Origin of the sequence: Pseudomonas sp. NPDC088885 (assembly GCF_044750025.1) — a bacterium.
In the GTDB taxonomy this organism is placed as follows: domain Bacteria; phylum Pseudomonadota; class Gammaproteobacteria; order Pseudomonadales; family Pseudomonadaceae; genus Aquipseudomonas; species Aquipseudomonas rustica.
The window spans coordinates 1-44657 of the sequence record NZ_JBIVJB010000036.1 but is presented as its reverse complement, the minus strand read 5'-3'; the positions used below and the strand labels follow the sequence as shown (position 1 = coordinate 44657).

Annotated in this window: 43 protein-coding genes, 1 pseudogene and 1 riboswitch; of the genes and pseudogenes, 15 read left to right on the top strand and 29 right to left on the bottom strand. The window is 59.8% G+C overall.

Translation table 11 applies throughout. From position 1 onward, the window contains the following. The 3 genes from rdgC to sugE all read left to right on the top strand — a co-directional run. A partial coding sequence (rdgC, locus tag ACIP1X_RS16190) for a recombination-associated protein RdgC (protein ID WP_400753512.1) occupies window positions 1-801 on the top strand: 801 nt, incomplete at its 5' end. Window positions 802-946: 145 nt separating this feature from the next. Further along, the gene (locus tag ACIP1X_RS16185; RefSeq protein WP_400753509.1) at window positions 947-1912 is read left to right on the top strand and encodes a bile acid:sodium symporter family protein; all 966 of its coding nucleotides are present in this window, start codon (window positions 947-949) and stop codon (window positions 1910-1912) included. Between the two features lie 118 nt (window positions 1913-2030). Further along, window positions 2031-2345 carry a quaternary ammonium compound efflux SMR transporter SugE gene (gene sugE / locus ACIP1X_RS16180; protein ID WP_008077894.1) on the top strand — a complete coding sequence of 105 codons (315 nt, stop codon included), beginning with the start codon at window positions 2031-2033 and terminating at the stop codon, window positions 2343-2345. Between the two features lie 114 nt (window positions 2346-2459). On the opposite strand, the gene ACIP1X_RS16175 is transcribed toward sugE, so the two are convergent. The 4 genes from ACIP1X_RS16175 to ACIP1X_RS16160 form a co-directional block, all read right to left on the bottom strand. Next, entirely contained in the window at window positions 2460-4334 is a 1875-nt protein-coding gene (locus ACIP1X_RS16175) for an MFS transporter (protein ID WP_282358739.1), read from the bottom strand. A 98-nt stretch (window positions 4335-4432) separates the two neighbouring features. Beyond that, entirely contained in the window at window positions 4433-5584 is a 1152-nt protein-coding gene (locus tag ACIP1X_RS16170; protein ID WP_400753506.1) for a TDT family transporter, read from the bottom strand. Window positions 5585-5689: 105 nt separating this feature from the next. Then, window positions 5690-6001, bottom strand: a complete 312-nt coding sequence (locus tag ACIP1X_RS16165) for a cupin (RefSeq protein WP_159814917.1) — start codon at window positions 5999-6001, stop codon at window positions 5690-5692. Between the two features lie 44 nt (window positions 6002-6045). Continuing rightward, window positions 6046-7245: an MFS transporter gene (locus ACIP1X_RS16160; protein WP_400753504.1), complete on the bottom strand. Its 1200-nt coding sequence runs from the start codon at window positions 7243-7245 to the stop codon at window positions 6046-6048. Between the two features lie 91 nt (window positions 7246-7336). Here ACIP1X_RS16160 and ACIP1X_RS16155 point away from each other — a divergent pair, with 91 nt between their 5' ends. Then, window positions 7337-7879, top strand: a complete 543-nt coding sequence (locus ACIP1X_RS16155) for a TetR/AcrR family transcriptional regulator (RefSeq protein WP_400753502.1) — start codon at window positions 7337-7339, stop codon at window positions 7877-7879. Window positions 7880-8102: 223 nt separating this feature from the next. Beyond that, window positions 8103-11573: a NahK/ErcS family hybrid sensor histidine kinase/response regulator gene (locus tag ACIP1X_RS16150; protein WP_400753500.1), complete on the top strand. Its 3471-nt coding sequence runs from the start codon at window positions 8103-8105 to the stop codon at window positions 11571-11573. Between the two features lie 112 nt (window positions 11574-11685). On the opposite strand, the gene rmuC is transcribed toward ACIP1X_RS16150, so the two are convergent. Then, entirely contained in the window at window positions 11686-13050 is a 1365-nt protein-coding gene (rmuC, locus tag ACIP1X_RS16145) for a DNA recombination protein RmuC (protein ID WP_178124210.1), read from the bottom strand. A 175-nt stretch (window positions 13051-13225) separates the two neighbouring features. Continuing rightward, window positions 13226-13549 (bottom strand): hypothetical protein, encoded by a 324-nt coding sequence (locus ACIP1X_RS16140; RefSeq protein ID WP_082341407.1) that lies wholly within the window; start codon window positions 13547-13549, stop codon window positions 13226-13228. 953 nt (window positions 13550-14502) lie between these two features. Between ACIP1X_RS16140 and ACIP1X_RS16135 the strand changes: the two genes are divergently transcribed. From ACIP1X_RS16135 to ACIP1X_RS16125, 3 genes are all read left to right on the top strand, one after another. After that, window positions 14503-14727 carry a hypothetical protein gene (locus ACIP1X_RS16135; RefSeq protein WP_003214941.1) on the top strand — a complete coding sequence of 75 codons (225 nt, stop codon included), beginning with the start codon at window positions 14503-14505 and terminating at the stop codon, window positions 14725-14727. 275 nt (window positions 14728-15002) lie between these two features. Further along, window positions 15003-15485 (top strand): hypothetical protein, encoded by a 483-nt coding sequence (locus ACIP1X_RS16130; protein WP_400753497.1) that lies wholly within the window; start codon window positions 15003-15005, stop codon window positions 15483-15485. Window positions 15486-15631: 146 nt separating this feature from the next. Beyond that, window positions 15632-16903, top strand: coding sequence for an OmpP1/FadL family transporter (locus ACIP1X_RS16125; RefSeq protein WP_053118570.1), 1272 nt, complete (start codon window positions 15632-15634; stop codon window positions 16901-16903). A 193-nt stretch (window positions 16904-17096) separates the two neighbouring features. Here ACIP1X_RS16125 and ACIP1X_RS16120 read toward each other — a convergent pair whose 3' ends face one another. The 14 genes from ACIP1X_RS16120 to cobO form a co-directional block, all read right to left on the bottom strand. Next, window positions 17097-17657, bottom strand: coding sequence for a glutathione peroxidase (locus tag ACIP1X_RS16120; protein WP_400753494.1), 561 nt, complete (start codon window positions 17655-17657; stop codon window positions 17097-17099). 54 nt (window positions 17658-17711) lie between these two features. Continuing rightward, window positions 17712-17834 (bottom strand): hypothetical protein, encoded by a 123-nt coding sequence (locus tag ACIP1X_RS16115; protein WP_400753491.1) that lies wholly within the window; start codon window positions 17832-17834, stop codon window positions 17712-17714. Next, window positions 17831-19039, bottom strand: coding sequence for an MFS transporter (locus tag ACIP1X_RS16110; RefSeq protein ID WP_400753489.1), 1209 nt, complete (start codon window positions 19037-19039; stop codon window positions 17831-17833). The genes ACIP1X_RS16115 and ACIP1X_RS16110 overlap by 4 nt, the downstream gene beginning before the upstream one ends. 53 nt (window positions 19040-19092) lie before the next feature. Then, window positions 19093-19497 (bottom strand): MarR family winged helix-turn-helix transcriptional regulator, encoded by a 405-nt coding sequence (locus ACIP1X_RS16105; protein ID WP_053118559.1) that lies wholly within the window; start codon window positions 19495-19497, stop codon window positions 19093-19095. A gap of 175 nt (window positions 19498-19672) precedes the next feature. After that, window positions 19673-20404 (bottom strand): adenosylcobinamide-GDP ribazoletransferase, encoded by a 732-nt coding sequence (locus ACIP1X_RS16100; RefSeq protein WP_400753487.1) that lies wholly within the window; start codon window positions 20402-20404, stop codon window positions 19673-19675. A gap of 1 nt (window position 20405) precedes the next feature. After that, complete coding sequence (gene cobC / locus ACIP1X_RS16095; protein WP_400753484.1) at window positions 20406-20981, bottom strand: alpha-ribazole phosphatase family protein; 576 nt, start codon at window positions 20979-20981, stop codon at window positions 20406-20408. After that, window positions 20978-22033 (bottom strand): nicotinate-nucleotide--dimethylbenzimidazole phosphoribosyltransferase, encoded by a 1056-nt coding sequence (gene cobT / locus ACIP1X_RS16090; RefSeq protein ID WP_400753482.1) that lies wholly within the window; start codon window positions 22031-22033, stop codon window positions 20978-20980. Before cobT ends, cobC begins: the two co-directional genes overlap by 4 nt. After that, window positions 22030-22551: a bifunctional adenosylcobinamide kinase/adenosylcobinamide-phosphate guanylyltransferase gene (gene cobU, locus ACIP1X_RS16085; RefSeq protein WP_400753480.1), complete on the bottom strand. Its 522-nt coding sequence runs from the start codon at window positions 22549-22551 to the stop codon at window positions 22030-22032. The genes cobT and cobU overlap by 4 nt, the downstream gene beginning before the upstream one ends. Before the next feature lie 122 nt (window positions 22552-22673). Then, on the bottom strand, window positions 22674-24125 hold the full coding sequence (locus ACIP1X_RS16080; RefSeq protein WP_400753478.1) for a cobyric acid synthase: 1452 nt from the start codon (window positions 24123-24125) through the stop codon (window positions 22674-22676). Beyond that, window positions 24122-25114: a threonine-phosphate decarboxylase CobD gene (gene cobD, locus ACIP1X_RS16075; protein ID WP_400753475.1), complete on the bottom strand. Its 993-nt coding sequence runs from the start codon at window positions 25112-25114 to the stop codon at window positions 24122-24124. The genes ACIP1X_RS16080 and cobD overlap by 4 nt, the downstream gene beginning before the upstream one ends. Beyond that, window positions 25107-26015, bottom strand: a complete 909-nt coding sequence (cbiB, locus tag ACIP1X_RS16070) for an adenosylcobinamide-phosphate synthase CbiB (RefSeq protein ID WP_400753472.1) — start codon at window positions 26013-26015, stop codon at window positions 25107-25109. Before cbiB ends, cobD begins: the two co-directional genes overlap by 8 nt. Further along, window positions 26012-26662 (bottom strand): 5,6-dimethylbenzimidazole synthase, encoded by a 651-nt coding sequence (gene bluB / locus ACIP1X_RS16065; protein ID WP_400753469.1) that lies wholly within the window; start codon window positions 26660-26662, stop codon window positions 26012-26014. Before bluB ends, cbiB begins: the two co-directional genes overlap by 4 nt. Then, window positions 26659-28059: a cobyrinate a,c-diamide synthase gene (locus ACIP1X_RS16060; protein ID WP_400753466.1), complete on the bottom strand. Its 1401-nt coding sequence runs from the start codon at window positions 28057-28059 to the stop codon at window positions 26659-26661. Before ACIP1X_RS16060 ends, bluB begins: the two co-directional genes overlap by 4 nt. Then, complete coding sequence (gene cobO, locus ACIP1X_RS16055; protein ID WP_003223053.1) at window positions 28056-28667, bottom strand: cob(I)yrinic acid a,c-diamide adenosyltransferase; 612 nt, start codon at window positions 28665-28667, stop codon at window positions 28056-28058. Before cobO ends, ACIP1X_RS16060 begins: the two co-directional genes overlap by 4 nt. An 80-nt stretch (window positions 28668-28747) precedes the next feature. After that, a riboswitch (cobalamin riboswitch) is annotated at window positions 28748-28978 on the bottom strand. A 162-nt stretch (window positions 28979-29140) separates the two neighbouring features. Between cobO and ACIP1X_RS16050 the strand changes: the two genes are divergently transcribed. After that, the gene (locus ACIP1X_RS16050; protein WP_053118540.1) at window positions 29141-29725 is read left to right on the top strand and encodes a hypothetical protein; all 585 of its coding nucleotides are present in this window, start codon (window positions 29141-29143) and stop codon (window positions 29723-29725) included. A 64-nt stretch (window positions 29726-29789) separates the two neighbouring features. Next, entirely contained in the window at window positions 29790-31103 is a 1314-nt protein-coding gene (locus tag ACIP1X_RS16045; RefSeq protein ID WP_400753463.1) for a PQQ-dependent sugar dehydrogenase, read from the top strand. 134 nt (window positions 31104-31237) lie between these two features. Here the strand turns inward: ACIP1X_RS16045 and ACIP1X_RS16040 are convergent, their stop codons facing one another. From ACIP1X_RS16040 to ACIP1X_RS16020, 5 genes are all read right to left on the bottom strand, one after another. Beyond that, complete coding sequence (locus tag ACIP1X_RS16040; RefSeq protein ID WP_400650994.1) at window positions 31238-31774, bottom strand: C40 family peptidase; 537 nt, start codon at window positions 31772-31774, stop codon at window positions 31238-31240. A 222-nt stretch (window positions 31775-31996) separates the two neighbouring features. Continuing rightward, window positions 31997-32614 carry a C40 family peptidase gene (locus ACIP1X_RS16035; RefSeq protein ID WP_053118534.1) on the bottom strand — a complete coding sequence of 206 codons (618 nt, stop codon included), beginning with the start codon at window positions 32612-32614 and terminating at the stop codon, window positions 31997-31999. Window positions 32615-32840: 226 nt separating this feature from the next. Next, window positions 32841-33545: a DnaA regulatory inactivator Hda gene (hda, locus tag ACIP1X_RS16030; RefSeq protein WP_034156234.1), complete on the bottom strand. Its 705-nt coding sequence runs from the start codon at window positions 33543-33545 to the stop codon at window positions 32841-32843. A 206-nt stretch (window positions 33546-33751) separates the two neighbouring features. Then, window positions 33752-34825 carry an AI-2E family transporter gene (locus ACIP1X_RS16025; RefSeq protein ID WP_053118532.1) on the bottom strand — a complete coding sequence of 358 codons (1074 nt, stop codon included), beginning with the start codon at window positions 34823-34825 and terminating at the stop codon, window positions 33752-33754. A 31-nt stretch (window positions 34826-34856) separates the two neighbouring features. Continuing rightward, complete coding sequence (locus ACIP1X_RS16020) at window positions 34857-35915, bottom strand: DUF2066 domain-containing protein (protein WP_400753460.1); 1059 nt, start codon at window positions 35913-35915, stop codon at window positions 34857-34859. A 374-nt stretch (window positions 35916-36289) separates the two neighbouring features. Between ACIP1X_RS16020 and purM the strand changes: the two genes are divergently transcribed. The 3 genes from purM to ACIP1X_RS16005 are packed head-to-tail and all read left to right on the top strand — an operon-like array spanning window position 36290 to window position 38720. After that, the gene (purM, locus tag ACIP1X_RS16015; protein WP_053118528.1) at window positions 36290-37348 is read left to right on the top strand and encodes a phosphoribosylformylglycinamidine cyclo-ligase; all 1059 of its coding nucleotides are present in this window, start codon (window positions 36290-36292) and stop codon (window positions 37346-37348) included. Next, on the top strand, window positions 37348-37998 hold the full coding sequence (purN, locus tag ACIP1X_RS16010; RefSeq protein ID WP_053118526.1) for a phosphoribosylglycinamide formyltransferase: 651 nt from the start codon (window positions 37348-37350) through the stop codon (window positions 37996-37998). The genes purM and purN overlap by 1 nt, the downstream gene beginning before the upstream one ends. 8 nt (window positions 37999-38006) lie before the next feature. Next, window positions 38007-38720: a DUF3108 domain-containing protein gene (locus ACIP1X_RS16005; protein ID WP_053118524.1), complete on the top strand. Its 714-nt coding sequence runs from the start codon at window positions 38007-38009 to the stop codon at window positions 38718-38720. A gap of 167 nt (window positions 38721-38887) precedes the next feature. On the opposite strand, the gene ACIP1X_RS16000 is transcribed toward ACIP1X_RS16005, so the two are convergent. Both ACIP1X_RS16000 and ACIP1X_RS15995 read right to left on the bottom strand, forming a co-directional pair. Continuing rightward, window positions 38888-40513 (bottom strand): methyl-accepting chemotaxis protein, encoded by a 1626-nt coding sequence (locus tag ACIP1X_RS16000; RefSeq protein ID WP_400753458.1) that lies wholly within the window; start codon window positions 40511-40513, stop codon window positions 38888-38890. Window positions 40514-40651: 138 nt separating this feature from the next. Continuing rightward, complete coding sequence (locus ACIP1X_RS15995; RefSeq protein WP_400753456.1) at window positions 40652-41698, bottom strand: amidohydrolase family protein; 1047 nt, start codon at window positions 41696-41698, stop codon at window positions 40652-40654. 129 nt (window positions 41699-41827) lie between these two features. Between ACIP1X_RS15995 and ACIP1X_RS15990 the strand changes: the two genes are divergently transcribed. Together ACIP1X_RS15990 and ACIP1X_RS15985 are read left to right on the top strand one after the other, a co-directional pair. After that, complete coding sequence (locus ACIP1X_RS15990; protein WP_053118518.1) at window positions 41828-42244, top strand: OsmC family protein; 417 nt, start codon at window positions 41828-41830, stop codon at window positions 42242-42244. Window positions 42245-42305: 61 nt separating this feature from the next. Beyond that, on the top strand, window positions 42306-43178 hold the full coding sequence (locus tag ACIP1X_RS15985) for a pirin family protein (RefSeq protein WP_212544258.1): 873 nt from the start codon (window positions 42306-42308) through the stop codon (window positions 43176-43178). 84 nt (window positions 43179-43262) lie between these two features. Here the strand turns inward: ACIP1X_RS15985 and ACIP1X_RS15980 are convergent, their stop codons facing one another. Then, window positions 43263-43991: a dienelactone hydrolase family protein gene (locus ACIP1X_RS15980; RefSeq protein WP_400753453.1), complete on the bottom strand. Its 729-nt coding sequence runs from the start codon at window positions 43989-43991 to the stop codon at window positions 43263-43265. A 68-nt stretch (window positions 43992-44059) separates the two neighbouring features. Then, window positions 44060-44657: pseudogene (locus ACIP1X_RS15975) on the bottom strand (molecular chaperone HtpG); the annotation flags it as partial.

Here is a 44657-nt window from a genome sequence, read left to right as displayed (position 1 = left end):
ACCTACGGTTTCGTCGCGCCGTTCGGCAAAGGCGAAGATGCTCCATTGGTACACGTCAGCGGTGACTTCCTGCTGATTTCCGCGCGTAAAGAAGAACGCATTCTGCCGGGCAGCGTCGTGCGCGACGCGGTTAAGGAAAAGGTCGAAGAGATCGAAGCCGAGCAGATGCGCAAGGTCTATAAGAAGGAACGCGATCAGATCAAGGATGAAATCATCCAGGCCTTCCTGCCGCGCGCCTTTATCCGTCGCTCGTCGACCTTCGCCGCCATCGCGCCGAAACAGGGTCTGATCCTGGTCAACTCGGCCAGCCCGAAACGCGCTGAAGACTTGCTGTCGACCCTGCGTGAAGTGATCGGCACCCTGCCCGTCCGTCCGCTGACCGTGAAAATGTCGCCAACCGCGACCATGACCGAATGGGTTACCACACAAAAAGCCGCCGACGACTTCTATGTACTGGACGAGTGCGAACTGCGCGACACCCACGAAGACGGCGGTATCGTCCGTTGCAAACGTCAGGATCTGACCAGCGAAGAAATCCAGCTGCACCTGAGTACCGGCAAAGTCGTCACGCAGCTGTCGCTGGCGTGGCAGGACAAGTTGTCGTTCATGCTTGACGACAAGATGACTGTAAAACGTCTGAAGTTCGAAGACCTGTTGCAGGATCAGGCGGAACAGGACGGTGGCGACGAGGCACTGGGTCAACTGGATGCCAGCTTCACCCTGATGATGCTGACCTTCGGTGATTTCCTGCCGGCGCTGGTTGAAGCATTGGGTGGTGAAGAGACTCCGCAGGGGATCTAAACCCTTGTGAAATCCCAATGTGGGAGCGGGCTTGCTCGCGAAAGCGGTGTGTCATTCAACATTAACTTGGCTGACCCGACACTTTCGCGAGCAAGCCCGCTCCCACAATTGGTTTTGTGGTGTAACTAACAATAAGGAACAAGCCATGCGCGCACTGGCTGCACTCAGCCGCTTTGTCGGCAATACCTTCGCTTACTGGGTTCTGATTTTCGCGGTCATCGCGTTCCTGCAACCGGCATGGTTCCTCGGCCTCAAAGGCGCGATCGTGCCGCTGCTCGGGCTGGTGATGTTCGGCATGGGCCTGACCCTCAAACTCGACGACTTCGCTGCCGTTGCTCGCCATCCGTGGCGTGTGGCACTGGGCGTGGTTGCACATTTCGTGATCATGCCCGGTGTGGCGTGGTTGCTTTGCCAGGTGTTTCACCTGCCGCCGGAAATCGCCGTCGGGGTGATTCTGGTTGGCTGCTGCCCGAGCGGCACCTCGTCCAACGTGATGACCTGGCTGGCCCGTGGTGATCTGGCGTTGTCGGTGGCCATCGCTGCCGTTACCACCCTCCTCGCTCCGCTGCTGACCCCGGCGCTGATCTGGCTGCTGGCTTCGGCGTGGTTGCCGGTGTCGTTCATGGAGCTATTCTGGTCGATCCTGCAAGTGGTGCTGTTGCCGATCATTCTCGGCGTGGTTGCCCAGCGCGTGCTCGGTGACCGGGTTCGTCATGCGGTGGATGTGTTGCCGCTGGTGTCGGTGGTCAGCATCGTGATTATCGTCACTGCCGTGGTCGCCGCCAGCCAGGCGAAAATTGCCGAATCCGGTCTGCTGATCATGGCCGTGGTGATGCTGCACAACAGCTTCGGTTATCTGCTGGGTTACTTCACCGGTCGCCTGTTCAAGCTGCCGTTGGCTCAGCGCAAATCGCTGGCGCTGGAAGTCGGCATGCAGAACTCGGGATTGGGCGCCGCGTTGGCCAGCGCGCACTTTTCGCCACTGGCGGCAGTGCCGAGCGCGTTGTTCAGTGTCTGGCACAATATTTCCGGGGCGCTGCTGTCGACCTACTTCCGCCGCATGAGCGAGAAGGAAGATCGCGAGGCGCTGGCGCAACAGGCTGCCGACTGAGCTGAAACTTGATCCCCGGGTTAATGCTGGTCAAACTATCGCGCAACGCGAGGACGACCTCGCGGCTCGATCGAGTCATTAATCTGGGGACGACCCCGTCAATCGATGGAGGTCTCTCATGTCCTGGATCATTCTGTTTTTCGCCGGCCTGTTCGAAGTCGGCTGGGCCGTTGGCCTGAAATACACCGATGGCTTCAGCCGTCCACTCCCTACTGCACTGACCGTTGCGGCCATGGCCATCAGCCTTGGACTGCTCGGCCTTGCAATGAAGGAATTGCCGCTGGGCACGGCGTATGCGATCTGGACTGGGGTCGGTGCCGTGGGCACGGTGATTGCCGGGATCATTTTGTTTGGCGAATCGATGGCGTTGATTCGGCTGGCGAGTGTGGCGTTGATCATCACCGGGCTGATTGGGCTTAAGGTCAGCGCTTAGGCCTCTACCGCTTTCGCGAGCAAGCCCGCTCCCACATTCGACCGCGTTCCATCATGGGAATACGGTCAACTGTGGGAGCGGGCTTGCTCGCGAAGAGGCCCTAAAAATCACTAATTATCTAACCGCCCCACGCAACTCCCCCACCAACACCTGCAACTTCGCCGGCTCCGCCGCTTCCACAGCTACCGCCGAACCCGCCACCAATGTCACCCGCGACCACAACCGGTGAAAAAACCCCTTGTTCGGATCGCGACTGAAGAAACTCCCCCACAACCCCTGCAACGCCAGCGGAATCACCGGTACCGGCGTCTCCTCTAGAATCCGCGTCAGCCCGCCCCGGAACTCATTCATCTCGCCATCAGCAGTCAACTTGCCTTCCGGGAAGATGCACACCAGTTCACCGTTCTTCAGATACTGAGCAATCCGCGTGAAGGCCTTTTCGTAGATCTGGATATCTTCCTGCCGCCCAGCGATAGGAATGGCCCCCGCCGTGCGGAAGATAAAGTTCAGCACCGGCAGGTTGTAGATTTTGTAGTACATGACAAAGCGAATCGGCCTACGCACGGCGCCGCCAATCAGCAAGGCATCGACGAACGACACGTGGTTACACACCAACAACGCCGCGCCCTCATCAGGAATCGCCTCAAGGTTGCGATGCTCGACGCGGTACATGGAATGGCTGAGCAGCCAGATCATGAAACGCATACTGAACTCGGGGACGATTTTGAAGATGTAGGCGTTGACGCCGATGTTCAGCAGCGACACCACCAGGAACAGCTGCGGAATCGACAGTTTGACCACGCTCAACAACACGATCGAAACGATGGCCGAGACCACCATAAACAGTGCGTTGAGAATGTTGTTCGCTGCGATCACCCGCGCGCGCTCGTTCTCGGCGGTGCGCGACTGGATCAATGCGTACAGCGGCACGATATAAAAGCCGCCGAAAATGCCCAGACCGAGAATGTCGATCAACACCGCCCACGTGTGCACAAAGCCCAGCACTTCAACCCAGCTATGGCCAGTGACGCTGTCCGGAATCCCGCCGGAATGCCACCACAGCAGCAAGCCAAACACGGTCAGACCAAACGAGCCGAACGGCACCAGACCGATCTCGACTTTACGTCCGGAAAGCTTCTCGCAGAGCATTGAACCGAGGGCGATCCCCACCGAGAACACCGTGAGAATCAAGGTGACCACGGTTTCATCGCCGTGCATCCATTCCTTGGCATACGCCGGAATCTGCGTCAGATAAATCGCCCCGACAAACCAGAACCACGAATTGCCTACGATCGAACGCGACACCGCTGGGGTCTGGCCCAAGCCGAGTTTCAGCGTCGCCCACGATTGGCTGAAGATATTCCAGTTCAGGCGCATTTCCGGCGAGGACGCCGCCGCCCGTGGAATGCTGCGGCTGGCGAGATAACCCAGCACGGCAATGCCGACGATGGCGCCGGACACCAGTGGCGCGTAGTGCGTCGAAGACATGATGACCCCGGCGCCGATGGTGCCGGCGAGGATCGCCAGAAACGTGCCCATCTCCACCAGGCCATTGCCGCCGACCAGTTCATCCTCGCGCAATGCCTGCGGCAGGATCGAATACTTCACCGGCCCGAATAGCGCCGAGTGCGTGCCCATGGCGAACAACGCCACCAGCATTAGTGACAGATGATCGAACAAGAATCCGACGGATCCCACCGCCATGATGGCGATTTCCGCCAGTTTGATCAGACGGATCAACGCGTCCTTGGCGAACTTTTCGCCAAACTGCCCGGCCAGCGCCGAGAACAGAAAGAACGGCAGAATAAACAGCAGCGCGCAGAGGTTGACCCAGATCGAGCGGTCACCCTCGATGGTCAGTCGATAGAGAATGGCGAGGATCAACGACTGTTTAAACACGTTGTCGTTAAACGCGCCGAGCGATTGCGTGATGAAGAACGGTAAAAACCGTCGCGTGCGCAGCAGGTTGAACTGTGAGGAGTGACTCATCTTCCGTGTTTCCCTGATTTTGCTGGGGGGTGGTCTGGATACTGTCTATTGGATTCACAAACCGCAATCCAGGCCACACCTTAGCTAAATATTTCAGGTTATTTCTTCAAACCGGCGATGCACGGTGAAACAAACAGCTCGCCACGCCACGCGCCTTGCACGGTGCGTTTACCGACGATCAGCCACATGATCGCGAGCAACGTCACCAACACACAGCCAACCACGCTGAAAAAGCCGAGATTCAAGGTGCTCGCCAGCTTCAACGTTGCCAGCGAATAAACGCCCAACGGGAAGGTGAAACCCCACCAGCCAAGATTGAACGGGATGCCGTCACGCAGATAACGTGCGGTGATCAGCAGCGCCATCAACATCCACCACAACCCGAAGCCCCACAGCGTGATGCCGGCGACCAGGCCAATGCCCGATGCGATTTCGCCGATGCCCGGCAGACCGTTGGCGGCGAAGATCGCCGGTGCATCAGCGCCCAACAGCAACATGCCCAGCGCACCGGTGCCGATCGGGCCGAGGGCCAGCCAGCTCGAAGCGGCCATGTTTTCGTGGGGCAGTTTGTGCAGGGCCATGCGCAGCAGAAGGATTGTCAGAATGCTGAACGCCACCGGTAGGGAAAATGCCCAAAGCACGTAGCTGGTGGTCAGCACCACCAATTGCGAGTGGGCATCGGTCAGATGCGGTGCGAGCAAACCACCGCTGGCCGCTGCCACTTCTGCGGCGACTACGGGCAACAGCCAAACGGCGGTCATCTGATCAATGCTGTGTTCCTGACGGGTAAACATCATGTACGGAATCAACACGCCGCAGGCCAGCGACATCGCCACGTCGATCCACCACAGCACTTCGGCGAGATGAATCACCCCGTCGCCCCAGCGCGGCAGGCCGAACACCAAAAAGCCGTTGATGATCGTCGCCAGGCCCATTGGGATGGTGCCGAAGAACATCGATACCGTGGAATGCCCGAAAATCCGCCGCGCTTCATCGAAGAACAGAATCCAGCGAGCGGCGTAAGCCAGGGTAAACAACGTGAACAACAAAATGTTGAACAACCACAGCCCTTCGGCCACGGCGTGCAAACCGGGAATCGCCACCGGCAGTTGCGCCAACGCCAATGCCAGCACACCGGTACCCATGGTCGCGGCGAACCAGTTCGGTGTGAATTGGCGGATCACTTCACGCGGATGCTGAAGTTGGCTGAATGGCTTGATGCCGGGTTTGGCGCTGTTGGGGCAAATCATCATGAACTCCTGTCCTCAGGTGAGGTGGAATTCATGGTAGATCCGAATCGAATATCTATATAACGGGTAATATCTCTAACTATTATCTGTTTTGCCAATAAGCAGTCAAACGCTGCCTTCGCTTTCGATCACCAGAATCCGCGCCGCGCCTTGTGGGTGCGCGACATGCTCGGTGCCGACCGAGGCGTAAAAGATGTCGCCGATGTCGAGCTGCACCTGTTTTTCCTCGCCGTTTTCGCGGTAGTGCATCTGCACCTGGCCATCGAGCACCACGAATACTTCTTCGCCATCGTTGACGTGCCATTTGTACGGCTGATCCGTCCAGTGCAGGCGCGTGGTGATGCCGTTCATATTGGCGATGTCCAGCGCGCCCCAGGCGCGGTCGGCGGTGAAGGTTTTGCTGCGGATAATCTTCATGAATCGATCCGTGAGAAGAATGGCCAAGCAAGGCTAACCGAAACTCAGGGAGCGCTGCACACCTTGACTGCTTTGGCGCGCAGGCTGAGCAATAACGCGCCGACTGCCAACACGATCAGTACCGCGCCGTAGCCATCAGTGGTTGCCAGCAAGCCATAGGTGCGAGCCAGATAACCGGCCAACAATGCCGGCAGGCAGAACGCGAGGTAGCTGAGCACGTAATACGCCGACATCAAACCGGCCCGTTCGTGAGGCAATGCCAGCGGAACCAAGCTGCGCACTGCGCCAAGGAAGCCCGAGCCAAACCCACAACCGGCGACCAGCGTGCCGAGGAAGAACAGCGAAAGACTTGCGCTGTGCACGCCGAGCAAGATCAGCACCAGACCCATCGGCAGCAAACTCGCGCCCAGCCGCAAGGCTTGTTTGGCGCTGCGATTGCGCAGGGTAAAGATCATCAGCGCACCAGTCAGAGTCAACGCCGCCACGGTCGAGCCGCCGATCAGGTTGGACGTCGAACCGGTGGCCGTGCGCACCAATGACGGTGCCAGCGAGGCGTAAAAACCACCGAGCGCCCAGGTCGCAGTGTTTAACGGCAGCACTCGCCACAGGGTTGAACGCGCCTGAGCCGGCACGTGCAGCGTCGGCTTTAATGACGCCCAGGCCCCGGCTTGCGGAGAGACACTTTCCGGCAGACGCCAGACATAAATCCCCTGCAACACAAACAATCCGAGCAGCAGCCAATAGGTCAGTTGCAACGGCGCCGGAGCAAATTCCGCGAGCAAACCGCAACCCAAACCGCCCAACGCCATTCCCAACAGCGGCGCGACGCTGTTGATCAACGGCCCTTGCTGGCGATCCGTATCGAGCAACGTCGCGCTCAACACCGCAGTGGCCATGCCGGTGGCGAAACCTTGCAGGACGCGCGCGCTGATCAACCATGTGACGCTGTCGGCGTAGATAAACAGCAGCATCGCCAAGGCATTGAGCAGCACGGCGGTAAAAATCACCGGTTTGCGCCCGACGTGATCGGACAGCGAACCCACTGTTAATAGCGCCGCCAACAGACTGAGCGCATACACGCCGAAGATCAGTGTCAGCACCACCGCCGAGAAATGCAGTTGATCCTGATACAGGTGATACAACGGCGTCGGCGCGGTGGAAGCGGCGAGAAAACTGAGTAAGGTGATCGCCAGAAACCACAGGCTGGAGCGGTTTGAAACGACGTTATTCAAGGGGCTGGTCATTGGCACACTCCGCAAAAGCTAATTTTTTGCTTTTGCGGAGTGTGCTACCGCCTCGCGCTTAAAGCAAATTCTTTGTGTTAAGGTCTGCCGCATGGCTATTAAAGAAGGTTTACGCCCCGGCGGCCGCAGTGCCCGGGTGCAAGAGTCGATTCATTCGGCAGTCCACGCGCTCCTGCAAGAGCAGGAGCGCTCGACCGTGACCGTGCCGCAAATCGCCGCACGCGCGGGGGTGACGCCGTCGACAATTTATCGTCGCTGGGGGGATCTGGCGGCGTTGCTCGCAGACGTCGCCCTCGCCCGCATGCGCCCGGACAGCGAGCCGGCAGCAACGGGCAGTTTGCGCAGCGATATTCGTGCGTGGGCCGAGCAGTATCTCGACGAGATGAGCTCCGAGCCCGGCCGCAACATGATGCGCGACGTGCAAGCGAGCGCGACGCCGGGGTATTGCGTGACGATTATTGGCGCGCAGTTGCAGACGATCATTGAACGGCATCCGGATGAAACCGCGCCGAGTGTAGATCGGTTGATCAACCTGGTGGTGGCGCCGGTGGTATTCCGGATCCTGTTTTCGGCGGCGGCGCTGGAGGTGGAAGAACTGCATCGGCTGATCGATATCGCGTTGCAGCAGACCTGACGCCTTCGCGAGCAAGCTCAGCTCCTACAGAGGAACACATGCCCTTGTAGGAGCCGAGCTTGCTCGCGAAGAGGCCCGCCCGGTCACCCGAGAAACCACCCGGTTCCACCCCTGCGACACCCCGCCACGCCACGACCTTGGTCGACACTGACTAACCGCCGCACTCATGCGAGACTGTTGGCCCGGACAGGGTTGCCGGGGAGTCTTCTGTCGGGAGTGTTGCATGTCGTTGTCCACCGGGCTGATCGCCGCCGTCGCCCTGGCCTATATGGCCATCATGTTCGCTATCGCCTTCTACGGCGACCGTCGCAGCGCGCCTTTGCCGCCGCGGATGCGTGCCTGGGTGTACAGCCTGTCGCTGGCGGTTTATTGCACCAGCTGGACATTCTTCGGCGCGGTCGGTCAGGCCGCCGAACAACTGTGGTCATTCCTGCCGATTTACCTCGGGCCGATCCTGCTGCTGCTCGGCGCGCCGTGGGTGCTGCAGAAAATGGTGATGATCAGCAAACAGGAGAACATCACCTCCATCGCTGACTTCATCGCCGCGCGCTACGGCAAATCGCAATCGCTGGCGGTGGTCGTCGCGCTGATCTGCCTGGTCGGCGTCCTCCCCTACATCGCCCTGCAACTCAAAGGCATCGTCCTCGGCGTGAACCTGTTGATCGGCGCCGGTGCCGACGCCATGGGCACCCGCGCGCAGGACACGGCGCTGATCGTGTCGCTGGTGCTGGCGCTGTTCACCATCGTCTTCGGTACGCGCAACCTCGACGCCACCGAGCACCACCGCGGCATGGTGCTGGCGATTGCCTTTGAGTCGCTGGTCAAGCTGTTTGCTTTTCTCGCGGTCGGCGCCTTCGTCACTTTTGGTCTGTACGACGGTTTCGATGACCTGTTCAACCAGGCAATGCTCGCCCCGCGCCTCGAGGAATACTGGAAAGAAACCATTAACTGGCCATCGATGGTGGTGCAGACCGGCGTGGCGATGATGGCGATCATCTGCCTGCCCCGGCAGTTTCACGTCACCGTGGTGGAGAACATCGACCCGCAGGATCTGCGTCTGGCCAAATGGGTGTTCCCGGCCTACCTCGCACTGGCCGCGCTGTTTGTAGTCCCGATCGCCCTCGCCGGTCAGATGTTGTTACCGAGCGACGTACTCCCCGACTCCTTTGTGATCAGTTTGCCGCTCGCTCAAGCCCATCCGGCGCTGGCGCTGCTGGCGTTTATCGGTGGTGCTTCGGCGGCGACCGGCATGGTCATTGTCGCCAGCGTAGCGTTGTCGACCATGGTCTCTAACGACATGCTATTGCCGTGGTTGCTGCGCCGAAATAACGCCGAGCGCCCGTTCGAAGTGTTTCGTCAGTGGATGCTCTCGGTGCGCCGCGTCAGCATCGTGGTGATTCTGTTGCTGGCGTATGTCAGCTATCGCCTGCTCGGTTCCACCGCGAGCCTGGCGACCATCGGCCAGATTGCCTTCGCCGCTGTCACCCAATTAGCCCCGGCCATGCTCGGCGCGCTGTACTGGAAACAGGCTAACCGGCGCGGGGTTTTTGCCGGTCTCGCTGCCGGTACTTTCCTGTGGTTTTACACGCTGATTCTGCCGATTGCCGCGCACAGCCTGGGCTTGTCCCTGAGCAGTTTTCCGGGGCTGGCGTGGCTGCACAGCAATCCACTGAACTTGCCGATCACCCCGCTGACACAAGGCGTGGTGCTGTCGCTGGCCGGTAACTTCACCTTGTTCGCGTGGGTCTCGGTGCTGTCGCGCACGCGGGTATCGGAACACTGGCAGGCCGGGCGTTTTATCGGTCAGGAGATCAGCGCACGGCCAAGTGCCCGCTCAATGTTGGCGGTGCAGATCGACGATTTGCTGCAACTGGCGGCGCGGTTTGTCGGTGAAGAACGCGCGCGGCAGAGCTTTATTCGTTTCGCTTACCGTCAGGGCAAAGGCTTCAACCCGAACCAGAACGCCGACGGCGAATGGATCGCCCACACCGAGCGCTTGTTGGCCGGTGTGCTTGGCGCTTCTTCGACGCGCGCTGTAGTAAAAGCCGCCATCGAAGGTCGGGAAATGCAGCTGGAGGACGTAGTCCGGATCGCCGACGAAGCGTCGGAAGTGTTGCAGTTCAACCGCGCCCTGCTGCAAGGCGCGATCGAGAACATCACCCAAGGCATCAGCGTGGTCGACCAATCGCTGAAACTGGTGGCGTGGAATCGACGCTATCTGGAGCTGTTCAACTACCCGGACGGTTTGATCAGCGTTGGCCGGCCGATTGCCGACATCATTCGCTACAACGCCGAGCGCGGCTTGTGCGGCCCCGGCGAAGCCGAAGTACACGTTGCCCGCCGTTTGCACTGGATGCGTCAGGGCCGTGCACACACCTCCGAGCGGCTGTTCCCCAACGGTCGGGTGATCGAACTGATCGGCAACCCGATGCCGGGCGGCGGTTTCGTCATGAGTTTCACCGACATCACTGCGTTCCGCGAGGCCGAGCAGGCGCTGACCGAGGCCAACGAAGGCCTGGAACAACGGGTCAGCGAGCGCACGCAGGAACTGTCGCAACTCAACGTCGCGCTGACCGAAGCCAAGGGCACCGCCGAGGCAGCGAACCAGTCGAAAACCCGCTTCCTCGCAGCGGTCAGCCACGACTTGATGCAACCGTTGAACGCCGCCCGCCTGTTCTCCGCCGCCCTCTCCCATCAGGACGATGGCTTGAGCAGCGAGGCGCAGAAACTGGTGCAGCACCTCGACAGTTCGCTGCGTTCAGCCGAAGACTTGATCAGCGATCTGCTGGATATCTCGCGCCTGGAAAACGGCAAGATCAACCCGGATCGCAAGCCGTTTGCGCTCAATGAGCTGTTCGATATTCTCGGCGCCGAATTCAAGGCATTGGCGCAAGAACAAGGCCTGACCTTCCGCGTGCGTGGCAGTCATCTGCGCATCGACAGCGACAGCAAATTGCTGCGGCGGATTTTGCAGAACTTCCTCACCAATGCGTTCCGCTACGCCAAAGGCCCGGTGCTGCTCGGCGTGCGTCGGCGCGGGGGAGAATTGTCGCTGGAAGTGTGGGATCGCGGACCGGGGATTCCGGAGGACAAGCTGCAGGTGATTTTCGAAGAATTCAAACGCCTCGACAGCCACCAGACCCGCGCCGAAAAAGGCTTGGGGCTTGGCTTGGCGATTGCCGATGGCTTGTGCCGCGTGCTCGGCCATACGTTGCGCGTGCGTTCGTGGCCGGGGCGCGGCAGTGTGTTCAGCGTCAGCGTGCCACTGGCCCCGACGCAAACCGTGCCGGCCAACGCCGCCGTCGAGTTGAACGGCAAGTTGCTGGGCGGCGCGCAGGTGCTGTGCATCGACAATGAAGACAGCATTTTGATTGGCATGAACAGTTTGCTCAGCCGCTGGGGCTGTCAGGTGTGGACGGCGCGCAATCGCGAGGAATGTGCGGCGTTGCTTAAGGATGGCGTGCGGCCGCAACTGGCATTGGTGGATTACCACCTGGATCACGGCGACACCGGGACTGAGTTGATGGCGTGGTTACGCACGACGTTGGGCGAGCCGGTGCCGGGGGTGGTGATCAGTGCGGATGGGCGGCCGGAAACGGTGGCGCAGGTGCATGCGGCGGGTCTGGATTATCTGGCGAAACCGGTGAAACCGGCGGCGTTGCGGGCGTTGTTGAGTCGGTATGTGCCGCTCTAAAAGCAAAAGATCGCAGCCTTCGGCAGCTCCTACAGGTTCGGTGTCAGACCAGATTTTTGTGTTCGACAAAAATCCCCTGTAGGAGCTGCCGCAGGCTGCGATCTTTTGATCTTTATTCCGGCAATTCAACCAAGCCATCAACATCGGTCATCGCCCGCTCCAGCAGATCCGCCGGCAAGCTCTTGCTCGCTCGCGCCCCGAGCAGTTTGAGCTGTTCACTGCGGCTGACCAGATTGCCGCGCCCTTCTGTCAGTTTGTTGCGCGCTGAGCTGTAGGCTTTGTCCAGTTGTTGCAGACGATTGCCGACCTCGTCCAGATCCTGAATGAACAGCACGAACTTGTCGTACAGCCAACCGGCACGCTCGGCGATTTCCCGGGCGTTCTGGCTCTGGCGCTCCTGCTTCCACAGACTGTCGATGACCCGCAATGTCGCCAATAAGGTAGTTGGGCTGACGATAACGATGTTGCGGTCGAACGCCTCTTGAAACAGTGACGGTTCAGCCTGCAACGCCGCCGAGAACGCTGCTTCGATCGGCACGAACAGCAAAACAAAATCAAGGCTGTGCAGGCCTTCCAGACGCTTGTAATCCTTGCCGGCCAAGCCTTTGACGTGATTGCGCAGGGACAGTACGTGCTGCTTGATCGCGATCTGGCCGAGGGTGTCGTCTTCGGCGGCGACGTATTGCTGATACGCGGTCAGACTGACTTTCGAGTCGACCACCACCTGCTTGTCGCCCGGCAGATAAATCACCACGTCGGGCTGGAAACGCTCGCCGTCCGGGCCCTTCAGATTGACCTGTGTCTGGTACTCGCGGCCCTTCTCCAGACCAGCGTGTTCGAGCACCCGTTCGAGAATCAGCTCGCCCCAATTGCCTTGGGTTTTCTGGCCCTTGAGGGCACGAGTCAGGTTGGTCGCTTCGTCGCTCAGGCGCAGGTTGAGCGCCTGCAAACGCTCCAGCTCCTTGGCCAGCGAAAAGCGCTCGCGGGCTTCAGCCTGATAGCTTTCTTCCACACGTTTTTCGAAGGATTGGATGCGTTCTTTCAGCGGATCGAGCAACTGGCCGAGGCGCTGTTGGCTGGTTTCGGCGAAACGCTGCTCGCGCTCATCGAAGATCTTGCCGGCCAGTTCGGCGAACTGCGCGCGCAGCTCATCGCGCGAACCTTGCAGGTCGCTGAGGCGTTGTTGATGGCTTTCCTGTTGCTCACGCAGCTCGGCGTTCAACGAAGCGGCTTGCGCGTCGAGACGGCGCAGTTCGGCTTCTTTGCTGGCACGTTCGATGTTCCAGGCGTGGGAGGCGTCGCGGGCGTCGTCGCGCTCGATCTGCAGCAACTCGACTTCACGGCGCAGGGCCGCCAGTTCAGCCTGTTTCGCGGCGTTGGCCTGGCCCAGATCAGCGACTTCATCGCGGCTCGCCTCAAGCTGAGCGTTGAGGCCGTCCTGCGCCAGTTGCGCCATGGCCAGCCGCTCTTCGAGCAGGGCCACGTCGGCTTGGCCGTTGCTCGCCCGGCGCTGCAGTTGCCAGGCCAGCGCCAGCAATGGCAACCCCGCTGCCGCGAGACCGAGCAATACGCTGGTCAAGTCCATCGCCATAGAGATTCCTGCCCATCCAATAAAGCCTGAAGGTTAACCAAGGTGTCAGGTCTTGGACAGCTCAGTCTTCGATGAGACCGAGTTCCTGCTGCGCACGCCGGTCGCCGGCACGGGCAGCTGAACGCAGCAGATCCTGGCCGATGCGGCGGTCGCGAGCGTTACCGCACTCGCGGCACATCAATTGGCCGAGACGGCTTTGCGCAGCGACCACGCCTTCGCGCGCAGGCTGCTTGAGCAGGCGACCGGCAAGGTGTTTGGCGTTGTGGCTGTCGCTCAGGCGCGGGCTGTCGAGCAGCCATTCGGCCACGCGCACAGAAAATCGCTTGGGCGGGGTAACACGAGGGGGTTCTGAGGTAACAGAGTCTGATACTGAGCGAAACTTCATAAAGCACTGTGGGACAGATCGGAAGGCGCGCCACTCTACTCTCTTTTTCTTACAGGTAAAGTCCGAAAAAAACCCGGCACGCCCGTGCTAGAGCAAGCGCTCGGGACAATCCACAGAAGCTGTGGATAACTCAGTGGACAACCGCCCCTGAACCCTCGCAAACCCTTGTGGAATGGGGCTCGCAGTCAAACTGACGATTTTTTCACCAACAAAAAAAACCGATGTTTTTCATTGACTTAAACTTTCGATGCAGGCAGCCATCGGGGTCAGGATTGATGTGACAGTGCGCGCAACTAATGTGCACAAGTACCTGTTACCCGGTTTTAGGGGTGCGCTTTTTCGGGTCGTTTTCCACCCTTGCCTGGGGATAAGGCTGTCTGGCGCGGCGCTTGATGAAAATTGTTTCACCGACCGACGGTCTTAATGTGGGCCAATACGGGGCGATCCGCCGGATCGACAAGCAGAATCCATAGCGCCCTGCAATCTTTTTCAGCATTGGGTTTGCTTTGTACTTTTTGATCCGTTAGTATCCGCGGCGTTAGTACCAAGCTGAAAGTCAATTCCGGTCGAACACATCCCCACGGTCAACCTTCTACCAAGAAGCCAATCGCCGAAAAAAGCGGGAGCGACCCCTCGATGGTTTCCAGGTAAATCTTGCGACAACACAGCCTTTGAATGAAGCAAAGGGTGTTGCGAAGGCCACTTACTCTGACCGAACCAACCTGCAAATTGATCAGGATCTTCACCCCGGGCCCAGAACCTTTGCCCTTGATGTGTTGCCTGCCCTCCTAAGTACCTACCTGCCAGCCCAAGCGCGCCAACTTATCAGCGCTTCAAACTGGCTGCTTTGTTCCAGTCGGGTTCTTCGTTCGACCAATGGTGGTCGTCGTCACTGGAACGTTTTAACGTTGCACGGTTCTTATCCGTGTCATTTGTAGGAACACCTAATAACTATGTCTACTCAAATCCATACTCAGGATGCCATTCGCACCCTAACCAATGCTTTTGCTCCGATGAACTGCCTGATCATGGCCGCTCGCAAAGGCTGCTTCAGCTTCACACTGGTCAACGAACACGGTATCGCCCGCCACAGCGAGCGTCTTTACCCCGATCAGTACTCCAGCGCTGAACCGCTGCAGGCCGTGATCGATCGTACCCGTCAGGCACTGGTTGCCTGATAGCCGAAAAGGCTGCAAAAGCAAAAGCCCCGCACAAAATGCGGGGCTTTTTATTGCCCGATGTTTCGCTTTTACCCCTCAGCGGCTAAGCACCATCGGATATAACGAATATTCCGCGCAGCCGGAAATATTTTAAAAACAGGCCTTTACGTCGCGAATATGACACTACACTTCAACTCAAGCGGCGTGATCCGCTTGCGGCGAGCCTGAACCGATCCACTGCTGCCAAGCCCCCCCTTCAGGACTCGCCATCAATAACAAGAACCGAGGGATTTATGGGTATCGCTGCCAGCGAACTGTGCCGCTATGTGATCCGTCCTACGTTGATCTACCTGGGACGCCACTGCGCAACTGCCGAAGCCCTGTTGCTGGGCATCGCCGCCAGTCAGTCAGCCCTGGGTTCTGCCCTGCATGACCGCCGTGGCCACGGCCTCTACCGCATTGCCGAGCATCGTCATCAAGCCCTTTGGGATGAATACCTGGCACTTGATCCGGAGCGCGCAAGCCTGGTACGCGGCCTCGCCAGTCAGCATGCTTTTCTCAGCGGCCCACACCTGGAATTAACCGTCAATCTGCGTTACGCCACCGCCATCGCCTGGCTGCTGGTAGAAGAACAAAACCCCACCCTCCCCGACCCGGCTGATTTGCTCGGAATGGCGCGTATCTGGCGTCAGACGTTTCAGCCTCAGGGTCGTCTGCGCGATTTCACCTACGCCTGGCAGACCTGTGTTTCACCGATGAATCAGGTCGCTTGTTGACCCACCGGTTTCGCAAGATCGTGTAACGGGTCGCGAATCTGGTCGGATTGTCCTACAAAACCGCTCTAACTCAAGGCATACGGACTATAGCGCCGGAGCGAAAATGTTGGTAATTTTCGCCCCGGTGATCACCAGGAGTTCTAATAATGAAAAAAGTAATGCTCAAAACCACCCTTAGCCTCGCCGTTACCATGGCATCCACCCAGATTTTCGCAGCTGGCTTTGCCATCAACGAACACAGCATCAGCGGGATGGGGACTGGGTACGCCGGGCGATCTTCTTCTGCCGACGACGCAAGCACTGTTTATGGTAACCCTGCCGGCATGTCGCGCCTCACGCGCGAACAAGTCACTGGCGGTGTTGCATTCCTCGACGCAAAAACCGATATCAGCGACGCCAGCTCCAGCCCTAACGGCGGCAGCAACAAAGGCGACATGGTGCCCTTCACCTCCGTACCTATGGGCTTCTACGTCAAACCAATCGATGATCATTGGGCATTCGGCCTCGGCGTTTACGTGCCGTTCGGCCTGATCACCGATTACGAAAACGGCTTTGCCGGCCGTTACTTCGGCAGCAAGTCCGAAGTACAAGTCATCACCTTCCAGCCAACCGTGAGCTACAAGTTCAACGACGTGGTGTCGATCGGCTTCGGTCCGACCATCAACCGTATCGACGGCTCGCTGGAATCCAACCTGTCGATCACTCAGGCCGCGCCAGATGGCAAGGTCAAGATCAAGGGTGACGACACCGCACTGGGCTACAACATCGGCGTGCTGGTTCAAGCCACCGACACTACGCGTCTGGGCATGACCTACCACTCGAAAGTCGACTACAAGCTCGAAGGCAACACCAAGGTCAACTACGGTGTGCTGGGCCTGATCGGCGCGAACCCGAACCAGAAGTACGACGCTTCGCTGAAGATCACTACGCCTGAATCCCTGGACTTCTCGGTGACCCAGGCGATCAACGATCAGTGGAATGTCTACGCCGGTTCGACCTTCACCCGCTGGAGCCAGTTGAAGAAAATCACCGTCGAGAACTCGGGCGTGCAGCCTGCACTGGCCGGTCAGTTCGGCGAAATCACCGAAGACCAGAACTGGCACGACTCCTGGGCTTACGCCGTGGGTACTTCGTATCAGTTGAACAAGGAATGGGTACTGCGTACCGGTCTGACCTTCGACCAGTCGCCGACCAACAACGTCGACCGTTCGCCACGTATTCCGACTGGCGACCGTACGATTTTCAGCATCGGTGCTGGCTGGAGCCCGACCGAAGACCTGACCATCGACGTCGCTTACTCGTACCTGAAAGAAGAGTCGATCAAGATCCGCAACGAAAACGATCGTGGCCAGACCTACGACGCCAAGTATGAAAACTCGGCAAACGGTTTCGGTGTTGGCGCGACTTATCGCTTCTGATGCTGCCGGGCGGGGCTAACCCCTCGCCCACTGAAAAGCCCCGCTCTCTTTGCAGAAAGCGGGGCTTTTTTGTGCCTGCGAGCAAAACTTTGTAGGAGCTGCGGCACGCTGCGATCTTTTGATTTTGACCTTTAAGATCAAAAGATCGCAGCGTGCCGCAGCTCCTACAGGATTCGGGCGAACCCGCTGAAGGTCAGGGTTTGAGGGGTTTTGAGGCGATGGCTTTTTCGATCGCGGCGATGAATTCCGGATCATCCGGTTTGGTCAGGCTGGAGAAGTTGGCGATCACCTTGCCCTGCCGATCGACAACATATTTATAGAAATTCCACTTCGGCGCACTGCTCTGCGCGGCCAGCACCTGGAACATATGCGTAGCGTCATCGCCACGGACTTTCTGTGGTTCGGTCATGGCGAACGTCACGCCGTAGTTGGCGTAGCAGACCTTGGCGGTCTCAGCGCTGTCCTTGGACTCCTGTTTGAAGTCATTGGAGGGCACGCCGAGCATTTCCAGCCCTTGCCCTTCATAGCGCTTATGCAGCGCCTCAAGGCCTTCGAACTGCGGCGCGAAACCGCAGAAGCTGGCGGTGTTGACCACCACCAGCGGCTTGTCCGCGTATTGTTTGCACAGGTCGATGGAGTCCTTGGCGCGCAATTTTTGCAGCGAGCCTTGCAGCAATTCCGGACAGTCAGCGGCCTGGGCCAGGCCCGTCAACGCCAACAGCAACGCGGGAACAGCACACCAGCGCATTAGCATGTCGTACATCCTTGAGAAGTCGTCAGACTTCGACGTTACTCGCCACGCCTGCTTCTAGCAAATGCTCATGCCCAACTGCATCAACGCCAGACCGCCCTGATGCCAGCCCCACCACACCAGCGCCAACAATGCGGCGCCGAGTGCGACAAAGAGGAGACGTGGCCAGAATCGGCTCATGCGGCGCCCGCTGCGGCTTGCAGGCGGGCCACCGGACGCTCGCGCACCGGCCAGTTCAGTGCGGCCGCCAACAGACTCAACAGAATCGCCACTTGCCAGATCAAGTCATAACTCCCGGTTCGGTCATACACCACCCCGCCCAGCCAGCCGCCGAGGAACGAACCGAGTTGATGGAACAGGAACACGATGCCACCGAGCATGGACAGATTGCGCACACCAAACAAGGTCGCCACCGTACCGTTGGTCAACGGCACCGTCGACAGCCACAAGAAGCCCATCGCCATGCCGAACAGATACGCCGAGGTGGTCGTCACCGGCATCCAGAGGAACAGCACAATCACCACCGCGCGCAACAGATACAGCGCCGTGAGCAAACGCGGTTTCGACATGCGCCCGCCAAGCCAACCAGCCGTGTAAGTGCCGAAGATGTTGAACAGCCCGATCAGCGCCAGCACCGTGGTTCCAACGCTGGCCGGCAGATGCTGATCAACCAGATACGCCGGCAGATGCACGCCGATAAACACCACCTGAAAACCACAGACAAAAAAGCCGAACGCCAGCAACCAAAAACCCGAATGCGAACAGGCCTCACGCAAGGCTTCAGACAGAGTTTGCTCATGGCCGAGCACCGGCAGCGGTTTGTCCTTGAGCATGCTCACCAGCGGCACAATCAGCGCCACCAGCAGACCCAACACCAACAGCGCCGCCGACCAACCGAGCCAGCCGATCAGGCCGAGCGTGCCCGGCAACATCGCGAACTGGCCGAACGAACCGGCCGCGCTGGCAATGCCCATGCCCATGCTGCGTTTCTCCGGCGGCACTGCACGACCGACGACGCCGAGGATTACCGAGAACGAGGTGCCGGACAGGCCGATGCCAATCAGCAAACCAGCACTCAGCGACAGCGTCACCGCCGAATCCGACAAGCCCATGCAGATCAGGCCCGCGGCATAGAGCACGCCGCCGACCAGCACCACTTTCGCCGCGCCGAAACGGTCAGCCAGTGCGCCGGTGAATGGCTGCGCCAGGCCCCAGATCAGGTTCTGCAAAGCGATGGCGAAGGCGAACACCTCGCGGCCCCAGCCAAACTGCGCGCTCATCGGCGACAGAAACAGACCGAAGCCGTGCCGCACGCCCAATGACAACGCGAGAATCAGCGCACTGCCGACCAACACCCAACCGCACGTACGCCACATCGATGTCATTATTATTCTCCAGTCGCGGGTATATACCCGCTTGAGATCGGAAAAACCGGCCGTTACGCCAGTTCGTCCAGCAATTTTAGCAAGGTTTCACGCTTCTCAGCACCCAGTCGATCGATCAATCGCTGCTGCGCCGCCTCCCAGGCCGGTAGTGCATCTGCCAGACGTTGCGCACCGATTTCCGTGAGCCGGACGATGCGGTTACGCATGTCTTCGCCCTCGGCCAGCGCCACCAGGCCTTCACCTTCGAGCACGCGCAGATTGCGCCCGAGTGTGCTGCGATCCAGCCCCATGGCTTCGGCGAGTTCCGAGATGCTTGGTTGATCGAGACGTTGCAGGTTGCACAGCAAAGAATACTGCGCAACGTTGATCCCGAAGCCGTCGAGAGCGCCGTCGTAATGCCTGCTGACGCCACGCGCGGCGCGACGCAGGTTGGTGCACAAACACTGAGAGGTAAGCATGATGCGTGTATATACCCGCGACTGTGTTAAATCAAGTTACAGATGAGTTTACCCAAGAATATTCGGTGTCTGTCAGACCGTCTTCGCGAGCAAGCCCGCTCCCACAGGGGATTGCATTTCAAAATGTGGGAGCGAGCCTGCTCGCGAAGACGTCGGCATCAACAATAGAGACCTCTCAGGCCAGCGCCAATCCCACCAACACCCCCACCTCCAGCAATTCCAACAACGCCCCCGCCGTATCGCCCGTCGTCCCGCCCAACCGCCGCATCATCATCCGCCGCAGCCAGACAAACGCCCCGACAGAAATCACCACCGCAACAACGGCGCTGAACCCGGCAATCAGCACACAGACCAACGCACTGAGGCCCAGCACCCACCACCCGGCCCGACGCGGCAAATGATCCGCCAATGCCTGCCCCAACCCACCCGCACGCACATACGGCGTGGTCAGAAACAACGCCAGCAACGCCGCCCGCCCAAGCACCGGTACGATGATCAACACCAGCCCATGCCCTTGCTCGATCAACGCCAGCAACGCGGCAAACTTGAGCAACAACACCAGCACCAGCGTGACCACGGCAATCGGCCCGCTGCGCGGATCTTTCATGATCGTCAGCGTGCGCTCGCGATCACCAAACCCACCGAGCCAGGCATCCGCGCTATCGGCCAGACCATCAAGGTGCAACGCGCCGCTGAGCAACACCCAAACCGTCAGCAGCAACGCCGCATGCAGCAACAACGGCGCCCCCGCCAATGCCAGATTCAGCGCCCACAGGATCACACCAAACAATAATCCCACCAGCGGATAAAACAGCAGCGAACGCCCAAGCTGTTCCGGCTCAGGCATCCCCGGCAGACGAATCGGCAGGCTGCTGAGAAATTGCAGGGCGATCCACAGCGGCAACATGTCAGTGACCTTCCTTGAATGAACCGTCAGTGTCGACCGTCAGCGCAAACAGCGCGCCATGCCCCACTTCAACATTGAGCAATTGCTCACGCGGCAAACCTCGCGCCTGCGCCAACAATAAACGCATGACGCCACCGTGGCTGATCAGCAAAATTCGCTCACCGGCATATGCGGTATGCAGCCGAGCCACTGCCGCCAACACTCGCGTGGAAAAGTCGCTGACCGGTTCACCCTGCGGCGGCGTGAATGAATACGGATCGGCCCAAAACAAACCCAACGCGTCAGCATCGGTTTCCATCAAAGCCGCCGCACTCTGCCCTTCCCACGCGCCGAAATGCAGCTCCTGCAGATCTTTGTCGAGGTGCACCGGCAGATTCAACTGCTCACCCAGCTCCGCCGCAAACCGCGCGCAACGCTGCAACGGCGAGCTGACCAAACGATCCCAAGGCCCGCCCTCGATCACCGCCGCACGCATCTGCGCCCAGCCTTTTTCGGTCAGCGCATCATCAAGACTGCCGCGCAAGCCGCCACCCAGTTCGGTTTCACCGTGACGCAGCAGATCAAGGCGCAAGGTCATGCCGGGCGATCCGCCACCGCCGCTTCGGCGAACGTCGCCATCTGCCCGTGCAGATCGCAAGCCAGACGCAACAGTGGCACCGCCAGCGCCGCACCGCTGCCTTCGCCCAGACGCAGACCGAGTTCCAGCAATGGCTCGGCGCCGAGGGTTTCCAGCACATGACGATGGCCCGGCTCGGCGCCGCGATGACCGAACAGCAGCCACTCGCGACACGCCGGATTCAGGCGTACCGCGACCAGCGCCGCGACCGTGCAGATAAAACCGTCGACCAGCACCGCAACGCCTTCCTGCGCGCACGCCAGATACGCACCAACCAGCGCCGCGATTTCAAAGCCACCGAGATTGAACAGCGTCTGCAATGCATCACCGCGCTGGGCCGCATGCAACGCCAGTGCGCGCTCGATCACTTGGGCTTTATGGCTGACACCTTCGGTATTCAACCCGGTACCGGGGCCCGTCAGGTGCACCACCGGGCAATCGAGCAAAGCACAGGCCAGCGCGCTGGCGGCCGTGGTGTTGCCGATGCCCATTTCGCCGCCGATGAACAACTGCGCGCCGGCCGCTCTCGCTCGCAGCACGCTGTCACGACCAGCCTGCAGCGCGAGTTCGCCTTGGGCTTGGGTCATCGCCGCGCCCTGAACGAAATTTGCCGTGCCCGGGCCGATATTCAAGTGACGCACACCCGCCAGGTTCAGCGCGGGATTAACGGTGCCCAGATCGACCACTTCCAGCTGCGCGCCGAGCTGACGCGCCAGCACGCTGATCGCCGCGCCGCCGCTGACGAAGTTGAGCAGCATCTGCCCGGTGACTTCCTGCGGGAACGCCGAAACCCCTTCAGCGACCACGCCGTGGTCGCCGGCAAAAATCGCGATCCAGATCTCTTTCAGCGTCGGTTTGACCTGGCCTTGCAGACCGGCGAGTTGCACCGCCACCGCTTCCAGTTGCCCCAGCGAACCGGCCGGTTTGGTCAGTTGCTGTTGGCGCGCGGCGGCTTGCTCAACGATATCGGCGTTCACCGGTTTGCACGGGTTCAGCCACCAGGTGTGGGTCATAGCGCAGATCCTTTCAGAGTCAGAGGCAGGCCGGCGACGGTCAGGACAACACGCTGACAGCGCTCAGCCAGAGCTTGATGCAGCCAACCGGCTTCATCGACGTAGCGGCGAGTCAATTCGCCCAGCGGCACGACACCCATTCCGGTCTCGTTGCTGACAAAAATGATTTCCCCCGGCAGCGTGGCCAGGCAGTTAAGCAAGGCTTCACGTTCGGCGGCGAGGCGTTCGGCGTCGTCGAGCATCAGCAGATTGGTCAGCCACAGGGTCAGGCAATCGACCAGCAGGCAACGCTCGGCGCGGGCGGATTCGCGCAGGACGCGGGCCAGTTCGAGGGGCTCCTCGATGAGCGCCCATTCGGCTGGGCGACGGGCGCGGTGGTGGGCAACGCGATCGCTCATTTCGCCATCGAGCGGTTGGCTGGTGGCGATGTAGGTGACCGCAAGATTACTTTCGCTGGCGAGTTTTTCCGCCAGACGGCTTTTGCCGGAGCGGGCGCCGCCGAGGATCAGTTGGAGCATGGGGACATCCTGAAAATTATGGATTGAGACGACTGGCGCTATCGCGAGCAGGCTCACTCCTACAAGGGAACACGGTCAACTGTAGGAGTGAGCCTGCTCGCGATGAGGCCATTGAACCCACCTCAAATCCCACAGAGCTGACGCAACAGATCGGTATCCAGATGCTTCTCCACCAGATCCGCCAAGCGCTCGATATCGCGCTCGCGCAACCCGTGGTAATCCACTTCCTGCACATCGTTCAACCCGGCCCAACGCAGCAACGCCGCACTCGCCGCCGGTGACTCGAACAAGCCATGCAGATACGTGCCAAACACCTGCCCATCAACGCTCTGCGCACCGTCGCAACGACCATCATCCAGATGCACCGCCGCATTCTCCAGCGCCGCCCCGGTCGTCACGCCAGCATGAATTTCATAGCCACTGACCTCGGCATCTTCCAACGCCAAACGCCCACGCACATTGCGCAATTGCTTCTCGGCTTCAAGCGTCGTTGCAAACGCCAGCAAACTTAGACCCGCACTCGAACCGGGCGCGCCTTCCAAGCCGAGCGGATCATGCACCTGCTCACCGAGCATCTGCAGACCACCACAAATCCCCAGCACTTTGCCGCCGTAACGCAAGTGCCGATTGATCGCCGTGTCCCAGCCATTGGCGCGCAGATACGCCAGATCGCTGCGTACGCTTTTCGAGCCCGGCAGGATGATCAGATCGGCCGCAGGAATCGCCTGCCCTGGCCCGACAAATTGCAGATCGACCTGCGGATGCAAACGCAGCGGATCAAAATCGGTGTGGTTGCTGATGCGCGGCAACACCGGCACCAGCACTTTCAGCACTTGCTCAGCCTTGTCGGTCTGGCGCTGATCGATGCCGTCCTCGGCTTCCAGATGCAGATCCATCACGTACGGCAACACGCCCACCACCGGTTTGCCGGTGCGCTCCTCCAGCCAATCAAGGCCCGGTTGCAGCAAGGCGATGTCGCCGCGAAAACGGTTGATGATGAAGCCTTTGACCCGCGCCTGTTCACTCGGCGAAAGCAGTTCCAGTGTGCCGACCAAATGGGCGAAAACCCCGCCACGATTGATGTCGGCAATCAGCAGCACCGGGCAATCCACCGCTTCGGCGAAACCCATGTTGGCGATGTCACCGGCACGCAGATTGATCTCGGCCGGCGAGCCCGCGCCCTCAACCATCACTAGCGAATACGCAGCGCTGAGTCGCTCGTGAGAAGCCAAAACCGCTTTCATCGCGATGGATTTGTAGTCGTGATAGGCCACCGCGTTCATCGACGTGACCGCGCGACCATGAATAATCACTTGCGCGCCGGTGTCGCTGTTCGGTTTGAGCAGCACCGGGTTCATGTCGGTGTGCGGTTCGAGGAACGCCGCTTGCGCCTGCACCGCTTGCGCACGACCGATCTCGCCACCGTCCGCCGTCACGGCGCTGTTGAGCGCCATGTTCTGCGGTTTGAACGGCACAACCGCGACGCCTTGACGCGTCGCCCAGCGGCACAGCGCCGTCACCAGTGTGCTTTTACCGGCGTCGGAAGTGGTGCCCTGCACCATCAGGGTGGTCATGGTTTGTCCTTGGTGAAAGCGATGAAAGCCTGTTCGAGACGCGCTTCTTCAGCGGTGTCGGCAGGCAAGCCGAAACGCAGGCTGCTGTTGTGCGTGAAGAGGCGCAGAAGAATGCCGCGTCGGGCCATGAATTCGTACAGCGTTTGCGCTTGATCAGTGATCAGCCACTGAAACAACGCGCAGCCGCCCTGCGGTTTGGAGCCGTAGCGCTCAAGCAGCGTCGCCAGCCGTTCGCTCGCTTCATCGCTGCGAATCCGTTGGCGTGTGTGATTTTCAGTGTCTTGCAGACAGGCTTGACCGAGCACCCGCGTCGGCCCGCTGACGACCCACGGGCCGACCTGTTCGGCGAGCAAACGGAGCAATTTGCGCTCGGCCAATACAAAGCCCAAACGTACACCGGCCAAGCCGAAAAACTTGCCGAACGAACGCAACACGATCAGTCCGACCTGATGCGCGTGCGCCGCCAGGCTCAACTGCGGCGTGTTGTCCATGAACGCTTCATCGACCACCAGCCAACCGCCGCGCTGCGCCAGTCGCGCATGCCAGTCGAGCAACTTCGCCGGAGTCAGGCTCAGGCCGGTTGGATTGTTCGGATTGACCACCACCAGCACGTCGAGGTTGTCCAGATAGAACTCGACTTCCTGCTCCTGCACTTCGCGCACGATGTAACCGTTGCGGCGCCAGGCTTCAGCGTGTTCGGCATAGCACGGCGACAGCACGCCGACCTTGCCGGCGCGACGCAAACGCGGCAGCAGCTGGATGGCCATCTGCGAACCGGCCACCGGCAGTACCTGGTTTGCTCCGTAGTAATCGCACGCCGCTTGTTCCAGACCGTCATCGGTTTCCGGCAAACGGGCCCAGGCACGCAAGGGGATTTCCGGGACCGGAAATGGCCACGGCGCGAGTCCGCTGGACAGGTCGAGCCAGTCGGCTTCGGCGATACCGTAATCGAGTGCAGCCTTGCGCAGCCGGCCACCGTGCTCAAGCATAGAATTCAGCCCCCACGCAGAGAATCAGCAACCATAACCATACCCCGCGCTGCACCAATTGCCAGCCACGGTCGATGGAATCGGCGTCGGCGCGAGCGCCTTCGCCCAGTTGCGGACGCTCGTGCAGTTCGCCGTGGTAAATCGCCGGGCCGCCCAGCTCCACACCGAGCGCACCAGCGCCTGCGGCCATCACCGGGCCGGCGTTGGGGCTGTCCCACTTCGGCGCCTGTGTGCGCCAGCACTTCAAGGCGAGTCGGGTTTTGCCGAGCACTGCGTAGGTCAATGCCACCAGACGCGCAGGAATGTAGTTCAACACGTCGTCGATTTTTGCCGCCGCCCAGCCGAAACGTTCGAAACGTTCGTTGCGATAGCCCCACATCGCGTCGAGCGTGTTGCTCAAGCGATAGAGCACCACGCCGGGCGCACCGGCCACGACAAACCAGAACAGCGCGGCGAACACCGCGTCACTGCCGTTTTCCAACACTGATTCGGTGGCGGCGCGGGCGACCGCAGTGCTATCGAGTTCATCGGTCTGACGGCTGACCAGATAGCCGACACGCGTGCGCGCCTCGTCCAGATCATCCGCGCGCAACGCCGCAGCGACCGGGGCGACATGTTCACCGAGGCTGCGCATGCCGAGGGCGCAATACAGCGCGAGAATCTCGACGATCCAACCGACATAAGGCGCCCAGGAAAACGCCGTCGCCAGCAGTGTCAGCGGCAGCACGGCGATCACCCACGCGGTGACGCCATGACTGCGCCAGCCGCGCCCTTCACCGTTGAAACGTTGCTCGATGCGCCCGGCGAAATTGCCGAACGCCACCAGCGGATGCCAGCGTTTCGGTTCACCGAGCAGCGCATCCAGCGCAACCGCGGCGACACTCAACAACGCCACACTCATTGACTCACTCCCCAATAATTTTCATACAGCAACTCATTCAGCGGCCGCGCCTGCGCCCACCCTTCGAGCACCAGCATCGGCGCCGGATAGAATTCCTTGACCGGGCCCAGACACAAAACCGCCAGCGGCTTGGCGCCTGCCGGCAGTTTCAACAAATCCGCCAGCGCTTGCGGTTCGAACAGCGAGACCCAGCCCATGCCCAAACCCTCGGCGCGCGAGGCCAGCCACAGATTCTGAATCGCGCAGGACAATGAAGCCATGTCCATTTCCGGCAGCGTGCGGCGACCGAAGATGTGTTTTTCGCGATCATCCATCAGCGCCGCGACCAACACTTCGGCGCAGTCGTTGATGCCTTCGACCTTGAGCTTCATGAACTCGTCGCTGCGCTCGCCGAGGGCTTCGGCGGTGCGGATGCGCTCTTCTTCGACGAGGTGCTGGATTTGGCTGCGCAGGGTTCGGTCGCTGATGCGGATGAAGCGCCAAGGCTGCATCAGGCCGACGCTTGGGGCCTGGTGGGCGGCTTCCAGAAGTCGGCGTAGCAGATCAGGTTCGACGGTGCCGCCGGTGAAATGGCGCATGTCGCGGCGTTCGGCTATTGCCCGATACACCGCTTCGCGTTCGGCATCAGAAAATGCGTTGTCTGTCATGGCCCCTTCGCGAGCAGGCTCGCTCCTACAGGGGATTGCGTTTCGTCAGGCACACCATCGCCCGCTGTAGGAGTGAGCCTGCTCGCGATAGCATCCTCAAGGGTGGGCGCAAACAACGCAGCGACAGCCACAGGATTCGACGGAAAATAAAAGTGCACATAAGAAGCCGTCATCCGCCCCTCACGATAAACCGCCTCAGCCCCACGCCCACCATTCGGGCTCAACCCCCGGGCAATCGGCGTCAGCTTAGTCGTCGTCAACGAGTGATGATACGTGTGCCCACGCAACGAGCCTTCCGGCAGATCGACCGCTTGCAACGCCAACGCCGCCAGACGTTTCTGCATCACTGCGTCGCCCTTCAACAACCCGACCAGCTCAGCGCGAGTGCCTTCAACGTCAGTCAACGAATCGAGCAAATACAACATCCCGCCGCACTCAGCGAGCAACGGCTTCCCCGCCGCATGATGCGCACGGATCGCCGCAACCATCGCGGTGTTCTGCGCCAGCGCGACGTGATGCAATTCCGGATAACCACCGGGCAAATACAGACTGTCCGCCTCAGGCAATTGCGTATCGCGGATCGGCGAGAAGAAGCTCAACTCGGCGCCCATCGCACGTAACAGATCCAGACTCGCGCCATAAGTGAAGGCAAACGCCTCATCACGGGCGACGGCAATGCGCACATTTTTCAGCAACGGCTCGACAGCAATTACATCAGGCGCGGCAAATTCCACGGCCGGTGGCAGCGCTACCTCGCAACTGCTGGCGAGCGCTTCGGCGGCGGCGTCGAGACGCACATCAAGGTCATTCAATTCACTGGCTTGCACCAGACCAAGATGCCGGCTCGGCAGTTCGATACCGGTCTCGCGCGACAACGCGCCGTACCAACGCAAGCCTTCAGTGAGACTGCCTTCGAGCAACTGCGCATGGCGCAAGGTGCCGACACGATTAGCCAACACGCCAGCAAACGGCAGATCCGGCTGATACTTGGCCAAGCCTAGCGCCAACGCACCAAAGGTCTGCGCCATGGCCGTGCCGTCGATCACGCCGAGCACCGGCACACCGAAGTGCCGAGCCAGATCGGCGCTGGACGGCGTACCGTCGAACAGACCCATTACGCCTTCAATCAAAATCAGATCCGCCTCGGCGGCGGCTTCCCACAACAGCCGACGACTTTCCTGCTCGCCGACCATCCACATATCAAGCTGATACACCGGCGCACCGCTGGCGCGTTCGAGGATCATCGGGTCGAGAAAGTCCGGACCGCATTTGAACACGCGCACCTTGCGCCCCTGATTGCGATGCAAACGGGCGAGCGCGGCGGTGACGGTGGTCTTGCCCTGACCGGAGGCCGGCGCGGCGATGAGTACCGCCGGGCAGTGACGTGGTTGATTCAAAGTTCGACGCCTTTCTGCGCTTTGATGCCGGCCTGGAAGGCGTGTTTGAGCATGCCCATTTCGGTGACCGTGTCGCCCATTTCGATCATTTCCGGCTTGGCCGCACGACCGGTGACGATTACGTGCTGCATCGGCGGACGCGCCTGCAGATCGCTGAGCACCTGATCGAGATCGAGGTAGCCGTGCTTGAGGGCGATGTTCAGTTCATCAAGCACTACGAGACCGATCGACGGATCACGCAGCAGTTCGCGGGACACAGCCCACGCAGCTTCGGCGGCGGCGATGTCGCGCTGGCGATCCTGGGTTTCCCAAGTGAAGCCCTCGCCCATCACGTGGAAGCGCACTTGTTCGGGGAAGCGGCGGAAAAACAATTCTTCGCCGGTGCTGTTGCGGCCCTTGATGAACTGCACCACGCCGCACTGCATGCCGTGGCCCATGGCGCGGGCGAGCATGCCGAACGCCGAGCTGCTTTTGCCTTTGCCATTGCCGGTCAGCACCAGCACCAGGCCGCACTCGTCGGGCGAGTTGGCGATGCGTTCGTCGATCACGGCTTTTTTGCGCTGCATACGCGCCAGATGGCGTTCGTCGCGCTCGGGGGAATCAGTCATGGGGGAGCTCTCCGTTGAGGCTGGATAACGGCGGGCAGGCACAAGAATAGACGGCAAAAAGCCTGGCATCGCCCACCGTGATGCCGCTGGATGGATCAGGCCGGTCTCCGGGCTCATGAGCGGCGTTGGCCTGGCTGCGCGCCTTCCCGCTTCTGTCGAGGCAGTGGCACAAGGCGCAGCTTTTACTCATTTACCGTTGCGGGGGCAGCGCCGGGATCGTGATTGTTCTTCACCTGAAGACAACCCTCACCGGCTTCCCTGTTTCACTCTGTCGACGTGGGTCACAGAGCACCTGAAACAAGCCGCGAAGGTTAGAGGGTTGGGGGTGGAGCGTCAATTAAAGAGGGGGCTGACGGACGATTATCTGCCGTTGATCAATTATCGGGCAGCAATCTTGTGCAAGGCTGATACAAATGATATCAAAGAGCCATGCTTTTCCATAAAAGCAACTCACAAGAATAAGGATGATGACGATGCAAGGCATGATCATCAGCAACCCGCGCCTGGAATTCCTGCGCCCGATGCTTGAACGCTGGTTTGACTGTATCGACCGTTACAACGCCGTGCGCGGCGACAGTGACACGCCGTACTGGCATGACGAGAAAGCCAATCTCGGCGTGCTGACCGCGGCGGCCTGGATGGCCGAACTGGTCACCCTCAACGACACCGCGACACGCAAGCAGAACGAAGACGGCGAGCGCAATGCCCGCGCCGATCTGTTCATCGCAGGGCCCGAAGACCGCGCTTACCTTCAAGCCACGCAGCGCTGGCCGCGAGTGAACAACCTCAACCTGACTCAGGCACTTCTCGACATCACTAGCGATGCCAAACGCATCAGCTTCGCCAGCGATCTCAAGCTCGGCTGCCTGTTCGTCGCCCCGCAAAAAGCCCAGCAGAGTGCCAGCCCCGAAGAACTGCAGGACATGGTCGACGATTTGCAAAAGGAACATACCTGCGCGGTCGCCTGGTATTTCCCCTACGCCTACCGCAAATTGCGCAGCGAGGCCGGCAACTATCACCCTGGCATCGCCGTGCTGTTCAAAGAGGCTCGCGGCTGAGGTTGAACCATCGGGCTTGCGCCCTCCTCTATGATTAGGAACGCATTCATAGGGAAGATCAGTCATGCGCAAGCCCCAGCTCGTTTTTGTCATCGCTCTGGCCGGAGGGCTCGCCGCGTGTGGTGAAACTTCCAGCCTGCAAGTCTCCGACGGCACCGGCCCTTCGCCGAAACTGCCCGAACCGAACAAAACCCTGATCCCCACCGTGAACATCGCCCCAGCGGTCGGCTGGCCTGACGGCGGCAAACCGACAGCAGTGGCCGGTACGCAAGTCGCAGCGTTTGCCGAAGGTCTCGATCATCCGCGCTGGATGTACGTGCTGCCCAACGGCGATGTGCTGGTGGCAGAAACCAATGCTCCGCCGAAACCGGACGACAGCAAAGGCATCAAAGGCTGGGTGATGAAGAAAGTCATGGGCAAGGCCGGCGCCGGCGTACCGAGCCCGAATCGCATCACTTTGCTGCGCGACGCTGACCACGATGGCGTCGCCGAGACGCGCACGGTGTTTTTGCAGAACCTCAATTCGCCGTTTGGCATGACGCTGGTTGGCAATGACTTGTACGTTGCTGACACGGATCGCTTGCTGCGCTTCAACTACGAGCCCGGCGCGACCGAGATCAAAACGCAGCCGATCAAAGTGACTGATTTGCCGGGCGGCACGCTCAACCATCACTGGACGAAAAATGTTATTGCCAGCAAGGACGGCAGCAAGCTCTACGTTACCGTCGGCTCGAACAGCAACGTTGGCGAAAATGGTCTGGATAAAGAAGAAGGCCGCGCGGCGATCTGGGAAGTGGATCGGGCGACCGGCAATCACCGGATCTTCGCTTCAGGCATCCGCAACCCCAACGGCTTGGCGTGGGAGCCTACCAGCGGCGCGCTGTGGACGGCGGTGAATGAGCGTGACGAGATCGGCAGCGATCTGGTGCCGGACTACATCACCTCAGTGAAGGACGGCGGTTTCTATGGCTGGCCGTTCAGTTATTACGGCCAGCATGTCGATGTTCGAGTGAATCCGCAGAATCTGGATCTGGTGGCCAAAGCCATCGCCCCGGATTACGCGGTTGGCCCGCACACCGCTTCTTTGGGGCTGACCTTCGCTGAAGGCAACACCTTGCCGGCGCAGTACAAGGAAGGCGCGTTTATCGGCCAGCACGGCTCGTGGAACCGTAAACCGCACAGTGGTTATAAAGTGATTTTTGTGCCATTTACCGGCGGTAAGCCGAGTGGAACGCCGGTGGATGTGTTGACCGGTTTTCTCGACAAAGATGAGAACGCGCTGGGTCGCCCGGTGGGCGTGGTGATTGATCAGCAAGGTGGATTGCTGGTGGCGGATGATGTTGGCAACAAGGTTTGGCGAGTGTCTTCCACCAAATAACTTAGCGTCGTACACATAACAAATGTGGGAGCGAGCCTGCTCGTGAAAGCGGTCTATCAGTCGACTCAAGGGTGACTGAAACTACGCATTCGCGAGCAGGCTCGCTCCCACATTGGGGTTTTGTGTTGGCCTTATTATGGGTTACGCGCCAGATGCTCTGGCTGCAACACCCGCTTCGCACTCAGATAAGCCTTCTGCCAATACGCTTTCGACAGACTGTCCAGCTTCACCGTGCCACCCGTGGCCGGCGCATGCACGAAGCGCCCTTCGCCAACGTAAATCCCCGCATGACTAACCTGCGAACCACCATTGGTGGCGAAGAAGATCAGGTCGCCGGTCTGCAAGCCTTCCTTACCGACATTCGGAGCCTGCATCACGATCAGGTCGCGCGTGGTGCGTGGCAGGTTGATACCCGCCGCATCGCGGTAAACAAAGCCGATCAGGCCACTGCAATCAAATCCCGAATCCGGCGTGTTGCCGCCCCAGCGATAAGGCGTGCCAACGAGGCCGAGCGCGCGGAACAGCACGTCTTCAGCAGCAGGCGAGAAAGATTCCGAGGGGGCGAACACGATCGGGGCGCGAACCACCGGCGCAGGGGGCGGCGTGCGACTGGCGCAGGCACTGAGCAGTGCTGCGAAGACGATCAAAACGAGGCGGGCCGACGTGGTCATAAGCAGAACATCCTGATCTGGCTGCGGCTAATTCTGCCGAATGGGCAGAAAACAAAACCGCCTGCGTACGCACGCAGGCGGTTTGCCATCAATATAGATTCAGGATTCTAGCGGCTACGCGGCAAACTTCAAGTAAGACTTTAACTTCACCTTGTAAAGTATAGGTCTACTCCCTTGCCGGGAACCGTTTTGTCGCCGCGAACGCGGCGACAACGGGGGGAATTACTTGCGAGCGGTGACCACGGTCGGGGCCATGGCGAGTGCACGCTTGGCTTCGATGAAGGTCTTGCTCCAGTAGCTGTCACCGAGGTTGTCGATGCGAACACCGCCGCTACGACGACTGCTGGAGTGAATGAACTGGTTGTCGCCCAGGTAGATCCCGGCGTGACTGACACGACCGCGACGACCATTGGTGGCGAAGAACAGCAGATCGCCCGGTTCCAGATCGCTACGCGAGACCAGTGGTGCGTCTACGTTGATCATTTCGCGGGTGGAGCGCGGCAGATTCATGCCGGCTTCTTCGCGGAACAGGTAACCGATGAAACCGCTGCAGTCGAAACCGGCTTCAGAGGTACCGCCGAAACGGTAACGGGTACCGATCAGGGACATGCCGCGTTCAAGAATGCTGTCGGCCAGAACCGGCAATTCATACGGCTTGCTGCCGCTGAAGTCTGCGAGTTCTTTTTCGGTAGCCAGCTCTTCCTGATAAATAACGGAAGACTGAGCAGTGGAAGAATTTTTAACCTGTTGAGGCTGCTCTTGAACTGGAGAATGAGCAGCGCAACCGTACAACAGGGTGACGAGTGCGAGAGGCACGAGGGGTGCGAAGCGCTTTAGCATGGGCACGACCGTGGCTGATAGTTGTAAAGAAGCCGAGACTATGCCCGCTATCAACCTCATTTGCAAATTCAATCGATCTTTTTGTGACTTCTCGGTTTCTCGTTTACATCTAAGCGCTTAAGCCCATTTCACTCGTTACGCGGCCTGCACCCGGTGCAGGAAAGCGCTTTTTCTGACGCCTGAAATATGCCGAAACGTGCTAAAAGCCGCAGAGACAAAGGGCTGGCTACCAACCGAGAGTTTCTTTAAGGAAGGGAATTGTCAGCTTGCGCTGAGCTTGCAGCGAGGCCTGATCGAGCTGTTCGAGCAGATCAAACAACGCGCTCATGCTGCGGGTACCGCGAGTCAGAATGAAATGCCCGACTTCATCGGTCAGGTGCAGACCGCGACGTGACGCGCGCAATTGCAGGGCACGCAACTTGTCTTCATCGGAGAGGGGGCGCATCTGGAAAATCAGCGCCAGGGTCAGGCGCGATTTGAGGTCTGCCAGTTTGACCGGCAATTCACGTGGCGAGGTCGCCGCCGCAATCAACAACCGTCGACCGCTGTCACGCAAGCGGTTGAACAGGTGAAACATCGCCTCTTCCCAGTCAGCCTTGCCGGCAATCACCTGCAAATCATCCAGGCAAACCAGTTCGTACTGTTCAAGGTTGTCGAGGATTTCCACACCGCGATCCATCAACTCGGCCAACGGCAGGTACACCGCCGGTTCGCCCATCTGTTCGAAGCGCAAACACGCAGCCTGCAACAGATGCGTACGCCCTACCCCGTGCTTGCCCCAAAGATAAATCAGGCTTTCGGTCCAGCCGGCGTCGGCTTCGCATAGGCGCTCGACATAGCCGAGTGCAGCGGCATTGGCGCCTGGGTAGTAGTTGATAAAGGTGGCGTCGTCACGCAGACGCACACCTAGGGGCAGCTGAATCGGTTTCATGCTGACTGAACAGTTCTCAAGGAACCGTTAGTGGCCTCTGTGTAAAGTTTGCGAAGTTTATACCCGTGAGGCGGAGCGCACAATGCAGCAGACCCCAAGCAAAATCAAAGGTTTGCGTTAACACCCTGGTTTTATGACAGTTTCTCTGACGCAATCACCTGCATGACACGGGCCAACCCGGCGCACCGCCGGGCTGTCCGTCGTGATTACAACTCCGGCTCATCCACTCCGCTGTACATATCAGAGTCTTTATACAAATCGTGCATATGGCGCACCAAGACCATGATCACCGCCGCCACCGGCAGCGCCAGCAGCACACCGGTAAAACCAAACAGCTCGCCACCGGCCAGAATCGCGAAGATCACCGCCACCGGGTGCAGGCCGATGCGGTCGCCGACCAGCAATGGCGTCAGCACCATGCCTTCCAGTGCCTGACCGACCATGAACACCGCAACGATGCCGACCATCGGGTACAGATCGCCACCGAACTGGAACAACCCGGCAATCAGCGCCGCACCGATACCAATCACGAAGCCCATATAAGGCACGATCGCCGCCAGACCCGCGATCAGGCCGATCAACAGCCCCAGCTCCAGACCGACGATCATCAGGCCCGCCGCATAGATCACGCCCAGCGCGAGCATCACCAGCAACTGACCACGCACAAACGCGCCCAGCACCTCATGACATTCACCGGCCAACGCCACCACGCGCTCTTCGCGATCACGCGGCAGCAGGCTGCGGATCTTGGCCATCATCACGTCCCAGTCGCGCAGCAAGTAGAAACTCACCACCGGGATCAGCACCAGATTCGCCAGCAGGCCGATCAACGCCAGACTCGACGCCGTGGCCTGACTCAGCACCACACTGACGATGTCGGTGGTCTGTCCCATGTGTTCGCTGATGGCCGCTTTGACCTTGTCGAACTTCCAGAAGCCGTCCGACAGCCCAAGCTTCGCCTGCGCCCACGGCAGCGCCGTGTGTTGCAGCCAGTCGAGCATTTGCGGCGCCAGTTCGTACAAACGCAGCAACTGCTTGGCGAGCATCGGTACCAGCACCAGCAACAGCGTGGTGACGATCAGGGTGAATAAAGCAAACACCGCGATCACGCCCCACGTACGCGACAGCCCGAGCTTCTCCAGGCGATCCACCAGCGGATCGAACAGATACGCGAGCAGCAGCGCCACCAGAAACGGCGTGAGGATCGGGTGCAGCAACCATACAAACGCGCAAAGCAGGACAACCCCACCGAGCCAGAACCAACGCCGCGTATCGGCCATGAACCACTCCTGCTTCTATATAAGGAAAGACTTACCAGCGAAACCGTAACGACGGTGCTGCCGGAATCGGGGCCGGAGCCGCGACCGGAGCCGCACCTGCCACCGCAGGCTGCGGCGGCGCGACCGGTGCAGGCGCGTCGGCCGGCAATTCCTGCAACTTCGCTAGCGACAACTGCGCGCGCATCTGATCGGCACTGCCATTGACCCGATAGACGATGCGATCGCCATCGACACTCTGCAGACGCACGCCGAACGGTTCGAGTAACCGCAACAGCGCCGCATAATGCTCAAGATTCATGCCCTGCACTTCCAGGGTCTGCTGCCCCGACGCACCAGGCTTGGCAACGAACCGTGGCGCCAGGCGCTCAGCCACCGCCAGCATCACCGCATCGGCGACGGCAGCCTGATCGGCGCCCTGCACCGTGCCGGCCTCTTTCTGATCGCCCAGCCACAAATGCCATTTCGCCTGCCACTGCCCGCCTTCTTCGCGCGCATGCACGGCCAGCAAGGCATCGGCGTTGTAACGTTCGGAAACCCCGCGCAACGGCCCCGGATCCGTACCTTCCAGCGCCGGCGCAGTCGCCACCAGTTGTTCACTCAGATCCGCCAACGGCAAACGCAGCGGCAAACCACGATGCTGAGCCGCCACACGCAACGGCCCGGCAGTCGATTGACCATCACCCACCAGATACGTGCCGTCCGCTGATTCGTTCAGCCACCAGCTCAGGATCGACGGCCGACTGGCGCCCCACATCGACAGCCCGGCGCGGCGCAAGGCCTGCTCGGTAGCGTTCGGATCGAAGTTGACCTTGAGCACCTCCGGCGGCCCGGCGTCGAAGCCGAACTGAGTGATGATCTGCTGCGGATTCTTGCGAATATCCGCCAGCCCGGGATTTTGCGCAGCTTTCGGGTCACCGGTCAGGCGCAACACCAACGTGTCCAGCGCTGCCTGAGTGGCGCGATCACGCTCCTCCGGCGCTTGGCTGGTGACCGGCTGACTGACTTGATAGAGACCTTTGAGGTTTTCGGCATGACTCGCCAGGCTGACCACAGACAAACAACCCACAACCAACAATTTACGAAAAAGCATGGAAAATTCCCGTCGACAGGAGCGGCTGGAACAGGCCGCGTGAACCGGTTAAGCAAGGCTGTGACCCTTGACCCTCGCAAAACATTCACACGGCGGCGGTAAGTTTTTACGTAGTGATAACGATAGACGGTTAATTGCCACACCTTATACAGGCAGTGATACGCCTTAATTGCAAAAAATTTCCCGAGATAATGGCCCTGCCCGTCGGTGCGAGGATGGCCGCTGCCCCTCAAGCCTGATAAAATCGCGCGCCTTCGCAGACCGGCAACAGCCGGGCCCCTCGAAACTCGCGTGAGGCACTCGCCCCCTCGATTTCGATGTTCCCGCTGAACTCGGTCGTTACCCCTGAATCCCCTCCCCTAAAGGCCTGGATCATGAGCAAGCAACCCTCCCTGAGCTACAAGGACGCCGGTGTAGACATCGACGCCGGTGAAGCATTGGTCGAACGCATCAAGAGCGTCGCCAAGCGCACTGCGCGCCCGGAAGTCATGGGCGGCCTGGGCGGTTTCGGCGCCCTCTGCGAAATCCCGGCCGGCTACAAGCAGCCAGTGCTGGTTTCCGGCACCGACGGCGTCGGCACCAAGCTGCGCCTGGCACTGAACCTGAACAAGCACGACAGCATCGGCATCGACCTGGTCGCCATGTGCGTCAACGACCTGGTGGTGTGCGGCGCTGAGCCACTGTTCTTCCTCGACTACTACGCCACCGGCAAACTCAATGTCGAGACCGCGACCCAAGTGGTGACCGGCATCGGCGCTGGCTGCGAACTGTCGGGTTGCTCGCTGGTTGGCGGCGAAACCGCTGAAATGCCAGGCATGTACGAAGGCGAAGACTACGACCTGGCCGGCTTCTGCGTCGGCGTTGTGGAAAAAGCTGAAATCATCGACGGTTCGAAAGTCGCCACCGGTGACGCGCTGATCGCGCTGCCATCGTCCGGCCCGCACTCGAACGGCTACTCGCTGATCCGCAAGATCATCGAAGTGTCTGGCGCCGACATCGAAAACATCCAGCTCGACGGCAAACCGCTGACCGACCTGCTGATGGCCCCGACCCGCATCTACGTGAAGCCGCTGCTCAAGCTGATCAAAGACACCGGCGCCGTCAAAGCCATGGCCCACATCACCGGTGGCGGCCTGCTCGACAACATCCCGCGCGTTCTGCCAAAAGGCGCTCAGGCTGTTGTTGACGTCGCCAGCTGGACTCGCCCGGCCGTGTTCGACTGGCTGCAAGAGCAAGGCAACGTTGACGAAACCGAGATGCACCGCGTGCTGAACTGCGGCGTTGGCATGGTCATCTGTGTGGCTCAGGAGCACGTTGAAGTCGCCCTGAACACCCTGCGTGACGCTGGCGAGCAGCCTTGGGTGATCGGTCAGATCGCTGCTGCGGCAGAAGGCGCAGCTCAGGTTGATCTGCAGAACCTTAAGGCTCATTAATGTCCGCACCCTGTGATGTCGTGGTGCTGTTGTCCGGCACCGGCAGTAACTTGCAGGCTTTGATCGACAGCACGCGAGCCGGCGACAGCCCGGTTCGCATCGCTGCGGTGATTTCCAACCGCGCCGACGCGTACGGCCTGCAACGCGCCAGTGACGCGGGTATCGCTACCCGCTCGCTGGATCACAAGGCATTCGAAGGTCGTGAGGCCTTCGATGCTGCCCTGATCAAACTGATCGACGAATTCCAACCCAAACTCGTGGTACTGGCCGGTTTCATGCGCATTCTCAGCGCTGATTTCGTTCGCCATTACCAAGGGCGCCTGCTCAACATCCATCCGTCGCTGCTACCCAAATACAAAGGGTTACACACTCATCAGCGCGCGCTGGAAGCCGGCGACACGGAGCACGGCTGCTCCGTGCACTTCGTCACCGAGGAACTCGATGGCGGACCACTGGTCGTACAGGCAGTAATACCGGTAGAGTTGCACGATTCGCCGCAGAGTCTGGCGCAGCGGGTTCACGTTCAGGAACACCTGATCTACCCGATGGCCATACGCTGGTTTGCTGAAGGCCGCCTGGCCCTCGGTACGGACGGTGCTTTACTGGATGGCCAGTTACTCGCGGCCAGCGGCCACTTGATTCGACACTAGGAGATTTTATGCGTCGCGCCCTGCTTCTCGCTTGCGCCTTGTTTGCCCTGCCCTTCGCACAGGCAGCAGACCTTCAACCGTTCTCCGCCAGCTACACCGCCGACTGGAAACAGCTGCCGATGAGCGGCACCGCCTCGCGCAGCCTGACCAAGGAAGCCAACGGCGTCTGGAAACTCAGCTTCAAGGCATCGATGATGATCGCCAGCCTGAGCGAAGAAAGCACCCTGACCCTGGACAAGGACACCTTGCTGCCGCAGTCCTACCACTTCGAACGTGGCGGTCTGGGCAAAGCGAAAAAGGCTGACCTGGACTTCGACTGGGCCAACAAACTGGTGACCGGCACTGATCGCGGCGACGCGGTGAAGATCCCGCTGAACCGTGGCATGGTCGACAAATCCACCTACCAACTGGCGCTGCAGCATGATGTGGCTGCCGGCAAGAAAAGCATGAGCTATCAGGTAGTCGATGATGGCGAAGTCGATACCTACGACTTCCGCGTGCTGGGTTCGGAGAAAGTCGAAACCAAGGCTGGCCAGATCGATGCGATCAAGGTCGAGCGCGTTCGCGATCCGACACAAAGCAAGCGCATCACCGTCCTGTGGTTCGCCAAGGATTGGGATTACCTGCTGGTACGCCTGCAACAGGTTGAAACCGACGGCAAGGAGTACAACATCATGCTCCTCGACGGCACGGTCAACGGCAAAGCCGTTAAAGGCAGCTGATTCGACGCACGATGAAAGAGCCCCGCGAGATGCGGGGCTTTTTTTTGCTGGCAACTTGCGCCTCTGTAGGAGCTGCGGCACGCTGCGATCTTTTGATCCTGATCTTAAAAAATCAACATCAAAAGATCGCAGCCTCGTTTCACTCGACAGCTCCTACAGGGGTAATTTCAGACAGAAAACTTCGCCACCATGCTGTTCAAATCCACCGCCAACCGCGACAACTCCTGACTCGCCGCGCTCGTCTGATTCGCCCCAGCCGAGGTCTGCATCGCCAGATCACGAATGTTCATCAGATTACGATCCACCTCCCGCGCCACCGCCGCCTGCTCCTCCGACGCACTGGCGATGACCAGATTGCGTTCATTGATCAGCGTAAACGCCGAGGCAATCTCCTCCAGCGCAACTCCGGCAGCTTTCGCCAGCTCCAGTGTCGAACGCGCCCGGACATTACTCTGCTGCATCGAATTAACCGCCGAATCGGTGCCCTGCTGAATCCCGCTGATCATCTGCTCGATCTCGTGCGTCGATTGCTGCGTGCGATGCGCCAGTGCACGCACTTCATCCGCCACCACCGCAAACCCTCGCCCTGCATCACCGGCCCGCGCGGCTTCAATCGCCGCGTTCAGCGCGAGCAAATTGGTCTGCTCGGCAATCGAGCGAATCACGTCCAGCACCTTGCTGATGCCATGCACCTTGTCCGCCAGATTCTCGACCTGCGTGGCATTGTTGGTCACGTCTTCAGCGAGAAACTCAATCGATGACACGGTCTGCTGCAGCTGTTCACGCCCATGCTGAGCAATGCGATCCGATTCACGCGAAGCTTCGGACGTCGCCACCGCATTGCTGGCAACCTCCTCAACTGCTGCCGTCATCTGATTCACCGCCGTCGCCGCCTGTTCGATTTCCAGACTCTGCTGATGCAACCCGCGCGTAGCGTCTTCCGTGACGCAGCTCAGCTCTTCCGAGGCCGAGGCGAGTTGGCTGGAGGATTCGGAAATTCGCCGGATCGTGTCGCGCAAGTTGTGCTGCATGCTTTGCAACGCTTGCAGCAGCCGCGCCGGTTCATCCTTGCCGCTGATAGTGATGTCGCCAGTCAGGTCGCCAGCCGCAACCACTTCCGCCACTCCAAGCGATTGCGCCAGCGGCAGCACGATGCTGCGTGTCAGCATCACCGCGAGACCGATGGTGATCAGCGCAGTAATGCCGATCATCACCCCGACCCACACCCGCGAATTGGTGAACACCAGCCGAGCGGCCTCGGTGGCGAGATTGGCGTTGTGTTTGTTCAGTTCGACCAGCTCACGCAGCGTGACTGCGATTTCATCGGCCAATGGACTCATCTGGCCGTTGAGAATGCTCGCCGCCTCTTCCACGCGGTTCTGCGCGGACAGCTGCATGACTTGCGCCTGATATTCCAGGTATTTGTGTTCGGCGACCTTGAAGCGATCAAACAACGCGCGCTCCTCCGGCAGAACAATCAGCACGTCATAAGTTTGCTGGGCTTCGCTGAGCACGCCGCGCAGCTCATTGAGCTTGGCGACGTTCTGCTCAAGCGCCTGCGGATCGCGATTGAGCAGCAGGCGCATGGTCAGCGCACGCAGGCGCAACATGTCCTGACTCATCTCGCCGACCGCCATCACACTGGGCAGCCAGTTGTTATCGACCTCGTCGGATTGCGCACGCATGTTCGCCATTTGCAGCAGGGCGAACGCCCCAAGGGCAAACACCATCAGCGCCAACAGGCCAAAACCCAGGCCAGCGCGCGGGGCAATATTGAGACTACGGATACTCATTGCTCTGGTTCCTTCCAAAAGCGCTGCATCAACCCTGCAGCTGGTTGCTTTAGAAGGTATCGGCCCTTTGCGAATTTGCGTAAGACGAAATGGTGATATCAAAACGCCTTAATACTTCGAACACTTGGCAATAACGTTTCAGCGATCAATACCTGACTTGGGCGAAGTTTTCGGCAAGATCGCCAGAAAGTTATCCCGCGCGACTTTATGCGCGACCTTTGTAGGCAATGCGTCGAGGAACGGATTGAAGCTGTGCATTTCCTTACCCAGCTTGTTGAATCGACCTACGACGTCCGAGCCCAGCATGAAGCGCTCAGGGTAGCGCTCGACCAGCGCCAGCCATTCCTTGCGCGGCTTGCCTTGCTCATCCAGCAGATACGGGGTGAGCATGCTCCACGACAGGTCGATATACAGATTCGGATAGGCCTCCAGCATGCGCGTCAGCGTTGGCAGCAAGAAATCCATCTGTGTCTGATGCCGATGAATCTCGGCGCTGGTGCCGGCGTGCGCCCAGATAAACCGGGTGTGCGGATGGTTGCGCAACGGCTCTTCGACTTCCGACAGATAAAGCGGATTTTTCTCACGCTTGGAGGTGATGTTCGAGTGCAGCATCACCGGCAAATCGTTCTCGGCGGCCAGGTGATAAATCTTGGTCATCGCCTCATTGTTGGCGCGCGGGGTGTCGCCGGAGGTCAGCGCCGTCAGGTCATCATGACGGGTAAACACTTCGCCAATGCCCTGCCACAGCCCCGGGTACAGATCGAGCATGCGCTGAATGTGCGCGGCGGAGTTCTTGTCGTTCGGATTGAAGCCGGAGAGGAACGGATGAAAGTACGGCCGCTGCTCAGCAGGCAGTTTTTGCACGGCATCGGCGACGATCACATCAGTGGCGCTGTACCAATAGGCATCGGCGTCATCACCGGCGTAATAGCGTGGACGTTTCGGTTCATCTTCGTGCCATTTCTTCGCCACCGGAATGCCGGAAATCATCACGTGCTCGACGGAATTGTCTTTCATCGCTGTGAGCAATTTCGGCATGCCAGCGGTTTCCTGGAAAAAATCCACGTAATGCAGGTGCGCATCGCTGTAGGTGTAATCCCGCGCGTGGGCGGCACCGGCAATCAGCAACAGGCTGGCAAGACTCAAACGAAACAAGGACACAAGTAATCTCCGGCAGGTAGGCACAGACTAGACCCCAGCGCAGCCACCGGGGTTCAGCCAGCCGGAAAGTGAAACGTTCAGCGGCGACAATGCTCTATAACTGCAAGATCCTTTTTGATCGAAGTACATTTTCCCACCGATAGCGAGGTTCACATGACCATCACCGTCAATACCGTCTCTGCCGAAGGTTTCCGTCACTCCGTAAAAATCGATGATCTCGAATTGTTCACCGACGTCCCGGCTGCTGCCGGCGGTGAAGGCACGGCGCCAGAGCCGCACGATTATTTCGACGCCGCGCTGGGCGCCTGCAAAGCCCTGACCCTGAAAATGTACGCGAAAAAGAAAGACATCCCGCTGACCGGTGTGGGCGTCGACGTCAAACGCGACAACAGCGAAGAGCAGAAAGGCAAATACGTCCTGCACGTCACCCTCACCCTCAAAGGCGTGCTTACCGATGCTCAGCGTGAAGAACTGCTGCGCGTCGCCGACCGCTGCCCGATTCACAAGCTGATGACCACCAGCGACGTCACCATCGAAACCCACGCACCACAAGGCTTCGACAGCCAGTAACCCTCCTGATGCCAGCGGCGGGTTATGCTTCTGGCATCACCCGCTCAGCCTGGAATGCACCATGGACACGCAACCTCTGATCATCCGCCCGCGCGCCGAGGACGTCGAAGGCCAGCCGATTCTGCGCCCGTTGCCGTCAGCCAAATGCCGCAGCGTCGGGCCATTCGTGTTTTTTGACCACATGCTCGAAACGGTTTATCCGACGGGCAAAGGCATGAACATCCGACAGCACCCGCACATCGGTCTGTCGACCCTCACCTACCTGTTCCAGGGGCAGATCCAGCACAAGGACAGCCTCGGCTCCGACCAGGTGGTCAGCGCCGGCGATGTCAGTTGGATGACCGCCGGCAGCGCGATCGCCCACGTTGAGCGCACGCCGGAGCCGTTATGGGAACAGAGCTTCACGATGCACGGCTTGCAGATCTGGCTGGCCTCACCCAAGGATCACGAACAAGGCCCGGGGCATTACAGCCATCACCCGGCGGCGACGTTGCCGGTCAGCGATAACCTTGGCGTGCAGATTCGCATGATTGCCGGGTCAGGCTTTTGCCTGGAATCACCGGTGCCGGTGCTTTCTCCTACGTTGTATGCCGAAGTGCAGATGCAAACGGCGACCACACTGCTGATTCCGACCGAGCATGAAGAGCGGGCGGTGTATGTGCTGAGTGGTGATGCGCAGTTGAACGGCGAAGCGATCGAGCCGCATGCGTTGGTGGTGTTGCCGGCGGGGGAAGAGATGAGTTTGTTTGCCGAGAGTGATGTGCACGCCGTGGTGTTTGGCGGCGCGCCGTTGGACGGGCCTCGGCGGATCAACTGGAATTTTGTCGCGAGCGATCCGGCGGCGATCGATGAGGCACGGCGTAAATGGGCGGCCGGGGATTGGCCGACGGTGCCGGGGGAAGTTGAGCGGATTGAATTGCCGGCAGGCCGATAAAGCAAAAGATCGCAGCCTGCGGCAGCTCCTACATTGATCGCGTGTAGGAGCTGCCGCAGGCTGCGATCTTTTGATCTTGAAAAATCAGCCTTTGAACACTTCATCCAGCAAATCATGCATCGACTTGAACGCGCGCTTGGCCGTTTTCTCGTCGTACATCATCTTACCCGGCACATTCGCATGCGGGTCAGTAAACGAGTGCACCGCACCGCCGTAGCTGAGCAACTGCCAATCCACATTCGCCGCATTCATCTCATCTTCAAACGCCGGCAATTGCTCTTTCGGCACCAATGGATCAGAAGCACCGTGCAACACCAGCACCGAGCCCTTGATGTTCTGCGCATCCGCCGGGTTCGGCGAATCGAGCGTGCCATGGAACGACACCGCCGCTTTCACCGGCGCACCGGTGCGCGCCAGATCCAGTGCACAGCAACCGCCAAAGCAGAAACCGAACACCGCCAGTTTCGAGGTATCAACCGCCGCTTCGCCCTGCTTCTGCAACTGCTCGAACGCCGCCTGCATTCGCTTGCGCAGCAACGCACGGTCATCCTTCAACGGCATCATCGCCGCGCCAGCCTGATCAGCGTTCTGTGGACGCACGGCCTGACCATAGACGTCAGCAATCAACACCACGTAGCCCTTGGCCGCCACCGACTTGGCGATTTCTTCCGCGCCCGCGCTGACGCCCATCCAGTTCGGCGCCATCAACAAACCCGGACGCGCGCCTTTGTGCTCGGCGTCGAACGCCAGACGACCTTCATAAGGCTGGCCGTCAATCTGATAGACCACGGAACGTACTGTGATTTGGCTCATTTCTGACTCCTGATTTGCTAAACACCAGAATGAAAAAACCCGCCGAAGCGGGTTTTTCTACGACTTGGTTAAACCGACAGCTCAACCAGCAGCTTGTTCAGACGGCGCACATAAGCGGCCGGATCCTTCAAGCTGTCGCCGGCAGCCAGGGCTGCCTGATCGAAGAGGATGTGCGACAGGTCGCCAAAACGCTCTTCGCTCTGCTCGCCGTCGAGTTTCTCGATCAGCGGGTGGCTTGGGTTGAATTCGAAGATTGGCTTCGAGTCCGGCACTTTCTGCCCGCTGGCTTCGAGGATCTGACGCATTTGCAGACCCAGATCCTGCTCGCCGATGGCCAGAATGGCCGGCGAATCGGTCAGACGATGGGATACCCGGACTTCCGCCACGGAATCGCCCAGCGCGGTTTTCAGACGCTCAACCAGACCTTCTTTGGACTTGGCGACTTCTTCTGCAGCTTTCTTGTCCTCTTCCGAGTCCAGGTTGCCCAGATCGAGGTCACCGCGTGCCACGTCGACAAACGTCTTGCCGTCGAACTCGCTGAGGTAGCTCATCAGCCACTCGTCGATGCGGTCGGTCAGCAGCAACACTTCGATGCCTTTCTTGCGGAAGACTTCCAGGTGCGGGCAGTTCTTGACCTGCGCGGAGGGATCGCCGGGGAGGTCGTAG

What these genes read in the sequence shown, in the direction of transcription:
- ACIP1X_RS16115 (WP_400753491.1), bottom strand. Translation starts at nt 17,834, where the DNA reads ATGAGCCGATTCTGGCCACGTCTCCTCTTTGTCGCACTCGGCGCCGCA.
- ACIP1X_RS15990 (WP_053118518.1), top strand. Translation starts at nt 41,828, where the DNA reads ATGACCATCACCGTCAATACCGTCTCTGCCGAAGGTTTCCGTCACTCC.
- ACIP1X_RS16000 (WP_400753458.1), bottom strand. Translation starts at nt 40,513, where the DNA reads ATGAGTATCCGTAGTCTCAATATTGCCCCGCGCGCTGGCCTGGGTTTT.
- ACIP1X_RS16175 (WP_282358739.1), bottom strand. Translation starts at nt 4,334, where the DNA reads ATGAGTCACTCCTCACAGTTCAACCTGCTGCGCACGCGACGGTTTTTA.
- sugE (WP_008077894.1), top strand. Translation starts at nt 2,031, where the DNA reads ATGTCCTGGATCATTCTGTTTTTCGCCGGCCTGTTCGAAGTCGGCTGG.
- ACIP1X_RS16025 (WP_053118532.1), bottom strand. Translation starts at nt 34,825, where the DNA reads ATGGCCGATACGCGGCGTTGGTTCTGGCTCGGTGGGGTTGTCCTGCTT.
- ACIP1X_RS16170 (WP_400753506.1), bottom strand. Translation starts at nt 5,584, where the DNA reads ATGATTTGCCCCAACAGCGCCAAACCCGGCATCAAGCCATTCAGCCAA.
- ACIP1X_RS16165 (WP_159814917.1), bottom strand. Translation starts at nt 6,001, where the DNA reads ATGAAGATTATCCGCAGCAAAACCTTCACCGCCGACCGCGCCTGGGGC.
- ACIP1X_RS15980 (WP_400753453.1), bottom strand. Translation starts at nt 43,991, where the DNA reads ATGAGCCAAATCACAGTACGTTCCGTGGTCTATCAGATTGACGGCCAG.
- ACIP1X_RS16160 (WP_400753504.1), bottom strand. Translation starts at nt 7,245, where the DNA reads ATGACCAGCCCCTTGAATAACGTCGTTTCAAACCGCTCCAGCCTGTGG.
- ACIP1X_RS15985 (WP_212544258.1), top strand. Translation starts at nt 42,306, where the DNA reads ATGGACACGCAACCTCTGATCATCCGCCCGCGCGCCGAGGACGTCGAA.
- ACIP1X_RS16130 (WP_400753497.1), top strand. Translation starts at nt 15,003, where the DNA reads ATGGGTATCGCTGCCAGCGAACTGTGCCGCTATGTGATCCGTCCTACG.
- ACIP1X_RS16150 (WP_400753500.1), top strand. Translation starts at nt 8,103, where the DNA reads ATGTCGTTGTCCACCGGGCTGATCGCCGCCGTCGCCCTGGCCTATATG.
- hda (WP_034156234.1), bottom strand. Translation starts at nt 33,545, where the DNA reads ATGAAACCGATTCAGCTGCCCCTAGGTGTGCGTCTGCGTGACGACGCC.
- ACIP1X_RS16050 (WP_053118540.1), top strand. Translation starts at nt 29,141, where the DNA reads ATGCAAGGCATGATCATCAGCAACCCGCGCCTGGAATTCCTGCGCCCG.
- purM (WP_053118528.1), top strand. Translation starts at nt 36,290, where the DNA reads ATGAGCAAGCAACCCTCCCTGAGCTACAAGGACGCCGGTGTAGACATC.
- ACIP1X_RS16155 (WP_400753502.1), top strand. Translation starts at nt 7,337, where the DNA reads ATGGCTATTAAAGAAGGTTTACGCCCCGGCGGCCGCAGTGCCCGGGTG.
- purN (WP_053118526.1), top strand. Translation starts at nt 37,348, where the DNA reads ATGTCCGCACCCTGTGATGTCGTGGTGCTGTTGTCCGGCACCGGCAGT.
- ACIP1X_RS16045 (WP_400753463.1), top strand. Translation starts at nt 29,790, where the DNA reads ATGCGCAAGCCCCAGCTCGTTTTTGTCATCGCTCTGGCCGGAGGGCTC.
- ACIP1X_RS16040 (WP_400650994.1), bottom strand. Translation starts at nt 31,774, where the DNA reads ATGACCACGTCGGCCCGCCTCGTTTTGATCGTCTTCGCAGCACTGCTC.
- ACIP1X_RS16080 (WP_400753478.1), bottom strand. Translation starts at nt 24,125, where the DNA reads ATGACCACCCTGATGGTGCAGGGCACCACTTCCGACGCCGGTAAAAGC.
- ACIP1X_RS16140 (WP_082341407.1), bottom strand. Translation starts at nt 13,549, where the DNA reads ATGAAGTTTCGCTCAGTATCAGACTCTGTTACCTCAGAACCCCCTCGT.
- cobU (WP_400753480.1), bottom strand. Translation starts at nt 22,551, where the DNA reads ATGCTCCAACTGATCCTCGGCGGCGCCCGCTCCGGCAAAAGCCGTCTG.
- ACIP1X_RS16005 (WP_053118524.1), top strand. Translation starts at nt 38,007, where the DNA reads ATGCGTCGCGCCCTGCTTCTCGCTTGCGCCTTGTTTGCCCTGCCCTTC.
- cbiB (WP_400753472.1), bottom strand. Translation starts at nt 26,015, where the DNA reads ATGAGTGTGGCGTTGTTGAGTGTCGCCGCGGTTGCGCTGGATGCGCTG.
- cobT (WP_400753482.1), bottom strand. Translation starts at nt 22,033, where the DNA reads ATGACCCACACCTGGTGGCTGAACCCGTGCAAACCGGTGAACGCCGAT.
- ACIP1X_RS16125 (WP_053118570.1), top strand. Translation starts at nt 15,632, where the DNA reads ATGAAAAAAGTAATGCTCAAAACCACCCTTAGCCTCGCCGTTACCATG.
- ACIP1X_RS16105 (WP_053118559.1), bottom strand. Translation starts at nt 19,497, where the DNA reads ATGCTTACCTCTCAGTGTTTGTGCACCAACCTGCGTCGCGCCGCGCGT.
- ACIP1X_RS16100 (WP_400753487.1), bottom strand. Translation starts at nt 20,404, where the DNA reads ATGTTGCCGCTGTGGATCGCCCTGCAATTTCTCAGCAGCCTGCCGATT.
- ACIP1X_RS16035 (WP_053118534.1), bottom strand. Translation starts at nt 32,614, where the DNA reads ATGCTAAAGCGCTTCGCACCCCTCGTGCCTCTCGCACTCGTCACCCTG.
- ACIP1X_RS16110 (WP_400753489.1), bottom strand. Translation starts at nt 19,039, where the DNA reads ATGACATCGATGTGGCGTACGTGCGGTTGGGTGTTGGTCGGCAGTGCG.
- cobC (WP_400753484.1), bottom strand. Translation starts at nt 20,981, where the DNA reads ATGACCTTGCGCCTTGATCTGCTGCGTCACGGTGAAACCGAACTGGGT.
- ACIP1X_RS16120 (WP_400753494.1), bottom strand. Translation starts at nt 17,657, where the DNA reads ATGCTAATGCGCTGGTGTGCTGTTCCCGCGTTGCTGTTGGCGTTGACG.
- bluB (WP_400753469.1), bottom strand. Translation starts at nt 26,662, where the DNA reads ATGACAGACAACGCATTTTCTGATGCCGAACGCGAAGCGGTGTATCGG.
- ACIP1X_RS16135 (WP_003214941.1), top strand. Translation starts at nt 14,503, where the DNA reads ATGTCTACTCAAATCCATACTCAGGATGCCATTCGCACCCTAACCAAT.
- cobO (WP_003223053.1), bottom strand. Translation starts at nt 28,667, where the DNA reads ATGACTGATTCCCCCGAGCGCGACGAACGCCATCTGGCGCGTATGCAG.
- cobD (WP_400753475.1), bottom strand. Translation starts at nt 25,114, where the DNA reads ATGCTTGAGCACGGTGGCCGGCTGCGCAAGGCTGCACTCGATTACGGT.
- ACIP1X_RS16185 (WP_400753509.1), top strand. Translation starts at nt 947, where the DNA reads ATGCGCGCACTGGCTGCACTCAGCCGCTTTGTCGGCAATACCTTCGCT.
- ACIP1X_RS16020 (WP_400753460.1), bottom strand. Translation starts at nt 35,915, where the DNA reads ATGCTTTTTCGTAAATTGTTGGTTGTGGGTTGTTTGTCTGTGGTCAGC.